This is a genomic window from Flavonifractor sp. An92 (assembly GCF_002159175.1).
Lineage (GTDB): Bacteria > Bacillota > Clostridia > Oscillospirales > Oscillospiraceae > Pseudoflavonifractor_A.
The window spans coordinates 1-51,123 of the sequence record NZ_NFGZ01000021.1 but is presented as its reverse complement, the minus strand read 5'-3'; the positions used below and the strand labels follow the sequence as shown (position 1 = coordinate 51,123).

Here is a 51,123-nt window from a genome sequence, read left to right as displayed (position 1 = left end):
AGCTGAACACGGTGATCTTGATGATGGAAGGGGCCAGAGAGGCCCGAAAGCGTCTGGCGGACGCCGACTGTGAGGGCCTGCTGGCCGGGATCGCCCAGGGTGATCCGGAGGTGTTCGCCCAGTTTTATCAGGCCACCGACCGGGCTATCTACGCCTATGCCCTGTCGCTGACCCGCAGCCATCACGACGCCCAGGACGTGATGATGGATACCTATTTGAAAATCCGTTCCGCCGCCCACCTCTACCGGCCCGGCGGCAAGCCCATGGCCTGGGTGTTCACCATTGTGAAGAACCTGGTCCGGGACCGCTGGCGGCAGGGGGAGCGGGAGGAGCTGATGGGGGACGTGCCGGAGGGCGAGCTGGCCATTCCCGACACCGACCGCAGCGACGCGGCCATGGTGCTGCGCCAGGCCATGCGGGTGCTCAGCCGGGAGGAGCGTGAGATCGTGCTCCTCCACGCGGTGTCCGGCCTCAAGCACCGGGAGATCGCCGCCATGCTGGAGCGGCCCTTGTCCACCGTGCTCTCCCGTTACCACCGGGCGCTGGGGAAGCTGCGGAACGCCCTGGCGGAAGAGGAGGTGTGACCATGGCGAGAAATTGGACTGAGCGGGACGTGGAGGACCTGCTGCGCAAGGCAGTGGGCGTGAGCGTACCCGACGTATATCAGCAGGTGTCCGGCGCACAGGTGGACCCGCTGCTCAACCCCGATCACATCGTCCCCAACCGGAGGCCCCCGCGCAGGCGCTGGGGCAGGGCCGTGGGCGCACTGTGCGCGATGCTCCTGCTGGTACTGGGACTGGGCCTGTACCTCCAGTTCCACACCGCCGCCATCGTCTCCATCGGCGAGGAGCCCGATGTGGAGCTGTCGGTGAACCGCTTCGGCCGGGTGCTGGACGCCCGGGGACGCAGCGAGGCGGGGGAGGCCATTCTGGCCGGACTCTCCCTGAAGGGAGAGGGACTGGACGACGCGGTGGAGCAGGTCGCCTGGTCCATGGCCGACCGGGGCTATCTGGACGGCTCCGATGTGCCGGTCTCGGTGGACGGCGGAGACTGGAAGTACAACCGTGAGCTGGAGGAGGAGGCCCAGGAGGCGCTGGAGGACGTCCTGGAGGACTGGGGCGGCGGCGGCCACGCGGTGATCGCCCCGGTGGACCCGGAGGATGACGGGACCGGCGCGGTCAGCAGCTCGGCCCCCTCCGCGGTCCCAACACCCGCGCCCGTTGCGACGGCCACACCTCAGCCCCAGCCCTCCGCCCCGGCGGCCACCACCGGCGGGAGCGCTCTGCTGAGCAGTGAGGAGGCCATGGCAGCTGCCCTGGCCCATGCCGGGGTCAGCGCCTCCAACGCCACCTTTGACAAGGTGGAGCTGGAGGAAGAAGACGGGACCATGGTGTATAAGCTGGAGTTCTACGGCAGCGGCACGGAGTATGAGTACAAGGTGGACGCCTATACCGGAGCGGTCCGCAAGGCCGAGCAGAAGGGCACTTGCGGCGGAAACAGCAGCGCCTCCATTTCCGCCGCCGAGGCCGAAAACATCGCCTTCCAGCACGCCGGCGTCACGGCCGAACAGGTCAGCGACCGGGAGGTGGAGTTGGAGGAGGACGACGGCCAGCTCTACTACCAGGTGGAGTTCAAGCGCGGCGACATCGACTATGAGTATGAGATCGATGCGGCCACCGGCGCCATCCGAAAAGCAGAACATGATTAAAAAAAGCCCCGGAGGAAGCAATCCTCCGGGACTTTTTTCGGTTACAGGGAAAAATCCTCGTCGTCCAGACGGCTCAAATCCAGCACCGCCGGACGGGGCGGCACCCGCAGCAGCGGGTCGTACCGGAAGGAGCGGCAGTGGCTCCCAGCCTGGACCACGCCCTTTTTCCGGCAGAGGATGGAATCGCCCTCCAGCCGGGTGCCGTGTGCGCAGTAGGCGCAGCGGGGCTCGATCTCTTTTTTGAACAGCACGGTTGTCAGCACCTGCCTTCCGGGGCGATGAGCCCAACATAGTACCTTTTATTATAGCATACGCCGGCAGGTGTGACCAGACTTTTTTCCCAGCGCGGCGGCGGAGAGCAGCAGAAAGGCCAGAAAGGTCACCCAGGCCGCCACCGTGGACAGGGACAGCGCGGTGGAGAAATCCAGGGCGGCCAGATCGTCCACCTGCTGGGCCAGCAGGGCGGACACCGGCGCGCCCAGAGGGAACACCCGGGCCAACGCGGCGGTGAAGAGGGCGGAGAGCACGCCGTGGAGGAACTTCCCCATAAGGTAAGTGCGGGGGGACAGGTCGCTCTCCCCCAGGAAGGAGAGCACCTGGCAGTGGACCGAGAGACCCGCCCACCCCAGCAGGAAGGCCGCCATGGACAGCCGCCCGGTGAGGCTCCCGCCGCTCATCAGGGTGGAGACGCCGGAGGTGAGCTCCAGCGCGCCGGTGAGGAGGCGGCGGCTCCACAGCGCGTCCAGCCCCAGCGGGGCCAGCAGAGCGCCCAGAACGTCGGCCAGCCCGGTGAGCACCCCCGAGAGGGTCAGGAGCCGGATGACCACGGTAAAAAACACCACAAAGGCACAGATGTTCAGTGTAGAGAGAAAGGAGTCCCGCACCGCGGTGGTGAAGGCGGCGGGGAAGGAGGTGGTGCAGATGCAGGGGGGCGCGTGGCCCTCCTTTCCGCCCTTCTCCCGGCCGTAGAAGCGAAAGAGCAGCCCCACGCACACCGACGCGGCGGCGTGGGCCAGATAGATGAGCACCCCCGCCCGGCTGCTGGCGAACACCCCGGCCCCCACCACCCCCAGGATGAAGGCGGGGCCGGAGTTGTTGCAGAAGGCCAGCAGGCGCTGGGCCTCGGTGCGGGTACACAGGCCCTTCTGATAGAGGCTCAGGGCGGTGCGGGCCCCCACCGGGTAGCCGCCGATAAACCCCAGGGCCACCGCCGACGCACAGGGCCCGCCCACCCGGAACAGGGGGCGCATGACCCCCTCCAGAAGTTTTCCCAGATACCCCGCCAGTCCCAGCTCCACCACCAGGGAGGAGAGGACGAAGAAGGGGAAGAGGGAGGGGACGATCACATTGGCACACAGGGTGAGCCCGTCCCGGGCAGCCTCCATGGCCTCCTTGGGCCAGAGCATGAGGGCAGCGGCAGCGCACAGGAGCGCCGCGCCCAGGATGGCGTCACGGACACGGGGCAGGGCCAGCAGGCGGGACATGGGCATTCACCTCCGGCCAAAGCCTATGCGGAGGGGGATTGTCCCTATGCCCGGCGGAATACGTGGATGCGGAAGGAGGCGGTGACGGTGAGAGAGGGGAGGGCCTCCAGCCGCTCCACGCCCTCCCTGGGGGTGTTCCAGGTGTAGGGGGTCATGTGGAAGAGGGCCATCAGGTCCTCATGGTCGGCGATCTCCACCGTTTTTTCCACCGGTACCACTTCCACGGGGGAGAATCCCTCGTAGGGGATGGCCTCGTCGGGGTTTTCGTAGGGGGTGCGATAGAGCACCTCCTTGAGTTCCCACAGGTGCCGGGGGGCGGGGACCACATAGAAGAGGACGCCGCCCGGCCGGAGGACCCGGTGAAACTCACTGGGGGCCATGGGGGAGAAGCAGTTGAGGAGCAGATGGGCACAGTCGGACGCCACCGGCAGGCGGTAGGCCGAGCCCACGGCGAACTCCAGGGACTTGTCCCGCTTGGCGGCGTGGCGCAGGGCAAATTTGGAGATGTCCACCCCCGCGCCCCGGACGGTGCGGCCGCTCTCCCGCAGGGCGGCGGCCACGCCGGCGGTGTAGTAGCCCTCGCCGCAGCCCGAGTCCACCAGCACCGCCTCCCCCTCGGGGGCGTACCGGCAGGCGAGCTCCTGCAGGGCGGCGCACAGGTGCCCATAGTACCCCGCCGACAGGAAGCGGCTGCGGGCGGCCACCATGGCCTTGTCGTCGCCGGGGGCCTTGGAGCGCTTCTGGTTGGCGGGGAGCAGGTGGACATACCCCTCTTTGGCCAGATCGAAGCTGTGGCCATTGGGGCAGGCGTAGGTGCGCTCCTCCCGGGTCAGGGGGGAGGCACAAATGGGACAGAGAAACAGACTCATGGACAGAGCCTCCTTTGGATCGGAGCATTGGGACCCGAGGTCCCGGATTCGATGATACCAGAATCGGCGTCGTTTTGTCGAGAGGACAGGAGCAAAAACCGGAAAACAGAAGCAGAAGGGGGGAAAAGGAAAACTGTAAAGTGATTGTAAAAAGTGATATCCTTTAATTAAATTTTAAAATGTAACCGTTCCTGTTACCGAACGGGTGTATAGTGTATTCCGCTATGGCAATGACGTCCAAATGGACGGAACGCTCAGGATTGAGCATATGGAATCAAAAGGAGTAACCAACGATGAAAAAGCAGATCATCAAGCAGGCCGCGGCCCTCTCTCTGGCCGTGGCGGTCATGGCCCCCGCCGCCTCCGCTCTGAGCTGGAAGGACGGCGCCCCCGCCAACTATCACTTCACCTATGCCGGTGACAACGGCGGCATCGCCAGCGTGACGGCCAGCGATAAGAACGGGACCTATCAGGGCGGCATGGAGGTCGGACAGACCATCACCACCAAGACCGGCACCATCGTCTGGCGGGACAGCTACACCAATGTCACCACCTTCACGGTGGATGTGAAGCCCGGCTATGTGCTCTCCGAGCTGGCCGGCCAGGTGGGCGACGCCCAGTTTACGGCGGTGGACGAGGATACCTACACCTTCCAGTTCACCGACAAGGGCGCCGAGGCCTGGTGCTACGGCGACGATGTGGAGTTCACCCTGCTGACCGAGAAGATCCCCTACACCGTGAACTTCTACGCCGACGGTGAGCTGATCAACCACACCAAGACCACCGTCAACGATCCCCTGGACCTGTCCGTGGTGCCCGAGAAGGAGGGCTACACCTTTACCGGCTGGTATGTGAACGGTGAGAAGCTGACCGCTGACACCCTGACCGAAGACCTGATCAAGCTGGCCGGAGAGGACAAGACCCTCGACCTCACTGCCGGCTTTACCATCAACAACTATGCTGTGCGCGTGGAGTATTATGAGGACAACACCCAGGGCCAGCCCACCAGCGTTTTGGATACCCGCTGCGACTACGGTGATATTCCCACTGTGAGCAAGGACTACAAGCTGGTCGGCGGCGGCGAGGTGGGCCCCATCACCGGCGATACCACCCTCAAGCTGGTGAAGTACAGCCCCGTCGTGGAGGACGATTGGTCCTATGAGTACGGCTTCCTGTACAACAGCAAGGACGCGGGTGTGCAGTCTGTGGAGTACTCCATTGACGACTCCAAGTACATTGCCATCGACGTGAACGAGGGCGTGAAGTTTGAGACCAGCTTGGTCGGCGATAACCACACCCGCACCATTACCTTCCGCGTACAGGTGGCCGACGGCATGAAGCTGGTTCTGGACTCCAACGGCGGCAAGGAAGTCACCGAGGTGGATGGCTGGTATACCTTCACCTTCACCCGCTCCGGCGCCCAGGGCTCCTGGATCGGAAAGAACGTTCCCAACGTGACCTTTGATCTGACCACTGTCGAAAAGTAAAAACTTCCAGTTCCGGCCCGGAGGTTCTTCCTCCGGGCCCTTTTCCTGCCCGGACATGGAAAAAAGGGGCAAAAGAAGGGGCGCTTTCGTGTATTTTTCTCTACCATTCCCAGCGGCGGTATGGTATGATAAATAAGATTGATTTTAGAACGATAAAGGAGCAAGTGCATGATCACCGTTACTGATTTGACGCTGCAATACAGCGGCCAGGCCCTGTTCAGCCATGTGGACCTCCAGTTCACCAAGGGCAACTGCTACGGCATCATCGGCGCCAACGGCGCCGGCAAGTCCACCTTCCTGAAAATCCTGTCCGGCGACCTGGAGCCCACCAAGGGCGAGGTCTCCATTCTGCCCAAGACGCGCATGTCGGTGCTGAAGCAGAACCAGAACGCCTACGACGCCTACAACGTGATGGACACCGTCATCATGGGCAACCAGCGCCTCTACGACATCGGCAAGGAGAAGGAGGCCCTCTACGCCAAGGAGGAGATGACCGAGGAGGACGGCATCCGGGCCTGCGAGCTGGAGGAGGAGTACAGCGAGCTGGGCGGCTGGGAGGCCGAGAGCGACGCCTCCCGCATCCTCCAGGGTTTGGGACTGGGCACCGAGCTGCACTACAACGACATGGCCACCCTGGACGCCCGCCTGAAGGTGAAGGTCCTGCTGGCCCAGGCGCTGTTCGGAAACCCCGACATCCTGCTGCTGGACGAGCCCACCAACAACCTGGACATCAACGCCGTGAACTGGCTGGAGGACTTTTTGCTGGACTTCCCCGGCACCGTCATCGTGGTGTCCCACGACCGCCACTTCCTCAACACCATCTGCACCCACATCGTGGACATCGACTACAACAAGATCAAGATGTACGTGGGCAACTACGACTTCTGGTATGAGTCCTCCCAACTGGTGCAGTCCCTCATCAAGAACCAGAACAAGCGCAACGAGGAGAAGATCAAGGAACTGCAGGAGTTCATCTCCCGCTTCTCCGCCAACAAGTCCAAGAGCAAGCAGGCCACGGCCCGGCGGAAGCTGCTGGACAAGCTCACCGTGGAGGAGATGCCCGCCTCTTCCCGCCGCTACCCCTGGGTGGCCTTTTCCCCCGAGCGGGAGGTGGGTAAGGACATCCTCTTCGTCACCGATGTGTCCAAGACCATCGACGGCGTGAAGGTGCTGGACAAGGTGTCCTTCATCGTGGGCCACGGCGACAAGATCGCCTTCGTGGGCGACAATGAGAACGCCCACACCGCCCTGTTCAAAATCCTCACCGGCGAGATGGAGCCCGACGAGGGCACCGTGAAGTGGGGCCAGACCGCCACCTTCTCCTACTTCCCCAAGGACAACAACGCCTACTTCGAGGGCCACGACGAGAACCTGGTGGAGTGGCTGCGGGAGTTCTCCCCCGACCCCCACGAGAGCTACCTGCGCGGCTTCCTGGGCCGGATGCTCTTCTCCGGCGACGACGTGTACAAGAGCGTCAAGGTCCTCTCCGGCGGCGAGAAGGTCCGGTGCATGCTCTCCCGGATGATGCTCTCCGGCGCCAACGTGCTGCTGCTGGACCAGCCCACCAACCACTTGGACCTGGAGTCCATCACCGCCGTTAACAACGGCCTGGAGGCGGTGAAGTGCAACGTGCTCTTCTCCTCCCATGACCACCAGATGGTCCAGACCGTGGCCAACCGCATCTTCGATTTCACCGCCGACGGCAAGCTCATCGACCGCAAGATGACTTATGACGAGTACCTGGAGAGCCAGGCGGCCAACTGAGCGGAAATTTCCTGACATCTGGCGGAAACTGTGTTATAATGTATCCTTGTACAAGTTCCATCCGGAAAGGATGCTGATCATGCGAAAAGAGATCTTGCTGCCCGTGTCCGCTGTGGTGCTGGGCGCGGGGGGACTGGCCCTGCGCCGGTGGGAGCTGGCCACCGCCTTTGAGGAGACCGGTCTGGTCACCCCGGGCATGCCCTCCACCCTGGCGCTGGGCGCGCTGTCCATCGTGGCCGCGGTGCTGTTTCTGGCGCTGGCGCTGCTCCTCCGCCCCGTGGAGGGAAAGCGGACGGAAGAGGCGACCCTGAAGGGGGATACCCTGGCCCTCTCCTCCACCGTGCTGGGGGCGTTCCTGCTGCTGGGCTCGGCGGCGCTGGGGTGCCTGGAGCTGGGCGCTCAGTTCCGCCAGGCCGCCGCTCTGGCCGCCCAGGGCAAGGGGGGCAACCCCGTGCTGGCAGTGCTGCTGCCCTTTGCGCTGACCCTGCTGTGCCTGGGCAGCGGCGTGAGCCTGCTGTCGGTGGGCAAGGACGCCTACCGGGGCGGCGGAGTGCGCCGCTTCAGCGGCACCGTGCTCCTGCCCGCCTACACCTGCTGCATCTGGCTCATCTCGGCCTACCAGGGCCGGGCCTCCGACCCGGTGGTGCAGGACTACCTCTATGAGCTCCTGGCCATCATCTGCGCGCTGCTGGCCTTCTACTATGTGGCCGGTTCCGCCTTTGAGCATCCCCGCCCGGGCAAGACCATGTTCTTCAGCCTGTGCGCGGTGTATTTCTGCCTGGTCACGCTGGCCGACGAGCACAGCGCGGCCGAGCTGCTGCGGTACGGCGGGTGTGTGTTCGCCCTGATGCCCGCCGCTCTGGGCCGTCCTCTGGGCCCGCGAATGCCCGGGGAAGAGCAGACCATCGAAGAAAGAATGGAGGAACCGCCCCATGAATGAGAAATATTATATCACCACACCCATCTACTACCCCAGCGACAAGCTCCACATCGGCCACACCTACTGCACCGTGGCCACCGACGCCCTGGCCCGCTATAAGCGCCTGCAGGGCTACGACGTCATGTTCCTCACCGGCACCGACGAGCACGGCCAGAAGATCGAGGACAAGGCCAAGGAGGCCGGCGTCACTCCCCAGGAGTTCGTGGACAGGATCGTCACCGGAGAGCGGGGCGTGCTGGACCTGTGGAAGCTGATGAACATCTCCAATGACCGCTTCATCCGCACCACCGACGACTACCACGTGGCCGCCATCCAGAAGATTTTCAAGAAGATGTACGACAACGGCGACATCTACAAGGGTACCTACAAGGGCAAGTACTGCAAGCCCTGTGAGTCCTTCTGGACCGAGAGCCAGCTGGTGGACGGCAAGTGCCCCGACTGCGGCCGGGAAGTGCAGGACGCCGAGGAGGAGGCCTACTTCTTCCGCCTGTCCAAGTACGCCGACAAGGTGCAGGACCTGCTGGAGAACACCGACTTCCTGGAGCCCCGCAGCCGCGTCAATGAAATGGTCAATAACTTCATCAAGCCCGGCCTGGAGGACCTGTGCGTCTCCCGCACCTCCTTCACCTGGGGCGTGCCGGTGGACTTCGACCCCGGCCACGTGGTCTACGTGTGGGTGGACGCCCTGTCCAACTACATCACCGCCCTGGGCTTTATGAACGACCGTTACAACGACTATGAGAAGTACTGGCCCTGCGACGTCCACATCGTGGGCAAGGAGATCGTCCGCTTCCACTCCATCATCTGGCCCGCCATGCTCATGAGCCTGGGTGAGCCCCTGCCCAAGAAGGTGTTCGGCCACGGCTGGCTGCTGCTGGACGGCGGCAAGATGTCCAAGTCCAAGGGCAACGTGGTGGACCCCTATATCCTGGCCGAGAAGTTCGGCGTGGACGCCCTGCGCTTCTTCCTGATGCGCACCTTCCCCTTCGGCAGCGACGGCAACTTCTCCAACGAGCTGCTGATCCAGACCATCAACACCGACCTGGCCAACGACCTGGGCAACCTCCTCTCCCGCACCACCGCCATGGTGCAGAAGTACTTCGGCGGCGCGCTGCCCGAGGGCTGCAAGACCTGGGCCACCCCCGAGAGCTTTGACACCGAGCTCATCGGCATGGCCTCCGGCCTCCGGGAGAAGTATCAGGCCGCCATGGATACCTTCGCTCCCCACAAGGCTCTGGAGGAGATCTTCAAGGTCATCCAGCGGGCCAACAAGTATATCGACGAGAACGCCCCCTGGGCCCTCGCCAAGGACATGGACCAGAACGGCGCCCGCCTGGCCCACGTCCTCTACAACCTCCTGGAGACCACCTGCATCTGCGGCATCCTGCTGACCCCCTTCATGCCCGGCAGCATGGACAAGCTCTTCGCTCAGATCGGCGCCGCCCCCGAGGCCCGGACCTGGGAGAGCGCCGCCGTGTGGGGCTCCCTCAGCGACACCGCCGCCGTCACCAAGGGTGAGAACCTCTTCCCCCGCGTGGACGTGGAGAAGGCCCTCCAGGAGCTGGAGGAGGCCGCCGAGGCCGCCAAGAAGGCCGCTCTGCCTCCCCTGGAGTTTGAGCCCCTGCTGGAGGAGAAGGTGGACTTCGACACCTTCTGCAAGAACGACCTGCGGGTGGTGAAGGTGAAGGACTGCCAGGCCGTGAAGAAGAGCAACAAGCTTCTGAAGTTCACTCTGGACGACGGCACCGGCACCGACCGCCAGATCCTCTCCGGCATCGCCCAGTGGTACAAGCCCGAGGAGCTCATCGGCAAGACCCTGGCCGCCATCGTGAACCTGCCCCCCCGCAAGATGATGGGCCAGGAGAGCCAGGGCATGCTGCTCTCCGCCGTCCACACCGAGCACGGCGAGGAGCGCCTGAACCTCATCATGCTCAATGACGCCATTCCCGCCGGCGCCAAGCTGTGCTGATTGCCTGAATGCAAAACCGCCCGCCCCGAACATATCGGGGCGGGCGGTTCTTTGTTTACTTGCGTAGGGCGAGGATCTCGTCCAGCAGGGCGTGGGCCGTCTGGTCCTTGGAGAGGAGGGGCAGCGCCTTCTCGCCGGTGGGGGAGATGAGGGTCACCCGGTTGGTGGTGCCGCCGAAGCCGGCGCCCTCCTCCTTCACGTTGTTGGCGGCGATGAGGTCCAGGTGTTTTTTCTCCAGCTTCTTGCGGGAGTTTTCCACCATGTCCTTGGTCTCCATGGAGAAGCCGCACAGGAACTGGCCCGGGGCCTTGTGCTCCCCCAGCCAGCCCAGGATGTCCCGGGTGCGCTCCAGCGCCAGGGAGAGGTCGCTGCCGTCGTCCTTCTTCTTGATCTTGTCTCCGGCCACGGTGGCGGGGCGGTAGTCGGCCACGGCGGCGGCTTTGATGATGATATCCTGGGCCCCGGCGCGGACGGTGACGGCCTCGAACATGTCCTGGGCGGAGAGGATGTCCACCGTGTCCACATAGGCGGGGGGCTTCAGATTGGTGGGGCCGGACACCAGGGTGACCTGAGCCCCCCGGGCGGCGGCGGCCCGGGCGATGGCGTAGCCCATGGTGCCGGTGGAGTGGTTGGTGAGGTAGCGCACCGGGTCCAGGCTCTCCCGGGTGGGGCCGGCGGTGACCAGCACCCGGAGGCCCTCCATGTCCTTCTCATGGCTCAGGGCGTGGAGCACGCTCTCCAGCAGGTCCTCGGGCTCGGGCATCTTGCCAAGCCCCACCGCGCCGCAGGCCAGACGCCCGGCGGCGGGGGTGAGCACCTCCCAGCCGTAGTGCCGCAGAGTGGCCAGATTATCCTGAGTCACCGGATTTTCATACATTTTGGTATTCATGGCCGGGGCTGCGATCTTTGGGCAGTTGCAGGCCAGAACGGTGGTGGTGAGCATGTCGTCGGCGATGCCGTGGGCCAGCTTGGCCAGCACGTTGGCGGTGGCCGGGGCGATGAGCACCAGGTCGGCCTGGTCGGCCAGGGCGATGTGCTCCACCTGGTAGGTGTGGTTGCGGTCAAAGGTGTCGGTTACCGTCCGGTTGCCCGTCAGGTTCTCAAAGGTGAGCGGGGCGATGAATTCCGTGGCGTTTTTGGTCATGACCACCTGTACGTTGCAGTGCTGCTTGACCAGCGCGGAGGCCAGCGCCGCGGCCTTATAACAGGCGATGCCGCCGGTGACGCCCAGCAGCACGGTTTTCCCTTTCAGCATGGAAGGTCCCTCGATTCTGCCCCGGGGGGCATTTTTCTCCAGTATAACAAATTCCGCCTCCGGTGTAAACGGCATGGTATAAATTTACTTTTTTCTTGCAATTTGCTGCCGGACTGTCTATAATGGGGTACGGCCAGGACGCGGAAGGTCCCCGCTGTACCCGGATGGGACGGCAGGGGGCCGGACGAAGCGCCACGGGCCGTATTTTATTTTGCGCTGTATCTCCCGGAAGAAAGGGGAGAACGGCAGCAGGAGGTTTTTCAATTGAATACGACAGCAAACGCCACTACCGTCACGCGGAGGACAAACACCAAAGACATGGTACTCTTGTCCATGTTCACGGCCATCATTCTGCTCATGGCCGCCACGCCCATCGGACTCATCGACCTGCCCCTCATCAAGGCCACCATCCTCCATGTCCCCGTCATCATCGGGGCCATCCTGATGGGACCCAAGAAGGGCGCGTTCCTGGGCGCGGTGTTCGGCCTGACCAGCATCGTGAAGAACACCATGGTGCCGGGAGTGCTTTCTTTTGCCTTTTCGCCCCTCATCGCCGCGCCGGGCACCCAGCACGGCAGCCCCTGGGCCCTCTTCATCTCCCTGGTGCCCCGGATGCTCATCGGCCCGGCGGCCTGGGCGGTGTACAAACTGCTCAACCGCTTCCTGGGCCGTAAGCTGGGCCGTCGGGCCCTGTGGCTGGCCATCGCCGCCGTGGTGGGCGCGCTGGTGAACACCGGTCTTGTGATGAGCACCATCGGCATTGTGTTCCGCCAGGCCTACGCCGCCGCCAACGGCATCCCGGTGGAGGCCGTGGTGGCTACCATCCTGGGCGTGGTGGGCACCAACGGCGTCCCGGAGGCCATCTGCGCCGCGGTCATCGTGCCGCTGGTGACCCTGCCGCTTCAGAAGGCTCTGAAGCTGGAGAACGCCTGAGCATAAGTAAGGAGACTGAACCATGATTTTAGCACTGGACGTGGGGAATACCAATACCGTGGTGGGCGGCTTTGAGGGAGATGAGCTCCGCTTCAGCTTCCGGATGCAGAGCGACCGGAACAAGACGGTGGACGAGTTCGTGCTCCTCCTGCGGGGCCTGCTGGCCGAGCAGGGGGTGGACCTGGCCGCCGTGGAGGGCGGCATCCTCTCCAGCGTGGTGCCCGAGCTGCGGTATGTGCTGGGCAAGGCCATGGAGCGCCTGACCGGCAAGACCTTTCTGGTGGTGACCAACCAGATGGATCTGGGCGGCATGCAGATCAAGATGGACATTCCCGGCCAGGTGGGCGCCGACCTGCTGGTGGACGCCGCGGCGGCTCTGTCCCTCTACAAGCCTCCTATGGTCATCTTTGACATGGGCACCGCCACCACCATGTCGGTGCTGGATCGGGAGGGCAGCTACATCGGCGGCGTCATCGTGCCGGGGCTGCGCCTGTCCATGGACGCGCTGTCCAGCCGGGCGGCTCAGCTCCCCTTCATCAATCTGGAGGAGCCCCCCGCCCACCTCATCGGCAAGAACACCGTGGACTGCATGAAGGCGGGCGCCATTTACAGCAACGCCGCCATGCTGGACGGCCTGGTGGACCGGGTGGAGGAAGAGCTGGGCGAGCCGGTGACGGTGGTCGCCACCGGCGGCCTCATGGGCGTGGTCCTGCCGTTCTGCAAACACGAGATCCACTATGACGAGAATCTCCTGCTGGTTGGACTGCGGGAGCTGTACCGGCGCAACCGCCGGTGAGAAAACAAAACCGCCGGGCGGTCCGATTCGGACCGCCCGGCGGTTTTCATGTTGTTTACTGGGCCCGGGCCAGGAGGACGCGGATGCATCCGCCCTGGTTCTGGGCCTTGTCGTAGTAGCCGGTGAGGGTGTAATCCCCGCCGGTCACCCGATCCAGGCTGGAGAGGTAATAGGAGCCGTTGCGCACCTCATAGACCGCCGCGTGCTCCCAGATAGGGAACTTCTGGCTGCTGGAGGTGAGGGCGGTGGTGCCGCTGACCCCGTCCAGCTTCACCTCGGTCAGATTGGAGATGCGGTCGGGGGCCTGGAGGGAGCCCTTGACCACGCAGGGGCCCATCTTCACGCCGTAGACCGTGTTGTTGACCACGATGGGGGTCTCGGTGCCGTTGACGTCCACCGTATAGGAGCCCATGGTGGTCATGCCCACATTCACCTCGTTCACATCGGTGAGCACGCCGTAGGTGTGCATATCGCCGGTGACCTCTTTCAGGATGAGCTGGTCGATCTCACCCTGCTCGTTGGTGGAGTAGTAGCGGACCATGCTGCCGCTGAGCTTCACGCCGGCCAGGCGGCTGGGGTAAATTCGGATGGCGGCGGAGTCGTCATAGGTGTCCAGGATAGCCACGTTGTCGGCCAGGGTATGGCTGCCCAGCCGCTTGCCGTCGGCGGAGACGGTCCCCTCCAGGGAGGTGTTGCTCAGGCGCTTGACCTGGACGCTGCCGCCCTCGGTGGTCACCCGCACCAGATCGCCCTCCTGGAAGCTGCTGTTGGACTGGACGGGATAGGTGGCGGTGGCGCCGGTGGTGGTGATGAGGGTGACGGCCTTCTCGGTGTAGGAGTTGCCCTTCTCATCGGTGTAGGTGTGGTTGCCCACCTGGGTGACCATGCCGTAGACCAGATTGCTGTCGGCGGTGCTGGTGTCCGAACCCAGCACGGCCGCTGCGCCGCCGCTGCGGCCCAGCAGCACCGTCACCAGATCGCCGGTGCGGCAGGTGCCCAGATCGGAGCAGGCGTAGATGGCGTCCTGGGTCTCCAGGGCGTAGGTCTGGCCGGCCACGGTGATGGAGGTGGGGGCGCTGACGTTGGGGCTCACGCTCTCCAGCGTGCCGGTGACCTTCTTGGAGTAGGCCCACAGGGTGCGCATGGGCTCCGACCAGTAGACGACGTCCTGGAGCTGCACGGCGCTAAGGGTGGAGGCCCGGCCGTCCCGGTAGACGGTGGCGGTGTTCACGTCAAAGGGCAGACGGCTCTGCCAGCCGCTCTCAGCCACCATGGGGCCGTCCATGGCGGAATTCACCAGGGCCACCCGGTCCAGGGTGCCGCTGGCATCCACCAGGTTCAGGGTGGGCTCCAGGGTGTTGAGGTAGAAGCTCCCCGTCTTGGTGCGGGCGGTGAGGAGGTTATAGAAGAGGTACAGGGCGTCCTGCCGGGTCATGGCGGAATCCTGCCCGGTGGTGATGCCCTCGTCCAGACCCAGGCTGTGGTAGGCGGCCATCTGCCCGGCGGGCCAGGCGCCGGTGAAGTCGCTCTTCTCGTAGCCCAGGAGGGTCAGGACCATGGTGACGCCCTCGGCCAGGGTGATGGGGTTATCGGGGCGGAAGGTGCCGTCCAGGTAGCCGGAGACATACCCGGCGGACACGGCGGCCTGGACGTAGGCCGCGGCCCAGTGGGTGCGGGGCACATCGGGATAGGGGGCCACGCTGGCGGCAGAGCCGGCGCTGTCCCGGTAGGGGGAGGCGGAGATGACCATGCGGGTGAACTCCGCCCGGGTGATGGTGCGCTCCAGGTGGAGGTCCCCGTTCTCATCCCCTGACATGATGTCCAGCGCGGCGAGGACCTGGGCGGCCTCGTCCTGGACGGGGGCGGCGGCCAGTGCCGAGGTACACAGGCCCGCCGTCAGCACCAGGGCCAGAAACGCGGAGAGGATACGTTTTTTCATATTCGTTGCTCCTTCTGTTCAGGGTTGCCCGGCCTCATTCGTAGCGCAGCGCGTCGATGGGGTTGAGGGCGGCCGCCTTGTTGGCGGGGAGATAGCCGAAGAGAACGCCGATGCCCACCGACACGCCGAAGGCGGTGGCCACCGCCGAGGCGGTGGGGACGGCGGTGAAGGTGACGCCGCTGCCCATGGTGGCGGAGATGAGGCTGCCCGCCACGCTGGCCAGACCCACGCCCAGCAGGATGCCGATGATCCCGCCGATGGCGGAGGTGGTACCGGCCTCGATGATGAACTGGCTGCGGATGGCCCGGCGCTTGGCGCCCAGGGACTTGCGGATGCCGATCTCCCGGGTGCGCTCGGTGACCGAGACCAGCATGATGTTCATGATGCCGATGCCGCCCACCAGCAGGGAGATGGCGGCGATGGCCACCAGCACCACCATCATGGTGTTGGTCATGGTGTTCATGATGTCCATCATCTCCGCGGAGGTCATGACATAGTAGGCCGTGTCCTCCTGATAGGTCTCATAGAGCCGGTTTTCGATGATGCCCTTGGCCACCGAGGCGGTCTCCTTGCTGGTGCTGGTGAACACATAGACGCTGGCGTCGGCGGTGTTGTTCAGCCGCAGGGCGCTGGTGTAGGGGAGATAGATGATGTCGTCGGCGCTGCCCTCCGAGCTGTCGCCGGACTGGGCCAGGACTCCGATGACGGTGTAGGGCACGCCGCCCATGGTGAGGGTCTGCCCCAGCGGATCGCCCTGGAAATCCTGGGCCAGGTAGGAGCCGATGACGCACACATTCTGGTACCGGTCCACATCCACGAACTTGATGAAGCGGCCCTGGCCCAGGGTCTCGCCGTTCATGGTGGTGCCCCGGTCACTGAGGAAGGCCTCGGACACGCCGGTGATGCGGGTGCGCTCAAACTCGTTGGCGTTGTGGTACACCTTGGCCTGGACGCTCACATAGGGGGTCATGCCGGAGATGTACTGGGGGTACTTTTCCACCAGCTCCTCCATGTCGTCGGGCTGAATGGAGCGGGAGCTGCCGTCCACATAGAAGAGCTGGACCTGGACCAGGTTGGCTCCCAGCTTTTCGAACTGCTCGTTCATCATCACCTGCATGCCGTTGCCCAGGCTGGTGATGACGATGACGGCGGCCACGCCGATGATGATGCCCAGCATGGTCAGGATGGCCCGCATCTTGCTGGTGGCCAGGGATTTCAGGGCCAGGCGGAAGGATTGGGAGATGTTCATGCCCGCGCCTCCTCTCCGAAGCCCTCCAGGGGCTCCAGATCGCCGGAGACGGTGGGCTGCACCACCGCCCGGGGATCGCTGGCGTCGCCGTCGTAGATGATCTTGCCGTCCTGGAGGCGGACGATGCGCTTGGCCTGGACGGCGATGGAGTTATCGTGGGTGATGAGCACCACCGTGTCGCCCTCCTGGTTGAGCTTTTTGAGGAAGCCCAGTACCTCTCGCCCGGTGCGGGAGTCCAGGGCGCCGGTGGGCTCGTCGGCCAGGATCACCGAGGGCTTCCCCGCCAGGGCCCGGGCGATGGACACCCGCTGCTGCTGGCCGCCGGAGAGCTGGCTGGGGAGATTTTTGCACTTGTCGCTCAGGCCCACCCGCTCCAGGGCGGCCAGGGCCCGCTGCCGCCGCTCGGAGGAGGAGAGGCCCGCGTAGAGGAGGGGCAGCTCCACGTTCTCCAGCACATTCAGCTTGGGGATCAGATTGTACTGCTGGAAGATGAAGCCCAGCATTTTGTTGCGGATCTCGGCCTGCTGGTCGTCGTCCATGGTGGACACGTCCACGCCCCCCAGGTGGTAGGTGCCGCTGGTGGGCACGTCCAGACAGCCGATGATGTTCATGGCGGTGGATTTGCCCGAGCCGGACTGGCCCACGATGGCCACGAACTCCCCCGGATCGATGGTCAGGCTGATGCCGTCCAGGGCGTGGACGGTCTCCGAGCCCATCTGATAGATCTTATAGAGGTTCTTCAGCTCGATGAGGTGCTTCAAGGTTTAACCCCCCATCACTGCGATCATGCTGCTGCCCACCGGGTTCTGGATGAGGACCTGCTCGCCCTCGCTCAGACCGTCCAGGATCTCGATGTAGCTGTCGTTGTTGCGGCCCAGGGTGACGGTGCGGGACTCGATGGTGCCGGGGCTGACCAGATTGCCCTCCTTATCGTACACCGCGTCGGGGCCGGGGAGGAGGACGGTGCCGCCGTTCGCACGGTCCACCGCCTCGATGGGGACGCACAGGGCCTGGCCCTGCTCCTCCACGATGATGCGGGCCGACACGTTCATGCCGGGGAGCAGCTCGCCGGTCTCATCCAGGCGGATGGTCACCGGGTAGTTGGTGGTGCCGGAGGTGGTGACGCCGTTGATGTTCACCTTGTCCACGTGGCCGGTGAAGGTCTTGCCGTCCACGGCCTGGGAGGTGATCTCCACCTTCTGGCCCACCTGGATCTGGTTGATGTCCAGCTCGTGGATGTTGATGTCGAAGGTGAGGCCGCTCAGGTCATAGATGACGGCGGGATAGGTGGTACCGGTGGTGCCGGTGGACATGGTGGAGGTGCCGTCGATGTTGTCGCCCACGTCCAGGTTCTTCTCAATGACGGTGCCATCGATGGTGGAGGTAATGGTATAGTTCTCCAGGCTGTCCTGGGCGTTTTTCAGGGTGAGCTGGGCGTTCTCCACCGCGTTCTCTGCGTTCTCCACGGCGATGCGGGCGTTTTCGATCTGGGTGGCCAGGTCGGTCTCCTCAAAGGAGCCGATGACCTGATTTTTGGTGACGTGGGAGCCCTCTTTCACGGTGAGGGTCTCCAGTTTGCCGCTGGTCTGGGCCAGGATCTGGGCGCTGGCGGCGTAGGCGAAGGTGCCGCCGGAGGCGCAGTCCTTGCCGCCCACCGAGGCGGTGCCGGTGGAGGTGTCGGAGAGGGCGCCGGGATTGTTCACCATCAGGGTGACCTCCCGCACCAGGGTGCCGCCGGGGCCCACGCTGTCGGTGGCGGCGATGGAGTCGATGGTGCCGGTGAGGCTCTCGCCGGTGCCGTCCACCCGGATGGTGGCGCTCTGGCCCACATAGAAAGTGGCGGCGTCCACGCTGTGGAAGGAGACGGTCAGCTTCATGTGGTCCCGGTCCAGAAGGTCGGCGATGGGCGCGCCGGCGGTGAGGGTGTCACCGGCCTCCACGTGGAGCTTGGTGATGACGCCGCTGTCGGTGGCCTTGACCTGGAGGTTCTCCTTCTGGTCCTTCTGGTTCTTCAGCAGGTCCTGGTAGCTGAGCCGGGCGCTCTCCAGGGAGAGCTGGGCGTTGTCCACGGCGATCTGGGCCTGCTGGATGGAGTTTTCCACGTCCTTGGCGTCGATGCGGAAGAGGACGTCTCCCTTATGTACCGTGTCGCCCTCCTCAAAGGGGGCCTCCAGGATCTCGCCCTTCACCAGGGTGGTCACCTTATAGGAGTGGATGGGCTCGATGGTGCCGGTACCGGTCACCGAGACGGTGAGGTCCTGCATGGAGGCGGGCTCCAGGCGGTAGGTATTGGCGGAGACCATCCCGCCTCCGCCGCCGCAGCTGCGCAGAAGGAAGATCACCAGCGCCGCCACGACCGCCAGGGCGATGAGACGCTTGACCCATTTGAGCCACTTGGGCTTCTTCTTGGGGGGCTGGAAGGCGGGGGCCGCCGTCTCCAGCTCGGTCTGCTCGGTGTCCTGTTTGACTTGCATCGTTTCCATAGAGCTACTCCTTACTGTTACTGTCGATTTCCCGCCGGGCGGGTGAACCAGGGGCTGCCATGCCCCGCTGCAAAAGCTCCAGCCAGCGCCGGTAGCGTCGCCGCACCGCGGCGACATCGCCCTCCCCCGTCGCGGCGCACAGCGCCGGAAGGGTGATGCCCAGGAGCATCTGGAGCATCTCCCCCAGGTCCCCCTCCTCCCGCAGATCCAGGCGGCTGCGGTCCACATGCTCCGCCAGCTGCTCCAGCAGGCGCTGGGGCTCCAGCGCCTGGAGAAGGACGGCCTGGTGCATCCCCGGATTCTGCCGCAGCACGGCGGAGAGCTCGCGCACCTGCGGGCGGCGCTCTCCGTCGGTGAGCACATCCAGAATGGCCGGCAGAGCCGCGAAGAGGTCGCCGTCCAGCCGGTCCAGAAGGTCGGTGAGCAGCTGGATCAGCCCCTCCAGGCGCAGCTCCATCAGATAGCGGAAGAGCTCCTCCTTGTCGCGGAAGTACATGTAGAAGCTGCCCCGGGGGATGCCGGCCTCCCGGATGATGCGGTTGATGGAGGCGTCGGCATAGGGGACGCGGACAAACTCGTGCCAGGCGGCCTGAAGCAGGGTCTCCCGCTTCTCCTCCGGCAGGCGCAGAAAGGTGGGGGTGGGCATGGCCGCTCCTCCTCTCGATATGACAGGTTGTCATATATCTTAGAAGAGCGGGCCGCCGCTGTCAATCGTCCGGACGGAAGGTTTAAAGATTTTTTACAATCACTGCTGGAAGCATACACCTTTCACCGGGCGGAAGGTCAAGGCTTTTTTGGCGAAGAACGGGCCGGAGCGGTTCTGCATGACATGGTAGCAGATGCGGAAAAAAGCACGGCAAAGAAAGGATTAAGATTCCATTAAATTTTTAAAACCTGCAATCAACTCCGCTAGAGATGATTGCAGGTTTTCTTGTTACTAACTTGGTACTTTTATGGCACAAATAGCCTATTATTGTCTATTGTGCTAATCAAGTTTGTCAATTGCAGCGCGGAGGACAGCGAGCGAATCATGGGTGTACCGCATGGTGATATCGCTCCGGGTGGAGTGGCCCATGAGCCACTTGATGGTGATGGGATCGACACCAGCGGCGTGGAGCCGCGTGGCGAAGGTATGGCGGCACCAGTGCGGTGTGGCCTCCGGCGCACCCAGCGCTTGCACAATAGGCTGGAAGGCCATGCTCCGATACCACCCATCGCTCACCGGTTCATCATCTCGGGTTATGATTGTTTCGCTATTCTGCTCCAGCCAGGACATGAGATAGGGCTTGATCTTTGGGTGGACGGGGATGATCCGGTCCCGGCCTGCCTCGGTCTTTTTGCCGCCCTGGAGATAGTCGCCGTCGGCGTGGTAGGACGCCGGCGTCAGCTCCAGGAACTCGCTGATCCGGAAGCCCGTGTAACACAGGATGAGCACCGTGTCAGCCCATGGGATGTTCTGGGCGGCCATCGTGGTGAGCTGCTCCATCTGCGCCTCTGTGAGAGCCCCTTTTTTGCGCTTGGGGTCCATGGATGGGACGTCCAGATACTTGGAATAGTCCTTGCCGATGATATCCCGCATCATGGCATACTTGCACAATGACTTGATGAGCATCGCGTCATTGTTGACCAGAGATTGGGAGCAGCCGCGCGCCTCGTCCTCGTCCAGGATCGCCTGCCACATGTCCAGGGTAACGGACCGCATCTTTTGCTCCGCATAGCGCCCCACACGGCTCCAGGCTGCTCTGTGGCTGGAGACAGAGGCCGGACCCAGGCGCGGGTACTCTCGCCCCGACCAGGCCTCGTAGACCTCGCCTACCGTCATGGCGAGCCGGTCGGGAGCCGGAGCTGCTCCAATGGCGGCATCCCGGTTGTAGGCATCCAGAGCGGCCTGGGCCTCCGCTGCCTTGGCGTGGTAACTGATGGCCTGCTGCTTGAGCGCGCCGTACTTGTCCCGGTAGGAAACGCGGACCACATAGGGCCTCCGCCGGTTTCCTGACAGCTTCACCACGCTGCCGGTACCATTCGCTCTGCGCATGGATACACCTCCGAAACATACATATGTTCTACAATCGGCTGTAAAAGAAACCGGGGCCGGAGCCCCGGGCCTTTTCGTAAAGTACGTTCAGTTTGCGACATCAATTTGTAACAGGTAAGATGAGGGGACATCTGCCCCAGCGGCTAGGGTCCCGGACAAAGTAAACGTAGCATCGCCAATGGTGGTAGATACAGGATCACCACCAGCAACGGTCTCTATCTGATCCGATACCCATTGTTTTGCTTCCTGGGTATTAGAAGTATCATATGGAACGGTTGCAATGAAGCCAAGATAAGTGGATGCGATGGTGTTAAACGTATCACTTTCAGTAACGCCGTCCCAAGTAACACCAAAAGAGCCGCTGATTAACTGAGAATCCTCATCACCGGTAATAGAATAATCTAGCAGAATCGTAGTGTCAGGAAAGTCCCAAGATTTCGATGCAGTCCAACGATATGGAGCTCCATCAGGGGCGCCATCGGCGGAATCATCGTCCATACCAAAATTGGCAACACCGAGTTGGATGTCTTTGATGTGGGAACCAGGGATACCTGTCAGCATAGCAGAATCAGATGGAGAAGGCGATGGCGTCGGAGCTGGGGCTTCGGTTGGCGTGGAGGTAGGCGCAGGAGACTCCGTAGCGGGTGCGGCGGTACAGGCGCTCAGGCCGAGCAGCGAGACCGCCACCAGTAGACAAGCAATGCGTTTCATCATTCATCCTCCATTTGTTTATAACTTCCCCGACAGTTGTCTCTTGACAAGATACGAACACCTGTTCTATTATATCATCAATGGAAACGACTGTCAAAGGGGTTACGCAGACATTGCGGCGGGGCTGCCCCCGCCGATTGGGAGGGGGAGTGCGCCTTGACACCGCAGGAAATGTTTGAACGGCTCACACCGGAGAATAGGGAGAAGATCATTCACCTGATTGAGACTTTAGCAGCTTCTCAATCATCTGATCCACCAGAGCCCGATTCTCCTCGTTGAGCATATGGTACTTCGTGGCATCCAGCCCGCTCTCAGCAATGGGAGCGGGCTTTTCTTCTCCATTGAGAAGGTATTCCACCGAAGTGCCCAAGACTTCGGCAATCTGTGGCAAGCGTTTCATGTAGGATTCAGACTTCTTTGTACGCCATGCACTGACTACGCTGGGAAGCACCCCAAGTGCGGCTGCAAACTCACGCTGCTCTGTAAACTTTTGGTTTACGAGCAAGAAAATGCGTTCACTAGTATCCAAAAAATCACCTCCATTAGGTGAAGTTTACTAAATTCCTTTTATAGAGGAAAGAAGAAGTAAAAACAGAGAAAATCCAATTCGTGAATTGACAATTTGCAAAACACGAATTATGATTAACGTGTGGTAAACGAAAGGGGGGATGAGTGGTATCTATGGGGCTCATCAGCCAGATTGCTTCGCTCTGCCTTAGTGTCGTAATGGTTTGTATGTCAGTCGAACTGTGCCGGTTCATCCAGGCAATCATTGCCGAAATGCTTCGGGACCGCTTCACGGACGACCATACTTCCGAGTCTGCTCCAGATGTTCCCTCATTTTGTATCCTAGATCACTTACTAGAGCATCGACTTCCGGCGCCCTCGTCGGATTCGTTGACGCCCAATCCAATACGAAAATGTAGAGCTTCTGGGCGTCAGCGGAGATTTCAGAGGAGGCAAAGAGTTGGAGCCGGTACAGCGCGGCGGCAAGCGCATCACGCTCGGAAGCGCCACGGCGGAACACAAACTCGGAGATGCAGGATAGATAGTCAGAATAGGCATTTGCCATCTCGGAGAAGTAGGTCCCAGTCAAGGCGGTCCTTCGGCTCTCACGCACCGAGTAAAGGGAGACGCAGACGGCGGAAAGCGAGATTAGGGCTGAGGCGACTGAAAAGAGCGTATCTAACTCCATGCGCATAGCTCGCCCCCCAAAAAATCATTCACCTAGTGTGAATGATACCACAATCGCCCAGAAAGGGCAACCGGGAAGGAGGGAAACAAGTGCGACTCAAAGAACTGCGGGAGATGCGGGGCTTTACGCTTTCGCAGGCTGCCCAGGCGGCCCACGTCACCAAAGCCGCTGTCTGTATGTGGGAAAGCGGGGCCCGGCAGCCCGGGCTTGCTTCCCTGCTGGCCCTGGCCGACCTCTACGACGTCTCCCTGGATGCGCTCTGTGGGCGCAACCAGCCGGGCGAGACCTAATGAGAGGAGGACGCTTATGGAGAAAGCGCTACTTTACGTTGGGATCGGCGTCCTGGAAGTGATTGTGGTCGGCCTGCTCGTACGTTTTTGGCCCGGCCAGGAAGATCCGCAAGGCAATGCCACGATGGCCATGGTAGCCTGTGGCCTGGGTTATACCCTGTGCTTAGTTCTGCTGAATTTGTTGAAAGGCTACCATTGAGTAGCCTGAGACCATGAGGCTCTGATGCGGAAGGAGGGAGAGTGCTTGCGGCTTTATCGCTGGATGGACTGGTTATTCGACCCACCACCCAAGGAACTGCGCAAGCGCCGAGATCCGGCAGGTGTAAAGCTCTATTACCAGGCCCAGGAGGAAGGTTACAAGCGATACAAGCATCTGTGCTATCGTCATCTGATTTTGAAGTCACTGTTGGCGTTTAGCCTGGGCCTCGTTCTCTCGTTCCTGATCCAGAGCTTCTGAACGACCAGACCATGACCCGTCGGGCAGGTCGATGGACCAATGATACACCCAAGAGGAGGTTTTACTATGCCCAAGAGATCTACGGCCCCCAGGCCGACCGATGAGGAGATCCTCCGGTACGACAACGTGCCCCCCACGGTGGCCGGATTGTACCTGGGGAACAGCTCCACCACAATCGTCCGGGCCCTCCAGCAGGGGCGCGTCCCCTTCGGGTGGGCGGCCCTCAATGAGGACACCGGAACGTACACCTACAACATCAGCCCGGGCGGGCTGGTGGAGTACAAACACCACGGGGGCAGTCCCGTGGATCTGAGCCTCATGCAGGCTCTCATGCGGGAGGCGGTGGACCGCATCCTGGCCGAGCGTCTGAGCGGTGTCCGCGCCGCCATGACCGCCCTGGAGCGGGTCGTCTAGGCCCCCTGTCTGCCCCTATCATACACCCGAGGAGGAGGTTTTACCATGCCGGAGGAGTACCGGAATATCTATAAAATCTGTCGGAAATCGGCCGGTTATACCCAGGAAGCGGCAGCCGAGCGACTGGGCGTCAGTGTGGAGTCCCTGCGGGCCTACGAGACCGGCCAGCGCATCCCGTCCAACGAGGTGGTGGAGCTGATGGTCATACTCTACAACGCCCAGCACCTGGCGGTCCATCACCTGCGGGAGACCAACGCCCTTTACGGCCGCATCGTCCCTCAGGTGGACGAGCGCAGCCTCATGGAGGCCGCGCTGCGCATCCACAACCGGCTCGGCCAGATCGAGAAGCGCGGCTCTCTGGACCGGCTGCTGGAGATCGCCGAGGACAACATCATCGACGACGCCGAGCGCCCCGAGTTCATGGCTATCGTGACGGAGTTGCGGGAGATTGTCCGGGTAGCACTGGAGCTCCAGCTTCACTGTCCGGATGGGGAGGTGGGACCATGCGCCTGGCACTGAGCAAAGAGGCTGTTGCGGCCATCGTCACGGCGCTGCACGCCGCCGTCTGTGACGCGGAGAGCAACGTGGAGGTGTGGGCCCGGGAGGACCTGAAGCTGGACCCGGAGGTCCAGCGGACCTGCCTGGCCTATGCCGAGGAGCGGCTGCGGGAGCGGATGGGCGCCCTGAATGCCTTCCGCGAGGCCGTTTCCAACGGGAGGGGGTGATCCCCGTGATGGAGTTCCACTTCAACGCCGAGCTGGCCACGGCCTACGGTGTGGACGGGGCCATCTTCCTCCACGCCATGGCCTTCTGGGTGGCCAAGAACCAGGCCAACGGCCGCCACTTCCATGAGGGGCGCACCTGGACCTACAACACCCTGGAGGCCCTGACGAAGCTTTTCCCGTTCTGGAGCAAGCGGCAGATCGAGCGCATCACCGGGCGGCTGCGGGAGCAGGGGGCCCTCCTCTCGGGCAATTTCAGTGAGGACAAGACCGACCGCACCCTCTGGTACGCCCTCTCCGACGCCGTCCTGGAGACCTATGGGCTCCGTGCGCCCCCCATTTCACCAAACGGGGAAATGCATTTCACCGAACCGGGACAGCCATTTCCCCATTCGGTGAAATGTAATAAGGAAACAGTTACTGACCAGTTATATTCCCCCCTACCCCCCAAGGGGGAACGGCGGGACAAGCATGACCTGCCTCCGGCGGTTCGTGAGCTGCTGACCGGCTACGCCGGGGAGGACCGGGAGCTGGCCGGGGCCCTGGAGGACCTGATGGAGGTACGCACGGCCAAAAAGGCCGTCAACTCCCCCCGGGCGGTGCGCACCCTGCTGGGCGAGCTGGACCGGCTGTCCGGCCGGCGGCGGGAGGACAAGCTGCTCCTCCTCCGCCAGAGCGTCACCAACAGCTGGAAATCGGTCTTTCCCCTGAAGGGACAGCCACCCCCACCGCGAAAGGAGACGACCTTCGATGTCGAATGAACTGCCGGACGTGAGCCGGTATCTGACCTACGAGCCCCGCTTTCTGGACCCGGCGCTGCCCACCGGCTTCTGGCTGTGCGCCGACGCCGCCGACGTGCTGACCATCCAGATCAACGCCGGTTGCATGGCCGCCGGGGCCTCCTGGGATGACCTGGGCCGGTGCGAGAGCTTCTTCGCCCGGTTCCCCTACGTCCTCCTGGTCTGCCCCGACCCCCAGCGCCGGGAGGCCATGGTGGCCGAGGTCCGGCGGCGGCTCCCCGAGACGGTGCTCCTGGTGGCCAACGACCCGGCCTTCCGGGGCTGCGCCACCGTGCAGCAGCTGCGGGATACCTACGGCCTGGCCGCCGTGGACCACATCCTCCTGGACACCACGGAGCTGCCCGTCTACGGCCTGCTGGACCTGGCCGACGTGAAGCCCCCCGACATGACCGGCATGAAGCGCTGCCTCTCCGGCATCCCCAACCTGGACCGCCGCATCGGCGGCTTCTACGAGGGGGAGCTCTCGGTCTGGACCGGCAAGCGGGGCGAGGGCAAGAGCACCCTACTGGGCCAGCTGCTGCTGGAGGCCGTGGACCAGGGCTTCCCGGTGTGCGCCTACTCCGGCGAGCTGCCCGCCTGGAAGTTCAAATACTGGATCGCCCTCCAGGCGGCGGGCCCGAACTACATCCAGGACCGGAAGGACCCGGTCACCGGCCGGAGCCTCCCGGCGGCCACCCCCTTCGCCCAGCGGGCTATCGACGAGTGGTGGCGGGGCCGCTTTCACATCTACGACATCGGCAACCGCAACACCCACGACGCCGCCGACATCCTGCGCCTGTTCCGCTACGCCAGCCGGAGGTACGGCGCGAAGATCTTCCTGGTGGACAACCTGATGTCCGCCCGGCTCCAGGCCGGCCGGGACCGGGATTTTTACCGGGCCCAGTCCGAGTTCGTCTCCGAGCTGACCGCCTTCGCCAAGAGCGCCGGAGCCCACGTCCACCTGGTGGCCCACCCCCGCAAGACCGAGCGCATCGACGACTCCGACGCGGTGGCGGGCATCGCCGACGTGACCAACCTGGCCGACAACGTCTTTTCCGTGTCCCGGGCCCAGGACCAGGGGGACAAGTATGACACCATGCTGTCCATCCTGAAAAACCGCTTCTTCGGTGAGCGCAGCCGGGCCATCACCCTCAGCTTTGAGCCGCTGAGCAAACGGTTTTACAAGACCGGGACCGGCGACCCCAAAAAGCGCTACGGCTGGGAGCATGTCTACACCCAGATCAAGCTCCCGGACGAGGACGTGTCCCCGGAGGAGGACCCGTTCCCGGACAAATAACACACCCAAACACCACAAAGGAGGTTACATAACCATGAAAACCCTCGCCATCGTGAACCGCAAGGGCGGGGTGGGCAAGACCACCACCGCCGTCAATCTCGCCTACGTCCTGGCCACCGGCTGCCGCCTGCGGGTGCTGCTGGTGGACGCCGACGGCCAGGCCAACGCCACCCAGATCCTGCTCCCTAAGTGTGAATATGCCGGGCTGGGCGCCCTGCTGCGGGGCTACGCCTGCTGCTGGGAGGACCTGGTGGTCCCCACTGACGTGGAGGGCCTGGACGTGTTGCCCGCCTCGGAGGACCTGTGGGCCCTGGACCTGGAGGCCGCCGGCGGGGACCGGGGCCGCTGCTACCGGGCCATCCGGGACATGCGGGAGGCCCTGGAGGAGGACGACGCCTACGACGTGATGGTGCTGGACTGCCCTCCCAACCTGGGCGCCTCCTGCGTGTCCGCCATCCTGGCCAGCGACGGCATCATTATCCCGGTGCTGAGTGACGCCTGCTCCGCCACCGGCGTGGGGGACCTGGTGGACCAGATCGCCAGCCTCCGCTCCCTCCGGCCCGACCTGCGGATCTCCGGCGTGCTGGTCAACCAGTGGCACAGGAGCCCCGTGGTGGAGGACTCGGTGGGCTACCTCCGGGAGGAGGGCCGCGTCCCCGTCTACGACACCGTCATCCGCCGCACCGACAAGGTGCCGGAGAGCTCCTGGGCCCGGATGGCCGTCCAGGCCTGGAGCCCCTTCTGCTCGGCGGCTCGGGATTACCGGGCCTGGGTGGCGGAGCTCACCGCAAAGGAGGGCATCCGGCATGGGAAAGCCTGACCTGGGGCGGCTGATCGCCCAGACCATGGCCCAGCCCGCCGAGGGCAGGACCATCGAGGCCATCACCGGGGACATCCTGGAGGCCAAGCGCACCGGCGGGGAGGCGATTTTGACCATCGGGCGGTGCCTCATCGAGGCCAAGGACCTGCTGCCCCATGGGGAGTGGCTGCCGTGGCTCACTGAACGGGTGGAGTTCTCCCCGCGCACGGCGCAGAACTTTATGCGTCTCGCCAGAGAATGGACAAATACGCAGACGCTTGCGGATTTGGGGGCGTCCAAGGCCCTGTCCCTTCTGGCCCTCCCGCCGGAGGAGCGGGAGCAGTTCATGGAGGAGAACAACGTCATCGACATGTCCGCCCGCCAGCTGGAGGCGGCCATCAAGGAGCGGGACGAGGCGAAACAATCGGCCCAAAAACTCCAGGAGACGCTGCACGACGTACTGGAGGACCGGTCGGACGCCTATCAGCGCCTGGAGCAGCTCACCGAAGAGCTGGACGAGCTGAAAGCCCGGCCGGTGGAGGTGGCCGTGGAGACGGTGGTGGACCAGGAGGCCATCGACAAGGCCAAAGAAGAGACCCGGGCCGAGATGCAGGCCAAACTGGACAAGGCCAGGGAGGCCGCCGCCAAGGCCAGAGACAGACAGAAACAGGCCGAGGCCTCGGTGGAGATCCTGAAACGGTCTCTGGAGGAACGGGAGAAGGCGGAGAAGAAAGCCGAGCTGAGCGCGGACAAGGATCTGGCTCAGTTTGAGGTCCTCTTCCAGCAGGCCCAGGAGAACGCCAACAAAATGCGGGGGATTTTGCTCAAATTCCGCGCCCGGGAGGACCCCGCCGCCGCCCAGGGCGCGGAGAAGGCCCTGAAAGCCCTGGCGGAGGCCATCGGGAGGTGCGTGGAATGACCTGGTACGAGCAGGCCGAGGCCCGTCTGAAAGACGAGTACGGCAAGGTGAAGGGCCAGAAGGAGGGGGTCATGAAGTCCGCCGTCCGGGACGCCCTGCTGGAGTTCTGCCGCCAGAACGAGGAGTTCGCCCAGGCGGTGGCCCAGGGCGGCTCCTTCCCGGACTGCATGACCGCCGTGGCCAAGGGGGTGGGCAGCTCCCTCTCCGATCTTGAGGCCTACCGCCAGGCGGCCGCCTTCTACTTCGACGGGGCCAAGGTCCACTTCACCATGACCATCCAGCTGGAGCCGGCGGAGCCCGAGCCGGAGCGGACCGGCATCCTGCTGGATCTGTCCGACTTCTTCTGAGGGGGGGATCGGCATGAAGTACACGGAGCGGGAGCGGGAGCTCCTGAACGGCTGGCCCACCGTCACCGAGGAAGATTTGACCCGGATGAACGACCTGTTCCCGCACTATCTGTTTTTCCGCAAGGAGGGGGACCTGATGGGCCTGGGCGGGGTGAGGCTGTACGCCTCCTGCTGCGGCCACAAGGAGTACCGGCCCTGTCTGCCCCGGACGGAGACCCCTGAGCACCGGGCACTGCTGGGCCACCTCCGGCACAAGGAGCCGTGGACCTGCCCCTGGTGCGGCCGCGTGGTGACGGTCATCGACCTGGCCAGGGCCCGGGGGCGGAAGTCCCTCCGCTGGACGGAGCTCACCGTGCTGCTCCACGCCCGGGGAGACGCCCTCTATGCCGACGCTCTGGTGCTCCACAAGGACTATGGGGACGAGCAGGCCCTCACCGCCCGGCCCACCGCCTGGTGCTCCAGCGGCTACCGCTTCGCCCCGGGAGAGGTGATGCAGGCCGACTACCAGGTCACCTACCGGGAGCACGAGCCGGTCCTCACTTATGAGCGGGAGCGGCTGGGCCGGCCCAAGCGGGTGACCGAGCCCTTCAAGGACGGCTCCATCTGCTGGTACCACTACGAGCCCTATTCCATCCTCAACCGGGAGGTGCTGGAGGAACACCCCTTCTTTCGCTGGTGCGGCTTCTTCGACCACTGGCAGTACCGCCCCGGCGGGGCCCGGGGCTACGCCGCCCGGTTCGACGACTTCATCTCCTACCTGACCGCCTACGCCATCTACCCCCGGCAGGTGGAGATGCTGGTGAAGTCCGGCCCCTGGGAGCCTCTGAGCGACCTCATCTACGCCCGTAAGCGCAACGCGGCGGCCATGTGCTGGGAGGAGCCGGACCCGCGCAAGTCTTTCGGGCTGAACAAGAGGGAGCTGAGCTGGTTCCTGGCCGTACAGCCGCCCATGGAGGTGCTGGCCCTGCGGAACTATGTACAAAAACACTGGGGCAAGCGCTGGGACCTGCCCTTCTGCGTGTATTTCCGGAACCTGTGGGGCTGCCAGCTGAGCGCCATGGAAGTGCTGCGGTTTTTGAAGCGGTTCCGCCTGGACCCGGAGCGCTTCCTGCGGTATCTGGGCGGGGTGTCCGAGGAGACAGAGGACCACTACGCCACCCTCTTCGAGCTCTACCGGGACTACCTGGAGGCGGCCTGGGCCCTGGGGTACTGCATGGAGCACGGTAAGGTGCTCTGGCCGGAGGACCTCACCGCCGCCCACGACGCCGCCACAGCGGAGCTGGCCCAGAAGCAGGCCGCCGCGCTGCGCCGGGGGGTGGCCGCCGACGCCAGGACCCGGAAGGCCAAGTATGAGTTTGAGCTGGACGGGCTGCGCATCGTCTTTCCCATGACCGCCGCCGCCATCAAGCGGGAGGGCAAGGCCCTGGACCACTGCGTGGGGGGCTATGCGGAGCGGCACATGAAGGGGGTCACCACCATCCTGTTCCTCCGCCGGGTGGAGGCCCCGGCCACGCCGTACATCACCCTGGAGATGAACGGGAACGCCATCCGGCAGATCCACGGCTACCATAACGACACCCTGCCCGGAAGCAAGGACCCCCGGGCGGTACACGGGGCGTTTCTGGATGTCTGGCTCCGCTGGCTGCGGGACGGGAGCAAGCGGGATGAGAGCGGCGCGCCCATTTTGCCCAGGCGCCGGGAGCGCGCCCGGAGCGCGTAAGAGAGGGAGGTTTTCATGAATGTACAGACCTTGTGCTGGAGCTGCGCCAACGCGGTGCCCAGCGCAGACGGGGAGCGGGGCTGCCCCTGGTCCCTGGAAGGGAAGCCCGTGGAGGGCTGGAGCGCCATCCGCCGGGACATCCGGCTCCAGTCCCCGAAGAAGAAGGACAAGGCCCGCAGCGTGGAGAGCTACCTGGTGGTGGCCTGCCCGCTGTACCGGCCGGGATAGGAGGGAAGTACCATGCGCGATGTGCTGATCGTCCGCGCTCCGCAGCTGAAGCGGGAGGGCCTGGAGGAGCTGCGGGACTATGTGGTGGAGAGCCTGCACCAGGGTGTGCTGGTGGTGCCGGAGGGAATGGAGCTGGAGGTGCTCGCCCTTCCCGAGCCGGGAGAGGAGAACGCCGGGCCGGACGCCCCGGAGGAGCCCTCCGCCGTCCCTACCGGCCGGGGCGCCGAGGAGAAGCGGGCTATTCAGGAAAAGCTGAAGGCCTACCGCAGCGCCCATGGGCTGGGGTGCTTCCGCTCGGTGGCCCAGGCGGGGGAGCCGGAGGTCACCGAAACCATGCTCCGCAACATGGCCGCCGGGACGGTGGCCTATCCCCTCAGCGACTGGCGCGCCGCCGGGCGGGCCCTGGATCGGGTGTCCAAGTTGGACACCGGGGAGGTGATGCGGAATGAGCCGTAGGACCAACCAGCGCCGCATCCGCATCCTGGTGACGGCGCAGACCCTGTGGCACCTGGAGGACCTGGCTAAAATCTGCGGCTACCAGGAACTGGGGCGCGTCGTGGATAAGCTGACCCGGGAGAAGATGCTCTCCCTGCGTACCGGGGAGGGGAGACGGGCATGACGGTGGATGTGTATACCATCCTCCGGGTGCTGGCGGAGGGGGGCCACCTTGCGGTGACCTACCCGCCCACCCGGGCGGCCAAGTGTAAGCTGGTCGGCCCCTGGAAGGACCACATTCCTGGGCCATCCTGGACGGCGTCCAAGGCTATGGTGGACAAGCTGGATGCCACCGGCATCCTGGATGAGCCGACCATGAGGATCTTTGAGGACGGCACCAGGATCTATTATTTCCGATTGAGGGGTGGGAGACGATGAAAAACGCCTATGCAAAGAAGCTCCAGGCCGTCATGGACACCAGGCTGGCCCGTCAGCAGATGATTGACATGCAAATGGCCAAGGACGCCGCCCTCATTGCGGCTGCTGAGGTGTTCCATATGGGCCCTGGCCGTACCCCTGCCTATTCGGCGGCCTTCGACCAGGCCATCCACGACATCGCCGCCATGACCGTGGAGGACACCAAAGACATGGAGTACACCAAGACCAAGCTGGACCAGAGGCTCCGGCAGATCTGCGGGGAGCATTTCGTACCCTGGGAGGAGCGGTATGGATAAGAACAAGGCGATTGCCTATTTTGAGAAGGTGATCCGGGACACGGATCAGGTGCTGCCCCACTGCTCAGAGGCCCTGCGGGCCGAGCTCTTGGAGCAGCGGGGGCATTACGAGCTGGCCCTGGAGGCGTTGCGGAAGCCGGAGCTGACCGGGACCCAGGAGGCCCTGCTCCGCATCGCCCAAAAACCGCGGGGATTTTAGGGAGAACAACATGGAACGATTGACTGAAAAACACTATAACGGCGATGGGTACTACATGAAGTGCAGTGAGACCTGTCCCTCCGATTGCAGTGAGATCTGTGATTGCGAGGAGTTGGACAGGATTGTGGACCGCCTGGGTGCCATTGAGGACATCCTGGGCGACGACTACGACCTGGACCGGCTGTCCGTGCTGGTGAACCAGCGCATGACCATGCGGGAGGATGTGGCGGCCAGGATGAAGCTGGTGGGCGGCATCCCTCTGGACCGTCTGCGGGAGCTGGTGGAGGCGTGGAAGGACGGGCCGTGCGCCCTGTGCATGTATCGTCCGCCGTCCAGTACCGACGGAAAGCCCTGTACCATGTGCCCGGCTTCGAGGGGGGAGAACTGACATGGAAGTGAAAGACGCGATCATGGTGCTGGAGCGCCTGAGGCATACGGAGGCAAAGTGGCCCGGCACGGAGGAGACGCTGGAGGCACTGGACATGGCGGTGGTTGCTCTGCGCCTTGCTCCGAGCCCGGAGCAGCTGCGGGGCGTGTGCTGGGTCTGCGGCCACGCCGAGCCTTACGCCAACCGCCCGATGGAGAGTGGGATCGTGACCTGCCCGTATATGCGGGAGCGGGGGATCGCGGCCAGGGGAGGCCGCGGCGGGAAGGACTGTCCGCACTGGACGCTGTGCCAGGAGGAACGCCACGATCCGGGTGACATTACGAAAGGTGGAATGCCCTGCGCGTGGTGCGGTGCTGAGTACACTATCATTGATGATGACTTTGCCCAGCCGGTCCATCCCAATATGGTCAAATTCTGCTGGCACTGCGGCAGGCCTCTGGAAAAGAAAGGGTGAGGTGAGGGGGTGGCCAAGCGACTGAAAACCATCATCGCCGGGCTGCTGGTGGCGGGTGTGTGCTACACCGCGCCCACGGTGCGGGACGGACCGCAGGAGCGGACCTCCAAGGCCCAGATGTCCTCCGCGGCGCAGGAGCGGGTCAACCTGCGCCGCGCCTGGCAGAAGCTGGAGATGATCCTGGCGGCCAACTTCGGCCGCCGGGACCTTCATGTGATCGCCACCTATGACGAGGCCCACCTGCCGCCCAACCGGGCGGAGGCCGTCAAGCGGATGCGGAAATTCATCAAACAGCTCCGGGCCCACCGCCGGGCCCGGGGCCAGCCCACCCGGTATGTCTACGTGACTGAACAGCTCTCCTCGGAGGGCGGGCGGCTCCACCACCACATGGTGCTCAACGGCACCGGCGACGATCTGGAGGTGCTCCGCTCCCTCTGGGTCTGGGGGCAGATCGAGGTGGAGCGCCTGGACCTGTGGCAGGGCTACGAGGCCCTGGCCAAGTACCTCACCAAAGAGCCCAGAGAGGTGGGCCGACCCGAGCCCGGCGCCCGGAGCTGGTCGGCCTCTCTGGGACTCAACAAGCCCAGGACCGAGAGCGAGAGCGTCCCGGACACCGTCACCATCGCCGCGCCGCCCGGGGCCATTATCCTGGACCGGCGGGAAGAGCACAACGAGTGGGGCGACTACCTATATCTAAAGTATCTCATGCCGGATAAAAAGGAGGAGCGAAAAGGAGCGCGACCGCCGCGCAAAAAGCGGACAACCGAACAGCCCTCGCGTCTTGTTCGGACTTGAAACACTCTGTATCATCTGGAAAGCCCCGGAGAAAAGGAGAACAAATGTTGCAACATACCTCAAACTGTGGTAAACTAATCGTACGGGACGGATGGGTCATCTGCCCGGTGTGCGGAAAGGGAAAGCTGCTGCTGACCCGGCCGGACACTGCCGTCCGAAACCTGCCCCGCAAGTGCAAGCGCTGCGGACAGGAAACACTCGTGAATATCGAAGCGCCTGAGCCCGCGTCCATTGTGACCAGCGCCTGAGCCATGACAAGACCCCGTAAGGGGGTGTCGGTGGCTTGGGCGCTTTTTGTTTTGCCCGGAGGTGATAGCCCGTGGCCTTAAAGCCGCTCCGGCCCTGCCGGCACCCGGGGTGTGCCGCCCTAACTCGGGAGGGGTACTGCCCCAAGCACAAGCCGGTCAAGGCGCCCCGCCGGACCTCGGCGGAGTACCACGGCTGGTACAACCTGCGCGTCTGGACCGACGACCTGCGGCCCGCCCAGCTCCTGCGGGAGCCCTGGTGCCGGGAGTGCGCCCGCACCCGGGCCACCGTGGTGGACCACATCACGCCCCACCGGGGGGACTGGCAGCTCTTCATCGACCCGGCCAACCACCAGAGCCTGTGCAAGCACTGACACGACCAAAAGACCGCCCGGGAACAGGCGGAGGAACGGCGGAAACACGCCCGCTCCTGAGCGGCGGGCCGGAGCAGAAGGGGCGGGACGCTTGGGTGCGCGCCCGCGCTCCCGCTGCGCCCGGGCGGGGGCGCGGCAAGCCTGCGGCTTGCGGGAGACCGCCCCGGGCTGGAAATGTTTGGGGGCGAACCGTCCAAGACCGCGCGGCACCCTCCGTGTGAGCTTTTCTCCCCACGGAAAAACCGCGCCCCACACCGGGAGAGGAGGGATGACCATACCCGGACCGAGACAGAGGCTCAGCGTGCTGGAGGGGAACGGCCGCAAGCACCTGAGCAAGGCCGAAAAGGCCCAGCGGGCCGCCCAGGAGGTGGACCTGCCCAAGCCCAAGACCCTGCGCGTGCCCAAGTGGCTGCCCGAAGGGAACCGGAAGGAGTTCCGGGCCCTGGCCAAGGAGCTGCTGGCCGCGGATCTGGGCGCCGCCCAGCTGGACGCCGATACCCTGGGGCGCTACGTGGTGGCCCAGGCCAACTATACCCAGACCCTGGCCATCGTTCACGCGGCGCTGGCGGACCAGGACGGCGACGCCCTCAAGGAGGCCACCAAAGTCCTGGACACCTACTTCAAGCAGGCCCGGGCCTGTGCCAACGACCTGGGGCTCACCATCACCAGCCGCTGCCGCCTGGTGCTGCCGGAGGGGTCCAAGCCAAAGGAGAAAAACGCCTTTGAGCAGATGATGGAGGAGCGGATGCGCCGTGCCTGAACTGCTTCCACTGGGACCGGTGACAGTGTGCGCGCCGGACGACGGCGCGGAGCTGCGCTACTGCCCGGAGGCCGTCCAGGACGTGCTGGACTTCTTCTCCCTCCTGTGCTTCGGGCAGAACGAGTGGGCGGGAAAGCCCTTTGAACTCCTGCCCTGGGAGGAGGAGGCCATCCGGCTCTTCTACGGCGTCCAGGTCCGGGACGAGGACGGGACCTGGGTGCGGTACCGGCGTTTCCTCTACGACGAGATCCCAAAGAAGAACGGCAAGAGCGAGTTCGCCGCCGCGCTGGGGCTCTACCACCTCCTCTTTGACGGGGAGGCCCGGCCCCAGGTGGGGGTCTTTGCCGCTGACAAGAACAACGCCGACATCATCTACCAGTGCGCCAAGTACATGGTGAAGCACACCTGCCTGGGCCAGCCGGAGCACGACCCCGTGGCCTGGGCCCGGGACAGCCGCCGGGAGATCCATACCAAATACGGCGGCGTGCTGAAGGTCTACTCCGCCGACGCCGAGAGCAAGCACGGCTACTCCTTCTCCGCCATCCTCATCGACGAGCTCCACGCCCAGCCCAACCGGAAGCTGTGGGACGTGCTCACCGCCGGCTCCGACGCCGCCCGGCGCCAGCAGGCGGTCATCGTGCTGACCACCGCCGGAGACGACCCGGACCGGAAGAGCATCGGCTGGGAGGTCCATGAGAAGTGCCGGCGCATCCTGGCCTGGCGGCGGGGGGAGCCCGAGCGGGAGCTGGACACCGATGATCCGGCCTGGTGCCCCATCATGTACGGCGTGTCGGTCCTCACCAGAGACGACCCGGAGCGCATCGCGGAGCTGGACATCTGGGACGAGGCCGTCTGGCGGGCGTGCAATCCGGGCCTGGGCCACAACCTGAGCTTGCGGAAATTCCGGGCGGAGGCCCGGGCGGCCCGACAGAGCGAGGCGGCCGAGCGGCTTTTCCGGTGGCTCCGCCTCAATCAGTGGATCGCCACCCACGCGGTGGGCTGGCTCCCCCTGGGGCTCTACGACAAGACACAGCTCAACCGGGAGGAGTGGAAGGCCCTCAACGCCCCCGCACGGCGGCAGGCGGTGCGGGATTTCCTGGCCGGAAAGAAGTGCTTCGGCGGGCTGGACCTGTCCACCACCACCGACCTCACAGCATTGACCCTGCTGTTCCCGCCCCAGGAGGGGCTGGACACCTGGGTGGCCCTGTTCTGGGCCTGGCGGCCGGAGGAGGGCGTGCTGGAGGCCGAGCAGCGGGACCACGTCCCCTACCGGGACTGGGCCCGGGCAGGTTTTCTGGAGCTGTGCCCGGGGGACATGGTGGACTTCACCCAGGTGGAGGATACGGTGGCCGGGTGCGCCGACGTGTTCGACTTGGACACGCTGGGCGTGGACCCCTACCTCTCCCGCACCCTGACCCCCCGCCTCATGGAGCGGGGGGTGGACGTGGTGGAGATCCCCCAGGACATGAAAAACCTGTCCCCCGCCATGAAGGAGCTGGAGCGGCTCATCCGGCTGCACCAGATGCTCCACGAGCACAACACCACCGCCCGCTGGTGCTTCGGAAACGTACGGTGCTACGTGGACGGCAACGAAAATCTGAAGCCCATGAAGAATAAAAGTACCGGGCGCATCGACATGACCGTGGCCTGGATCATCGCCATGGCCACCGCCATGGTCCGTATGCCGGCCGGGCCGGACATCAACGAGCATGTACTGAACGAGGAATGGGGGATCTGATGTGAGAAATGGACTGCGCCGGGTAGGCAGGGCCCTGGCGCTCTATCTGGACGACCTGCTGCTGCTGGCCGGAGGGGTCTGCTTCGTCCGGGCGGCTCTGGACCTGGGCGGGCGTCCTGCCGCCCTGGCCGTGGCCGGGGTGTGCCTGACGGCCTACGCCGTGCTGGTGGCCCGCTCCCGAGGGGGTGGCGGCCGGTGATCCTGAATCAGGCGGTGCGCCCCAGGGCGTCCGTGGAGGAGACCCCCATCCCCTGGGAGGAGCTGACGGGCTGGCTCCGGCAGGTCTTTTCCGGCGGCGAGGAGCTGATGGCTACCCAGACCAACGCCCAGCGCCTCTCCCCGGTGGCGGCCGCCCACCGCATCCTGACCAATTCCTTCGGTCTCATCCCCTTCGGTCTGTACCGGAAGGAGGGGGAGGCCCGGGTGGCGGTGAGCGACGCTGACCTGGACCGGGTGATGAAGGTGCGCCCCAACGACTACATGTCCCCCTTCCTGCTGCGGAAGGTGGTGCTGTCCAACGCCTTCTGGCACGGCTTCGGGGCGGTGTGGAACCGCCGGGACTCCGGCGGCCGGGTGGTGGAGCGCCTGCCCCTGCCCAGCGAGTGCTGCACCCTCCGCCGGGACCGGGACAGCGGGGCGTACTGGTACGACTACAACGTGGACGGGGTGCAGCGGAGTTTTTCCAACTACGAGCTGTCCATCCTGTACTTTGAGACCTACGACGGGCTCCGGGGACGTGGACTGCTGGAGCTGGCCCGGGAGGCCATCGCGGTGGACGCCATGGCCCAGCGGTACGGCAAGAAATTTTACCAGAACGGGGCGCGGCTGTCCGGCATCGTGGAGGTGGGCACCGACGCCAAGCCCGAGACCCGCCGGCGCATCAAGCAGGAGTTCCGCACCTATGCCGCCGACGACGCCTTCGCCGTGGCGGTGCTGGACCACGACATGAAGTTCACCCCTCTGGGCCTGAGCCAGAGCGACGCCCAGTTCATCGAGAGCCGGGGCTTCACCGTGGAGGAGATCAGCCGCTTTACCGGCGTGCCCAAGCACATGCTCCAGACCGGCAAGGAGAGCTACGACTCCAACGCCCAGCAGCGGCTCAACTACGTCACCGACACCCTGCTGCCCTATGTGGTGCAGTGGGAGAGCGAGGACACCTACAAGCTGCCCGCCCCTGCCCAGCGCCAGAGCGGCGTGTACGTCCACGGCAACGTGGAGGCCCTGCTCCGGGCCGACCCCACCACCCGGGCGGACTTCTATGTGAAACTCATCGAGCACTCCGTCCTGTGCCCCGACGACGCCCGGGCCAAGGAGGAGCTCAACCCCATCCCGGGCGGACTGGGGAAGCAGTTCCTGGTGACCAAGAATCTGGGCTCCCTGGAGTCCGTCCTGAGAGGAGAGGATACGAATGGCTGATATCGCGCTGCGGGGGGAGCTGTGGGACAACGACTCCGCCGACGTGCTGCGCTGGTGGGGGTGGCGGGACATCACCGCCCCCATGGACATCGCCGCCGCCCTGGAGGCGGCGGGCGGGGAGGAAGTTACCCTCCTCATCAACTCCCCCGGCGGGGACATGGCCGTGGGCAATGAGATCCGCTCCATGCTCCGGCGCTACCCCGGCCACACCACCGCCCTCTTCCAGGGCTACGGCGCCAGCGCCGCCACCCTGGCCGCCGCCGGCTGTACCACCATCCGGAGCGAACCGGGGGCGCTGCTCTGCTATCACAACCCCAGCGGGGTGGCGGAGGGGGATTTCCGGGACATGCGCCGCTCCGCCGAGGCCCTGCGCAACGCCCGGGACTGCATCCTGGAGGTCTACACCGCCCGGAGCGGCGCAAAGACCCGGGAGGAGCTCATCACCCTCATGGACAAGGACATCTGGATCACCCCCACCCAGGCCAGGGAGTACGGCCTCATCGACGAGATCGTGGGCCTGCCCGGCGGGGAGGAGGACCCGGCGGCCTTCGTGGCGTCGGCCGGGCGGCGCATCCGCCTGACCGCCGCCATGCGGGAGCGGTATCAGGAACACCTCACAGACCGGCGCTCCGGGGAGGAGCGGAACGAGCAGAGCGCACGCGCCCTGGCCAGACTCCGGGCGCTGGCACGATTTTAACGAGCGAAAGGAGACGCACATGGATTTCATGGAGAAGATCACCGAGTTGCGGGCCGAGAAGAGCCGGCTGCTCACCCAGGCCGAGGGCCTGGTGGCGGAGGACAAGTTCCAGGAGGCCGACCAGATCACCGCGCAGATGGAGACCATCAACCAGCAGATCGCCGGCCTGGAGAAGCTGGCCCAGGCCAGCCGGGAGAGCGCCGGGCCGGTCTACGACGGCGCGCTGCACACCCGCCCCGCCCGGGACGAGGGCGAGGGCGGGGAGCGGCCCTTTGCCACGGTGGGCGAGCAGCTGCGCGCCATCTACAACTTCCGCAAGAACCACGTGGAGGACAAGCGCCTGCACCAGGTGAATAACGCCGTCCTGGGCACCAACGGGGGCAGCGGCGCCGACGGCGGCTTCGCCCTCCAGACCGACTTCGCCGGGGCCATCATGGAGAGCGCCGTGGAGCGCAGCCCGCTGCTCAACCGCCTGGACCGCTACACCTGCTCCGCCTCCGCCAACTCCATGCGCTGGATCGCCGCCGACGAGACCGACGTGTCCAAGGCCGTGTTCGGCGGCGTGCAGATGTACTGGGCCGCCGAGGGCGCTGCGGTGAACGCCAGCAGCCCGAAGTTCCGGGAGATGAAGATGGACCTGGAGAAGATGATGGGCTTCCTCTACTGCACCGATGAGATGCTGGAGGACGCCGCCTTCCTCTCCAGCTTCGCCGCCAACTCCTTCACCCTGGCCGGAGACCGGCTGCTCACCGAGGGGGTCATCTGCGGCGACGGCGTGGGCAAGCCCCTGGGCCTGCTCCACTCCAAGGCCCTGGTCACCGTGGCCAAGGAGGACAGCCAGGCCGCCGGCACCTTCCTGGGCGCCAACGCCATCAAGATGCAGGCCCGCTCCATGCCCCGCAACCGGGAGCGCCTGGTGTGGCTGATGCACCCCGACGTGGAGGAGCAGCTGCCCACCCTGTCCATCCAGAGCGGCGAGGCCGCCAAGTTCCTCTGGAACCCCGAGGGCGGCCTGGGCAACTTCGACACCCAGCGGGTCCTCAACAAGCCCGTCCTCTTTGAGGACAGCTGCTCCGCCTTGGGCAGCGCCGGCGATATCCTGCTGGTGGACCCCTACCAGTACATCCTGCTCACCAAGGGCACCGTCAAGCAGGACTGGTCCATCCATGTGGAGTTCCTCACCGACCAGAACTGCTTCCGGGTGGTGTACCGCTGCAACGGCGGCCCCAAGGTGAGCAAGCCCCTGACCATCAAGAACAGCGACAAGACCCGCAGCCCCTTTGTGGCGCTGGCGGCGCGGAAGTAAGGAGGAGACGGCATGAAAAGGATCTTTGAAGAGCTGGCCTGTGCCAATGTGTTCGCCCCCCAGTCCGTGGATGCGTCCACGGACAAGAGCACCTCCTTTGTGGACGCCTCCGGCGTGGGCGAGATCGCGTTTTTCGTGTCCACCGCCGCCCTGGGCGAGGGTAAGACCCTGACGGTCACCCTGATGGGCTCCGAGGAGGAGGGCGGCGGCAGCGCCAAGGCCATCGGTGACGCCGTGGTGTTTACCGACAGCGTGGGCACCCAGCCCCAGCTGGCGGTGGTGAGCTACCGGGTTGACCCCGCCAATCCCCGCTACATCGGCCTGAAATTCCAGCACAATGGCGACGCGGCGGTGGTTTGCTCCGCCCTGGCCGCGGCCGCAGGGCTCTACCGTCCCGCCGCCAACGGCTGGACCCTGGCGGTCTGATGCTGACCGAGACCGAGCGGGCGGCGCTGCTGGCCTACTGCCGCATGGAGGAGCCCAGCGCCGAGGAACTGCTGGTGCTGGAGGGTTTACACTCCGCCGCTGAGGAGTACATGAGCAACGCCGGAGTGGCGAAGCCTGCCGATGGCACCTCCCGGCGGGCGCTCTATGACCTGTGTATTCACTTCATGGTCCTGCGGGACTTCGATCTGAGAGACGCCACCATCACCGGCACCATCGTCAATGACAATCCGGCCTTCCGGCGGATGCTGACCCAATTGAAGCTCACCGAGCCGGCCGGGGAGGAGGAATAGCCATGCCGAAACAGATCGGTGCGGGAGATCTGCGCACCCGCATCACTGTGTTCGACCTGCCCCGGGACGAGACGGGGGAGGTGCTGCGGGACACCGACGGCTACCGGCTCCAGGAGCCGGTGAACGTGTTCGGCCCCGGCGGCGGCCGCTCCTGCAAGTGGGAGGACGCCTGGGGCAGCGAGGTCTACGCCGCCCGCCAGGCCGGCGTCACCGACCCGGCCACCCTCACCCTGCGGTATACCCCGAAAATCACCACCACCTGCACCGTGTTCCGGGGGAGCGATCCCCGGCCCTACGAGGTGATCTCCGTCCGGGACATCGGGGACCGGCACGCCTGGATGGAGGTCAAGGTGCAGCGGAAGGAGGCGGCGAAATGACCCTCAACCAGCGCATCATCGACGCCCTCAGCCCCCTGGGCCTCCCCGTGGTGCCCGACACCGACACGGGGAGCCGGGAGCGGTGCCTGGTGTTCCACTACGACCTGCTGCCCCACCAGTTCGCCGACAACGCCCCGGTGTGGTACCGGGCCCTGGTGCAGGTCCACCTCTTTCTCCCTCTGGGGGAGAACGGCATGCAGCTGTGCCGCCGGGTGGGGGAGGCCCTGGTCCGGGCGGGCTTCACCTGGCCCGAGGTCCTGGACGGGGCCGACGATCAGACCCAACACAAGATTTTTGAGTGCAAAGCGCTCATCGGAAAGGAATGAGGAATATGGCAGGAAAGACCCGTACCAAGGCCGCCGGTTACCACGGCGTCCAGAACATGAAATTCGCCCCCCGGGAGGCCGAGGGGTACGCCACCACCCCTCTGGAGATGAAGTACGCCCAGAGCATCAACCCCTCCGCCCTGCTGGAGGCGGCGGAGCAGTACGCCGACGACCGCCTGGTCTGCCGCATCCCCAACGACACCGGCTACGAGGGCGAGATCGGCACCACCGCCGCCGACCCCGAGATCGAGAAGGCCGCCGGCTTCGCCCTGGAGGGGGCCAACGGCCTCATCACCACCGACATCGTCAGCTATCTGCGGGGCGCGCTGTACTACGAGTACCTGGAGACCGACGAGGACGGCAAGCAGAGCGTGGTGAAGGTCTGGATGTTCAATGTGGAGCTGGGCAAGGGGGCGGCTACCCACACCACCGACAAGAACAGCCTGGAGTTCGGCTCCTACACCTACCCCTTCCGGGCCTACGGCGACCCCCTGAAGGACGCCGAGGGCACCGGCGACTACCTGGACGAGCGGGGTGTGGGCCGCAAGGCCTTCCTCTACACCTGCCGCTACGACGACGTGGGGTATGCCAACTTCGACAAGACCGTCCCCGTGCCCAAGGTGGCGGCGGAGAGCCCCTAAATGGAGCTGGAGCTGAACGGCAGGCGGTATCCGCTGGACACCGCCGCCGTCTCCGCCCTGCGCTACCGCGCCGCCTACGGGGAGAGCGTGGTGGAGGCCCTCCGGCGGCCCATGCCGCCCAGGAAGCGGGAGGGCGTGCTGCTGCGGATGTGCCACCTGATGATCCCCGCGGCTCGCCGCCCGCCCCTTCTGGAGCTGGCGGAGCAGGCCCGGCGGGACGGAGATTTCCCTGCCAAGGGACGGGCGGCCCGGGACGCCCTGCTGGCCGGGGACCGGGCTCTGGAGGGATGGGAGGACGGAGAGCCGGGAGACGGCGCACCCTTCGACGAGTACCGGCTGCTGGCCGCCCTGGTGCTGGCCGGGGTGGACCCGGCCCTCCTGTACGAGCTGCCGCTGCTGCACCTGCTGGGCCTCCTGAAGCGCCTGGCCGCCCTCCGGGACCCGGAGCGCAAGACCTACCGCAGGCTCACCGGCGCGGAAATGGCCCAGCTCTATCCCCGCAGAAGAAAGAAGGAGCGCCATGGCTGACACCATTTCCATGGAGGACTTCGGCCTCTATCTCACCGACCTGTGTGAGAAGGAGGTAATGAACGCGGAGCTGACGCTGGACGAGGTCATCGGAAAGCGGGCTCTGGAGCTGAAGGAGCGCCTGACCAATGTGAAGCTGGAAAAGACCGGCGCGTACCGGAAAGGCTGGCGCATCCGCACCGAGAGGCGCGGCGGCGAGCGGGTCAAGGTGCTCTACAACGCCAACCGGCCGGACCTGACGTACCTTCTGGAGTACGGTACCCACAACCGGGACGGCTCGGTGCGCATGGCGGCCCGGCCCCACATCCGCCCGGCTCTGGAGGCGGAGATCGATCAGATCATGGACGAGCTGCTGGCGCGGCTGTGAGGAGAGGAGCGGACCTATGGCAGTAAGCGCCCGGTATACCAAGGGCATCACCATCGAGATCGGCGGCAACGCCACCAAGCTGAAAACGGCGCTGGATGGGGCCAACCGCTCCATCCGCACCACCCAGTCGGAGCTGGACACCCTGCGCAACAGCCTGAAGCTGGAGTGGGACCCCAGTCAGTTCCAGCGGGCCCAGGAGCTGGCCCGCCGGGCGGTGGAGGAGACCGAGCAAAAGGCCCAGCTGCTGCGCAAGGCCCTGGAGACCCTGGGGGACCCGTCTGGCTTCAGCCAGACCCAGCGGGAGCAGTACGAGGCCCTCCGCCGGGAGCTGAGCTACGCGGAGGTGGCCGCCCGGGGCGCCCGGGAGGAACTGACCAAGGTAAACCGCCTGCAATTCACCCAGCTGGAGGAGCAGGCCAGAGCGGCGACCCAGGCCCTGGAGGATGGGTTGGAGGACGCCGATGCCGCGCTGGACAACACCCGGACCCGCCTGGAGCTGGTGCGGAAGAAGCTGGAGCAGGGCTGGGACACGGAGGACTTTCGCCAAGCCCAGGCACTGGCTGCCCAGGCGGTGGAGGAGACCGAGCGCAAAGCGGAGCTGCTGCGGCAGAAGCTGGCGGCCCTGGAGGAGACAGGAACTGAGCGGACCTGTGCGGCTTACCAGCGCCTGGACCGAGAGCTGGCCGAGACCGAGTCCGCCGCCCGGGACGCGCAGGAGGAACTGACCAAGATAAACCGCCTGCAATTCACCCAGCTGGAGGAGCAGGCCAGAGCGGCGGCCCAGGCCCTGGAGGATGGGTTGGAGGACGCCGACGCCGCGCTGGACAATACGAATACCCGCCTGGAGCTGGTGCAGAAGAAGCTGGAGCAGGGCTGGGACGCCAAGCGGTTCGACCAGGCGCAGGAGCTGGCCCAAAGGGCCATCAGCCAGACGGAGGCCAAGGCGGAGCTGCTGCGGCAGAAGCTGGCGGCTCTGGAGGAGGCGGGGACGGAACAGACCTCCGCCGAGTACCAGCGCCTGGAGAAGCAGCTGCTGGAGACGGAGCAGGCCGCCGAACAGGCCCGTGAGAGGCTCCAGAGCATCAACCAGCTCCAGCTGGACCATCTGAACCAGGGACTTGCGGAGGCGGCCCGGCGCCTGACCGGCGCGGGGACCGCTCTCACCGCCGGCGTGACCGCCCCCCTGACCGCCGCCGGCGTGGCAGCGGTCCGGTTCTCCAGCGACACCCAGGAGGCTATCAACAAGGTGGAGGTGGCCTTCGGCAGCGCGGCCGACCGGGTGAAGGACTGGTCGGACACCACCCTCACCTCCTACGGCCTGGCCCGGGGCACCGCTCTGGACCTGGCCGCCCTGTTCGGAGACCTGGCTACCAGCATGGGCTTTTCCCAGGACGCCGCCGCTGACATGGCCATGCAGCTGGTGGCCCTGGCCGGAGACCTGGCGTCCTTCAAGAACGTGGGCGTGGACCAGGCCATGAACGCCCTCAAGGGCATCTTCACCGGCGAGACGGAATCCCTCAAGGAGCTGGGCGTGGTGATGACCCAGGCCAACGTGGAGGCCTGGGCCCTGGAGCAGGGCATCGAGGCCAGCTACGACGCCATGACCCAGGCCGAAAAGGTGGCCCTCCAGTACCAGTACGTCCTGGCCATGACGGCCAACGCCCAGGGCGACTTCGCACGTACCGGCGACAGCACCGCCAACCAGCTGCGCATCCTCCAGGAGTCGGCCAAGGAGCTGGCCGCCTCCTTCGGCGGGGAGCTGCTGGAGGTGGTCACGCCGGTGGTGGAGGGGCTCAACGGCCTGGTGCAGAGCTTCGCCGACCTGGACGAGGGCAGTAAGCGCACGGCGGTGCAGGTGGCCCTCTTCGCCGCGGCGCTGGGGCCCGCCCTCACCCTTACCGGAGGGCTCAACCAGGCGGTGTCCGCCGGCGTGGGGGTCTATCAGACCCTCCGCACCTCCCTCACCGCCGCCACCGCCGCCCAGGCGGGGCTGAACGCCGCCATGAGCGCCAACCCGGTGGGCGCGGTGGTCACTGCGGTGAGCACCCTGGCGGCGGTGCTGGGGGCCGCGGCCGTCTCCGCCGCCCTCACCAGATCGGCCTGGCAGGACACGGTGGAGCAGCTCCGCCAGGCCGAACAGGCCGCCCTGGACGACGCGGCGGCCAAGAAGGCCCAGCTGGACGCCCTGCGGGAGCTGCTGCCCGAGCTGGAGGCCCTCAACAGCCAGTCCGCCCGCACCGGCGAGGAGCAGAGCCGCCTCAACGGCCTGGTGGCGGTGGCCAACGAGCTCTACCCCGGCCTCATCGGCCAGGTGGACGCCCTCACCGGGGCATATGACATCAACACCCAGGCCATCGAGCGCACCATCGACGCCATGGAGCGGCAGTATGAGCTGGAGGCCTACCAGGACATCCTGGCGGAAAAATATCAGGCTATCGCCCAGCTCAAGGTGGAACTCGCCCAGGCAGAGCAGGACCTGGCCGAGGCGGTGCGGGAGTCCGAGGCGGCCCAGCAGGCCATGAACGACACCACCGACGACGGCTCCTTCGAGGCCCTGACCCAGAACTACCTCAACGCCCGCTCCGCCGCCCAGGCCCAGGCCGACACCGTGGAGGCCCTGAAGGGGCGCATCACCGGCCTGGAGGGGGAGGCCCGGGAGCTTCTCTCCACCACCGCCGGGCTCACCGGGACCCTGGAGGAACAGACCGGGGCCCTGACGGCGAGCGGCGCCGCCGCCGGGGAGGCCTCCGCCAGGCTGGCCGAACTGAATGGGGTGCTGGAGCGCACCCAGGGGGCCTGTGAGCTGCTGGCCCAGGCCCAGCGGGAGCAGAGCGAGGCGGGCTACCTGGAGCTGGACACCGTCGCCAAGCTCCTGGCGGAGTACCCGCAGCTGGCCCCCTACCTGGTGGAGGCGGCGGACGGCTACCAGCTGGCCGACGGGGCGTTGCAGGACTACATCGCCACCCAGCGCGCCGCCTACGAGGTGGCCCTCAACGACGCCCAGCGGGCCGCCGACGCCATCGTCTCCGCCGAGGCCGACAAGATCAACGCCCTCAACCAGACCACCGCCTCGGCCCAGGCCCAGCTCACGGCCCTGGCCAACCTCTACCAGAGCATGGGCGCCAACGCCGAGAACGCCGCCGAAGGGGCGAGCTATTACACCAAGGCCAACGAGTACCGCGCCGCTGCCCAGGAGCTGGAGGAAGCAGCCAAGTCCCTGGCCACCTTCGACCGGGTGAGCGCCAGTTACTTCCGCTCCGCCTCCACGTCCTCCGGGAAGAAGAGCACCACCACCTCCTCCCGGGGCGGCTCCTCGTCCTCCACCGCCGCCAAGGAAAAGACCCCGGCGGAGTTGGAGCTGGAGGCCTACCGGGCGGCGGTGGAGGAGCTGGACCACCAGCGGGCCATGGACCTCATCCGCGAGGAGACCTATTACCAGCGCAAGGCCGCCCTGGGAGAGCAGTACCTGAAGAACAACCGGGACGAGCGCTGGAAGCTGGACGAGGAGCTCTACACCTGGCAGTCGGGGGCCTACGAGCGGGACCTCCAGGCCCTCCGGGAGGCCCTGGACGCCGAGGAGATCACCTGGGAGGAGTACCTGAAGGGGCTCGCCCAGGCCCGGACGGATCACCTGACCGAGGGGGGAGAGGCCTGGCAGGACGCCCTGCGCACCGAGGCGGAGGAGGAGCAGGCCCTCCGGGAGGAGGCCTATCAGGAGCAGCTGGAGGATCTTCAGTATTTCCTGGACCTGGACCTCATCAGCGAGGCCGAGTTCCACACCCGCAAGGCCGCCCTCCGGGACCAGTACCTGGCCGAAAACTCCAAGGCCTGGAAGGACGCCACGGTGGAGCTCTACCAGTGGCAGAAGGAGCAGCGGGAGCAGCAGCTCAAGGAGCTGGAGGAACAGCTCCAGGAGCGCCTGGATGCCGCCAAGGAGGCCTACGAGGCCCAGACCCAGGCCCTGGAGGACCAGCTCAAGGAAGAGAAAGAGCTCCTGAAAGAGCACTACGACGACGCCAAGGCCCAGGCCAAGGAGGCCTACGAGGCGGAGAAGCAGGCGGCCAAGGAGGCCTATGACGCCCGCGTGGCCCAGATCCAGGCCCAGCTGGAGGCGGAGGAGGAGCGGCTCAATGCCGTGCTGGAGGGCATCGACGCCGAGATCCAGGCCCGCCGGGAGCTGCGGGAGGATGAGGAGCAGGACGACGCCATCGCCGCCGCCCGCAAGCGCCTGGAGGCCGCTCAGGCCCAGCTGGCCTACGCCCGGGACGAGGAGCAGCGCCTGGAGTGGGAGAAGGAGGTGCAGCGCCTCCAGGAGGCCCTGGACCAGGCCATCCAGGACAAGGAGGACACCGCCTTTTACCGGGAGAAGGAGGAGGAAAAGGAGGCCGTCCAGGACCAGCTGGAGGAGGTACGGGAGGAGGCCAGCGCTGCCAAGGACGCCGCCAAAGCCGAGTATGACGCCGCCCTGGAGCGCCTGGAGAGCGCCTACGACGCCCGGTTGGAGGGGCTGGAGGAGGAGTACCAGTCCGCCCTTGCCCAGCTGGAGGAGGACTACCAACGCCGCCTGGCCGAGGCCGAGGAGGACTACGACCGCCGGGTGGAGGCCCTCCGGGACCGCTATGAGAACGGCGGAACCGCCCAGAGCGGCGGAGGGACCGCCGCCCCCGCCGTGGACCTGGACAAGCTGGGCACGGTGCTGGGGGCGGTGGCCTCGGGCCTGGCCGCCGTGGGAAACACCATCACCCAGACCATCACCAACCACCGCAGCGCCAATCTGACGTACCAGGTCACCGGCGGCATGACCGAGGGCCAGGTGGCGCGCACGGTCCGCAAGACGTTGGAGGAGCTGGACCGATGAAGGAGGAGATCAGTCATGCGCTCGGTATCCTGGCGCTCGGACAGCGGGCGGATCTGTACCTTTGAGGGGGGCGGGCCCTTTGAGCGGCCCGGCCCCTGGTACTTCCGCAGCCTGACCAGCGACCTCTCGGCCACGGCGGAGACCGCCAAGGCCCCCCGGCAGGACGGCGTGACCACCTTTCACACCGCCCTGGACGCCCCTACCCTCAACCTGACCGGCTCCATGCTGGTCTACGGCAGCCGCCGGGAGAGCGCCCGGGCCGCCTATGATCGGCAGCGAACCTGGCTGGCCCAGACCTTCGCCCCCAACCGCTGGGGCACCCTCACCTACTACCGGGAGGACGGCGCGGTGCAGATCCGCTGCCGCCCTCTGGCCACCCCCACCATCAGCGCCCCGGTGGGCACCTTCTCCACCATCGATCTTTCCTTCACCGCCGACTCCCCCTACTGGGAGAGCGCGGAGGAGTCCGTGGCCGCCGTGGGCGTCATCGGCAAGGTCTGGCGCTTCCCGTGGGCCCCCGTTTCCGCCCCCATGGGTACCTTCAGCCCCTACGCCGCCATCGAAAACCCCACCGACGTGGACATCTATCCCACGGTGGAGGTGTTCACCACCGGGCAGTATGTGACGGTGTCCAAGTTGGACACCGGAGAGCAGGTGACCATCCAGCACCCCATCGCCCCGGGCCAGAAGCTCACCATCGACATGGCCGACGTGACCGCCTGGCTCTGGGAGCAGGACGAGGCGGGGGATTACCAGCGGGGGGAGGACGTGTCCCACTGGATGAGCCTGGACTCCACCCCCTGGGCCCTGACCCCGGGGGAAAACCGCCTGGCGGTGAAGAATGAGGTCCCCGAGGACACCCCCGTGGCGTACATCCGCTGGCGGGTGCCGAGCTTGGGGATTTAAGAATAAGAAGCGCGGAGGCGAGCGGAGCCGCGCGGATGGACCGGAGCGAGGGCGAGGGGAGGGCCGCAAGGCCCGGACGCCAGCCCGAGACGGAGGGAAGCCGCGGGCCGCGCAGCCGCCGGAGCGTGACAAGAAAGGAGAGAGCGAAATGCCGGTGGAGATCCGCATCTTTGATCCCCCCGAGGAGCAGGCCCCCACCTTCCGCTCTGTGGGGCGCTGCACCGCCGCCACCGAGCTCACCCTGGTGGAGCGGCACTGGACGCCGGGGTACTTCACCCTGACTGTACCGGACCAGGCCCGCCACGCCCCCGAACTGGTCCCCGGGCGTCTGGTGCTGGTGGACGGGGCCTTCTGGGGGATCATCGACGACCTCACCCTGGCCCACGACTCCGGCGGCGAGATGCGCACCCTCCGGGGACGCCAGCTCAAGGGCCTCACCCAGGACCGCATCACCATCCCGCCCGGCGCCACGGCGGTGACCGGTGCCCAGGGCTACGACCCGGTGAACGGCTCCACCGAGACCTGCATGAAGCACTATGTCTCGGCCAATCTGGCGTCCCCAACCTTACCGGCCCGGCGGCTGTGGGGGCTGGAGGTGGCGGAGGACCTGGGCCGGGGCGTGGCGGAGGACAAGTACATGAGCCGCCACGAGATCCTCTCCGATGTGCTGGCCGCGCTGGGGGAGGCCTCCGGGCTGGGCTACGACATCACCCCGGACCTCACCCGCCACACCTTCCGGTTTGATGTGGTGGAGGGGGAGGACCACACCGCCCTCCAGAGCGACCGCACCCGGGTCATCTTCGACCTGGACCGCCGCACCGCCCAGGCCCAGACCTATGAGGAGGCCGGCTCCGACGCCCGCAACCTCTTCTACACCACCCTGGCCGGGTCGGAGTTTGCCGATGAGGCCCTCACCGTCTCCTATGTCCGGGACGGGGAGGAGGAGCCGGTGGGCATCCGGCGGCGGGAGACCCACCTGTCCCTCTCGGTGGACGCGCCGGAGCCCGGCAGCGAGTATGACGAGCTGCGCCGTCTGGCCCTCATCCAGGCCGAGCAGTACCGCACCGCCCAGTCCTTCACCTGCGAGATCCTGGACGGGCGGTACGTCTACCGCCGGGACTACCGGGTGGGGGACCTGGTGACCTGCCGGAACCGCGGCTGGGGCGTGGAGACCCACCCCCGCCTGACCGAGATGCAGACCGTCTGGAGCGCCTCCGGCGTGCGGCACACCGCCACCTTCGGCGCCGCGCCCCTGAGCGTGTTCGCCCGGCTGCGCCGGGAGATGAGAGCGAGGTAACCATGAAAAGCTATTTTTTTAACGCTATCCGCACCAGCGACACCACCACCTACCCCAGCGGCTACGACCGGGAGTACGACGCCGACGACCACGCCGCCTTTTTCGCCCCCTTTTTCTCCGAAAAGGGGGTCATGGCAGGGAGCGACGCCGACGCCTGCCGGGTCACCGTCCGGGAGGGAAAGACCCTCCAGTTCCACCCTGGCGCGGTGTATATCCGGGGCCGGGCGGCCATTCTGGACGGCACCGAGACCCTGGAGGTCCAACGGGAGGGCACGGTGGTCTGCCGGATGGACAAGTCCCTGGAGGTGCGCGCCTTCCAGCTGCTGGTGGTGGAGGAGCTCCAGGACACCGAGGACGTGTGCGACCTGGCCCTGGCCGATGTGCGCCTGGAGGCGGTCTCCGGTGGCTATCAGGCGGCGGTCACCGACCGGCGCACCTTCCTGGCCCACATGGGCCAGCCCGCCTATTACCCGCCGGACAGCGAGAGCCTGCCCTATGTGCTCTGGCTCTACACCCTGGGCTTCCCCATGGACGAGGAACAGCGGCGCATGGTGGAGGAGAACCCCAGCCTGATGGCCGTGTTCCACGCCAGCCTGGGCGCGTCCCGGGCCGCCTCGGTGGCCTTCACGGCGTCGGAGTGGCAGGGTGGCAAGCTGACCATCCCCCAGGAGCGGCACGGCCGGCGCTCGGCGGCCTTCGGCTACCAGCTGCGCCACAAGGTGGAGGGGACGCTGGTCACCAACACCTGGGCGGTGC

63 protein-coding genes are annotated in these 51,123 nt (G+C 65.5%); 49 read left to right on the top strand and 14 right to left on the bottom strand.

Features of this window, described 5'->3' with window-relative positions; genetic code table 11:
• Both B5G43_RS12780 and B5G43_RS12775 read left to right on the top strand, forming a co-directional pair.
• Window positions 1-584 (top strand): RNA polymerase sigma factor (locus B5G43_RS12780; protein ID WP_343214422.1); only part of this gene is annotated, 584 nt, incomplete at its 5' end.
• A 2-nt stretch (window positions 585-586) separates the two neighbouring features.
• A complete protein-coding gene (locus B5G43_RS12775) occupies window positions 587-1,708 on the top strand; it encodes a PepSY domain-containing protein (protein WP_087261998.1) in 1,122 nt (373 codons plus the stop codon).
• A gap of 41 nt (window positions 1,709-1,749) precedes the next feature.
• Here B5G43_RS12775 and B5G43_RS12770 read toward each other — a convergent pair whose 3' ends face one another.
• From B5G43_RS12770 to B5G43_RS12760, 3 genes are read right to left on the bottom strand one after another with little or no spacing between them, the layout of a single operon-like run.
• Window positions 1,750-1,959: a hypothetical protein gene (locus tag B5G43_RS12770; RefSeq protein WP_087262004.1), complete on the bottom strand. Its 210-nt coding sequence runs from the start codon at window positions 1,957-1,959 to the stop codon at window positions 1,750-1,752.
• 51 nt (window positions 1,960-2,010) lie between these two features.
• Complete coding sequence (locus B5G43_RS12765) at window positions 2,011-3,192, bottom strand: nucleoside recognition domain-containing protein (protein ID WP_087261996.1); 1,182 nt, start codon at window positions 3,190-3,192, stop codon at window positions 2,011-2,013.
• 44 nt (window positions 3,193-3,236) lie between these two features.
• The gene (locus tag B5G43_RS12760; RefSeq protein WP_087261994.1) at window positions 3,237-4,061 is read right to left on the bottom strand and encodes a putative RNA methyltransferase; all 825 of its coding nucleotides are present in this window, start codon (window positions 4,059-4,061) and stop codon (window positions 3,237-3,239) included.
• Between the two features lie 293 nt (window positions 4,062-4,354).
• Here B5G43_RS12760 and B5G43_RS12755 point away from each other — a divergent pair, with 293 nt between their 5' ends.
• The 4 genes from B5G43_RS12755 to metG all read left to right on the top strand — a co-directional run bounded on the left by B5G43_RS12755 (window position 4,355) and on the right by metG (window position 10,221).
• On the top strand, window positions 4,355-5,548 hold the full coding sequence (locus B5G43_RS12755; protein ID WP_087261992.1) for an InlB B-repeat-containing protein: 1,194 nt from the start codon (window positions 4,355-4,357) through the stop codon (window positions 5,546-5,548).
• Window positions 5,549-5,716: 168 nt separating this feature from the next.
• The gene (locus B5G43_RS12750) at window positions 5,717-7,312 is read left to right on the top strand and encodes an ATP-binding cassette domain-containing protein (protein WP_087261990.1); all 1,596 of its coding nucleotides are present in this window, start codon (window positions 5,717-5,719) and stop codon (window positions 7,310-7,312) included.
• Between the two features lie 79 nt (window positions 7,313-7,391).
• Window positions 7,392-8,252: a hypothetical protein gene (locus B5G43_RS12745; RefSeq protein WP_087261987.1), complete on the top strand. Its 861-nt coding sequence runs from the start codon at window positions 7,392-7,394 to the stop codon at window positions 8,250-8,252.
• The gene (gene metG / locus B5G43_RS12740; protein ID WP_087261985.1) at window positions 8,245-10,221 is read left to right on the top strand and encodes a methionine--tRNA ligase; all 1,977 of its coding nucleotides are present in this window, start codon (window positions 8,245-8,247) and stop codon (window positions 10,219-10,221) included. The genes B5G43_RS12745 and metG overlap by 8 nt, the downstream gene beginning before the upstream one ends.
• Window positions 10,222-10,276: 55 nt before the next feature.
• On the opposite strand, the gene coaBC is transcribed toward metG, so the two are convergent.
• Window positions 10,277-11,476, bottom strand: a complete 1,200-nt coding sequence (coaBC, locus tag B5G43_RS12735; protein ID WP_087261983.1) for a bifunctional phosphopantothenoylcysteine decarboxylase/phosphopantothenate--cysteine ligase CoaBC — start codon at window positions 11,474-11,476, stop codon at window positions 10,277-10,279.
• Between the two features lie 264 nt (window positions 11,477-11,740).
• Between coaBC and B5G43_RS12730 the strand changes: the two genes are divergently transcribed.
• Entirely contained in the window at window positions 11,741-12,409 is a 669-nt protein-coding gene (locus tag B5G43_RS12730) for an ECF transporter S component (RefSeq protein WP_242960571.1), read from the top strand.
• Window positions 12,410-12,431: 22 nt separating this feature from the next.
• A complete protein-coding gene (locus B5G43_RS12725) occupies window positions 12,432-13,205 on the top strand; it encodes a type III pantothenate kinase (RefSeq protein ID WP_087261978.1) in 774 nt (257 codons plus the stop codon).
• 55 nt (window positions 13,206-13,260) lie between these two features.
• Here the strand turns inward: B5G43_RS12725 and B5G43_RS12720 are convergent, their stop codons facing one another.
• The 5 genes from B5G43_RS12720 to B5G43_RS17390 are packed head-to-tail and all read right to left on the bottom strand — an operon-like array spanning window position 13,261 to window position 19,522.
• Window positions 13,261-15,144, bottom strand: a complete 1,884-nt coding sequence (locus B5G43_RS12720; protein ID WP_087261976.1) for an S-layer homology domain-containing protein — start codon at window positions 15,142-15,144, stop codon at window positions 13,261-13,263.
• Window positions 15,145-15,178: 34 nt separating this feature from the next.
• On the bottom strand, window positions 15,179-16,393 hold the full coding sequence (locus tag B5G43_RS12715) for an ABC transporter permease (protein ID WP_087261973.1): 1,215 nt from the start codon (window positions 16,391-16,393) through the stop codon (window positions 15,179-15,181).
• The gene (locus B5G43_RS12710) at window positions 16,390-17,154 is read right to left on the bottom strand and encodes an ABC transporter ATP-binding protein (protein ID WP_087261972.1); all 765 of its coding nucleotides are present in this window, start codon (window positions 17,152-17,154) and stop codon (window positions 16,390-16,392) included. Before B5G43_RS12710 ends, B5G43_RS12715 begins: the two co-directional genes overlap by 4 nt.
• A 3-nt stretch (window positions 17,155-17,157) precedes the next feature.
• Window positions 17,158-18,876 (bottom strand): efflux RND transporter periplasmic adaptor subunit, encoded by a 1,719-nt coding sequence (locus tag B5G43_RS18040; RefSeq protein ID WP_087261970.1) that lies wholly within the window; start codon window positions 18,874-18,876, stop codon window positions 17,158-17,160.
• A gap of 4 nt (window positions 18,877-18,880) precedes the next feature.
• On the bottom strand, window positions 18,881-19,522 hold the full coding sequence (locus B5G43_RS17390) for a TetR/AcrR family transcriptional regulator (protein WP_158097431.1): 642 nt from the start codon (window positions 19,520-19,522) through the stop codon (window positions 18,881-18,883).
• 27 nt (window positions 19,523-19,549) lie between these two features.
• Between B5G43_RS17390 and B5G43_RS17140 the strand changes: the two genes are divergently transcribed.
• The gene (locus B5G43_RS17140) at window positions 19,550-19,759 is read left to right on the top strand and encodes a hypothetical protein (RefSeq protein ID WP_143382874.1); all 210 of its coding nucleotides are present in this window, start codon (window positions 19,550-19,552) and stop codon (window positions 19,757-19,759) included.
• Between the two features lie 102 nt (window positions 19,760-19,861).
• On the opposite strand, the gene B5G43_RS12695 is transcribed toward B5G43_RS17140, so the two are convergent.
• The 5 genes from B5G43_RS12695 to B5G43_RS12685 form a co-directional block, all read right to left on the bottom strand.
• Entirely contained in the window at window positions 19,862-20,911 is a 1,050-nt protein-coding gene (locus B5G43_RS12695; protein WP_087261968.1) for a site-specific integrase, read from the bottom strand.
• Window positions 20,912-20,998: 87 nt separating this feature from the next.
• Entirely contained in the window at window positions 20,999-21,472 is a 474-nt protein-coding gene (locus B5G43_RS17135; protein WP_143382873.1) for a hypothetical protein, read from the bottom strand.
• 7 nt (window positions 21,473-21,479) lie between these two features.
• A complete protein-coding gene (locus B5G43_RS18035; RefSeq protein ID WP_275532320.1) occupies window positions 21,480-21,608 on the bottom strand; it encodes a hypothetical protein in 129 nt (42 codons plus the stop codon).
• Between the two features lie 222 nt (window positions 21,609-21,830).
• On the bottom strand, window positions 21,831-22,151 hold the full coding sequence (locus B5G43_RS12690) for a helix-turn-helix domain-containing protein (protein WP_087261966.1): 321 nt from the start codon (window positions 22,149-22,151) through the stop codon (window positions 21,831-21,833).
• A gap of 267 nt (window positions 22,152-22,418) precedes the next feature.
• Complete coding sequence (locus tag B5G43_RS12685; RefSeq protein WP_087261964.1) at window positions 22,419-22,823, bottom strand: hypothetical protein; 405 nt, start codon at window positions 22,821-22,823, stop codon at window positions 22,419-22,421.
• Window positions 22,824-22,906: 83 nt separating this feature from the next.
• Here B5G43_RS12685 and B5G43_RS12680 point away from each other — a divergent pair, with 83 nt between their 5' ends.
• The 40 genes from B5G43_RS12680 to B5G43_RS12490 form a co-directional block, all read left to right on the top strand.
• Window positions 22,907-23,107: a helix-turn-helix transcriptional regulator gene (locus B5G43_RS12680; RefSeq protein ID WP_158097430.1), complete on the top strand. Its 201-nt coding sequence runs from the start codon at window positions 22,907-22,909 to the stop codon at window positions 23,105-23,107.
• Window positions 23,108-23,123: 16 nt separating this feature from the next.
• Window positions 23,124-23,306 (top strand): hypothetical protein, encoded by a 183-nt coding sequence (locus B5G43_RS12675; RefSeq protein ID WP_087261959.1) that lies wholly within the window; start codon window positions 23,124-23,126, stop codon window positions 23,304-23,306.
• Between the two features lie 45 nt (window positions 23,307-23,351).
• Window positions 23,352-23,564: a hypothetical protein gene (locus B5G43_RS12670; RefSeq protein ID WP_087261957.1), complete on the top strand. Its 213-nt coding sequence runs from the start codon at window positions 23,352-23,354 to the stop codon at window positions 23,562-23,564.
• 66 nt (window positions 23,565-23,630) lie between these two features.
• Window positions 23,631-23,978, top strand: a complete 348-nt coding sequence (locus B5G43_RS12665; protein WP_087261955.1) for a hypothetical protein — start codon at window positions 23,631-23,633, stop codon at window positions 23,976-23,978.
• A gap of 45 nt (window positions 23,979-24,023) precedes the next feature.
• Window positions 24,024-24,497, top strand: coding sequence for a helix-turn-helix transcriptional regulator (locus B5G43_RS12660; RefSeq protein ID WP_087261953.1), 474 nt, complete (start codon window positions 24,024-24,026; stop codon window positions 24,495-24,497).
• Entirely contained in the window at window positions 24,482-24,703 is a 222-nt protein-coding gene (locus tag B5G43_RS17385; protein ID WP_087261952.1) for a hypothetical protein, read from the top strand. Before B5G43_RS12660 ends, B5G43_RS17385 begins: the two co-directional genes overlap by 16 nt.
• 5 nt (window positions 24,704-24,708) lie before the next feature.
• Window positions 24,709-25,461 carry a hypothetical protein gene (locus tag B5G43_RS12650; RefSeq protein ID WP_143382871.1) on the top strand — a complete coding sequence of 251 codons (753 nt, stop codon included), beginning with the start codon at window positions 24,709-24,711 and terminating at the stop codon, window positions 25,459-25,461.
• On the top strand, window positions 25,451-26,776 hold the full coding sequence (locus B5G43_RS12645) for an AAA family ATPase (RefSeq protein ID WP_087261948.1): 1,326 nt from the start codon (window positions 25,451-25,453) through the stop codon (window positions 26,774-26,776). The genes B5G43_RS12650 and B5G43_RS12645 overlap by 11 nt, the downstream gene beginning before the upstream one ends.
• A gap of 34 nt (window positions 26,777-26,810) precedes the next feature.
• Entirely contained in the window at window positions 26,811-27,596 is a 786-nt protein-coding gene (locus tag B5G43_RS12640; RefSeq protein ID WP_087261946.1) for a ParA family protein, read from the top strand.
• Complete coding sequence (locus B5G43_RS12635) at window positions 27,583-28,494, top strand: DUF3102 domain-containing protein (protein WP_087261945.1); 912 nt, start codon at window positions 27,583-27,585, stop codon at window positions 28,492-28,494. The genes B5G43_RS12640 and B5G43_RS12635 overlap by 14 nt, the downstream gene beginning before the upstream one ends.
• Window positions 28,491-28,841 carry a hypothetical protein gene (locus B5G43_RS12630; protein ID WP_087261943.1) on the top strand — a complete coding sequence of 117 codons (351 nt, stop codon included), beginning with the start codon at window positions 28,491-28,493 and terminating at the stop codon, window positions 28,839-28,841. The genes B5G43_RS12635 and B5G43_RS12630 overlap by 4 nt, the downstream gene beginning before the upstream one ends.
• Before the next feature lie 13 nt (window positions 28,842-28,854).
• A complete protein-coding gene (locus tag B5G43_RS12625; protein ID WP_087261941.1) occupies window positions 28,855-30,561 on the top strand; it encodes a PcfJ domain-containing protein in 1,707 nt (568 codons plus the stop codon).
• A gap of 15 nt (window positions 30,562-30,576) precedes the next feature.
• The gene (locus B5G43_RS12620; RefSeq protein WP_087261939.1) at window positions 30,577-30,789 is read left to right on the top strand and encodes a hypothetical protein; all 213 of its coding nucleotides are present in this window, start codon (window positions 30,577-30,579) and stop codon (window positions 30,787-30,789) included.
• A gap of 12 nt (window positions 30,790-30,801) precedes the next feature.
• Window positions 30,802-31,245: a hypothetical protein gene (locus B5G43_RS12615; RefSeq protein ID WP_087261937.1), complete on the top strand. Its 444-nt coding sequence runs from the start codon at window positions 30,802-30,804 to the stop codon at window positions 31,243-31,245.
• Window positions 31,235-31,408, top strand: a complete 174-nt coding sequence (locus B5G43_RS17515) for a hypothetical protein (protein ID WP_164488741.1) — start codon at window positions 31,235-31,237, stop codon at window positions 31,406-31,408. Before B5G43_RS12615 ends, B5G43_RS17515 begins: the two co-directional genes overlap by 11 nt.
• Window positions 31,405-31,662 carry a hypothetical protein gene (locus B5G43_RS12610; RefSeq protein WP_087261935.1) on the top strand — a complete coding sequence of 86 codons (258 nt, stop codon included), beginning with the start codon at window positions 31,405-31,407 and terminating at the stop codon, window positions 31,660-31,662. Before B5G43_RS17515 ends, B5G43_RS12610 begins: the two co-directional genes overlap by 4 nt.
• On the top strand, window positions 31,659-31,958 hold the full coding sequence (locus B5G43_RS12605) for a hypothetical protein (RefSeq protein ID WP_087261933.1): 300 nt from the start codon (window positions 31,659-31,661) through the stop codon (window positions 31,956-31,958). The genes B5G43_RS12610 and B5G43_RS12605 overlap by 4 nt, the downstream gene beginning before the upstream one ends.
• Window positions 31,951-32,157 carry a hypothetical protein gene (locus B5G43_RS12600; protein WP_087261931.1) on the top strand — a complete coding sequence of 69 codons (207 nt, stop codon included), beginning with the start codon at window positions 31,951-31,953 and terminating at the stop codon, window positions 32,155-32,157. The genes B5G43_RS12605 and B5G43_RS12600 overlap by 8 nt, the downstream gene beginning before the upstream one ends.
• A gap of 10 nt (window positions 32,158-32,167) precedes the next feature.
• Window positions 32,168-32,545 (top strand): hypothetical protein, encoded by a 378-nt coding sequence (locus B5G43_RS12595; RefSeq protein ID WP_143382870.1) that lies wholly within the window; start codon window positions 32,168-32,170, stop codon window positions 32,543-32,545.
• A gap of 1 nt (window position 32,546) precedes the next feature.
• Window positions 32,547-32,999, top strand: a complete 453-nt coding sequence (locus B5G43_RS12590; RefSeq protein ID WP_087261927.1) for a hypothetical protein — start codon at window positions 32,547-32,549, stop codon at window positions 32,997-32,999.
• Window positions 33,000-33,008: 9 nt separating this feature from the next.
• Window positions 33,009-33,794, top strand: a complete 786-nt coding sequence (locus B5G43_RS12585) for a hypothetical protein (RefSeq protein WP_087261925.1) — start codon at window positions 33,009-33,011, stop codon at window positions 33,792-33,794.
• A 47-nt stretch (window positions 33,795-33,841) separates the two neighbouring features.
• Window positions 33,842-34,042 (top strand): cysteine-rich KTR domain-containing protein, encoded by a 201-nt coding sequence (locus tag B5G43_RS12580; protein WP_242960569.1) that lies wholly within the window; start codon window positions 33,842-33,844, stop codon window positions 34,040-34,042.
• Between the two features lie 71 nt (window positions 34,043-34,113).
• Complete coding sequence (locus B5G43_RS12575) at window positions 34,114-34,413, top strand: HNH endonuclease (protein ID WP_087261921.1); 300 nt, start codon at window positions 34,114-34,116, stop codon at window positions 34,411-34,413.
• Between the two features lie 268 nt (window positions 34,414-34,681).
• The gene (locus tag B5G43_RS12570; RefSeq protein WP_087261919.1) at window positions 34,682-35,173 is read left to right on the top strand and encodes a phage terminase small subunit P27 family; all 492 of its coding nucleotides are present in this window, start codon (window positions 34,682-34,684) and stop codon (window positions 35,171-35,173) included.
• Window positions 35,166-36,911, top strand: coding sequence for a terminase TerL endonuclease subunit (locus tag B5G43_RS12565; protein WP_087261917.1), 1,746 nt, complete (start codon window positions 35,166-35,168; stop codon window positions 36,909-36,911). Before B5G43_RS12570 ends, B5G43_RS12565 begins: the two co-directional genes overlap by 8 nt.
• A 1-nt stretch (window position 36,912) precedes the next feature.
• On the top strand, window positions 36,913-37,110 hold the full coding sequence (locus B5G43_RS12560; RefSeq protein ID WP_087261915.1) for a hypothetical protein: 198 nt from the start codon (window positions 36,913-36,915) through the stop codon (window positions 37,108-37,110).
• The gene (locus B5G43_RS12555) at window positions 37,107-38,327 is read left to right on the top strand and encodes a phage portal protein (RefSeq protein WP_087261913.1); all 1,221 of its coding nucleotides are present in this window, start codon (window positions 37,107-37,109) and stop codon (window positions 38,325-38,327) included. The genes B5G43_RS12560 and B5G43_RS12555 overlap by 4 nt, the downstream gene beginning before the upstream one ends.
• Entirely contained in the window at window positions 38,320-39,024 is a 705-nt protein-coding gene (locus B5G43_RS12550) for a Clp protease ClpP (RefSeq protein WP_087261910.1), read from the top strand. The genes B5G43_RS12555 and B5G43_RS12550 overlap by 8 nt, the downstream gene beginning before the upstream one ends.
• A gap of 19 nt (window positions 39,025-39,043) precedes the next feature.
• A complete protein-coding gene (locus tag B5G43_RS12545; RefSeq protein WP_087261908.1) occupies window positions 39,044-40,330 on the top strand; it encodes a phage major capsid protein in 1,287 nt (428 codons plus the stop codon).
• 12 nt (window positions 40,331-40,342) lie between these two features.
• The gene (locus B5G43_RS12540; protein ID WP_087261906.1) at window positions 40,343-40,756 is read left to right on the top strand and encodes a hypothetical protein; all 414 of its coding nucleotides are present in this window, start codon (window positions 40,343-40,345) and stop codon (window positions 40,754-40,756) included.
• The gene (locus B5G43_RS12535; RefSeq protein WP_242960566.1) at window positions 40,756-41,067 is read left to right on the top strand and encodes a head-tail connector protein; all 312 of its coding nucleotides are present in this window, start codon (window positions 40,756-40,758) and stop codon (window positions 41,065-41,067) included. Before B5G43_RS12540 ends, B5G43_RS12535 begins: the two co-directional genes overlap by 1 nt.
• Before the next feature lie 2 nt (window positions 41,068-41,069).
• Window positions 41,070-41,444, top strand: coding sequence for a head-tail adaptor protein (locus B5G43_RS12530; RefSeq protein ID WP_087261905.1), 375 nt, complete (start codon window positions 41,070-41,072; stop codon window positions 41,442-41,444).
• Window positions 41,441-41,770 (top strand): hypothetical protein, encoded by a 330-nt coding sequence (locus B5G43_RS12525; RefSeq protein WP_087261903.1) that lies wholly within the window; start codon window positions 41,441-41,443, stop codon window positions 41,768-41,770. Before B5G43_RS12530 ends, B5G43_RS12525 begins: the two co-directional genes overlap by 4 nt.
• 5 nt (window positions 41,771-41,775) lie before the next feature.
• Window positions 41,776-42,411, top strand: coding sequence for a hypothetical protein (locus B5G43_RS12520; RefSeq protein ID WP_087261901.1), 636 nt, complete (start codon window positions 41,776-41,778; stop codon window positions 42,409-42,411).
• On the top strand, window positions 42,412-42,939 hold the full coding sequence (locus tag B5G43_RS12515) for a hypothetical protein (RefSeq protein WP_087261899.1): 528 nt from the start codon (window positions 42,412-42,414) through the stop codon (window positions 42,937-42,939). It abuts the gene before it with no gap.
• Window positions 42,932-43,306, top strand: coding sequence for a hypothetical protein (locus B5G43_RS12510; protein WP_087261897.1), 375 nt, complete (start codon window positions 42,932-42,934; stop codon window positions 43,304-43,306). The genes B5G43_RS12515 and B5G43_RS12510 overlap by 8 nt, the downstream gene beginning before the upstream one ends.
• 16 nt (window positions 43,307-43,322) lie before the next feature.
• Complete coding sequence (locus B5G43_RS17380; RefSeq protein WP_158097429.1) at window positions 43,323-48,164, top strand: hypothetical protein; 4,842 nt, start codon at window positions 43,323-43,325, stop codon at window positions 48,162-48,164.
• A 15-nt stretch (window positions 48,165-48,179) separates the two neighbouring features.
• Window positions 48,180-49,070, top strand: coding sequence for a phage tail domain-containing protein (locus B5G43_RS12500; RefSeq protein ID WP_087261895.1), 891 nt, complete (start codon window positions 48,180-48,182; stop codon window positions 49,068-49,070).
• Window positions 49,071-49,218: 148 nt separating this feature from the next.
• Window positions 49,219-50,367, top strand: a complete 1,149-nt coding sequence (locus B5G43_RS12495; RefSeq protein ID WP_158097428.1) for a siphovirus ReqiPepy6 Gp37-like family protein — start codon at window positions 49,219-49,221, stop codon at window positions 50,365-50,367.
• 2 nt (window positions 50,368-50,369) lie between these two features.
• A partial coding sequence (locus tag B5G43_RS12490; RefSeq protein ID WP_143382869.1) for a hypothetical protein occupies window positions 50,370-51,123 on the top strand: 754 nt, incomplete at its 3' end.

Bases quoted from the DNA above. Each gene is read 5' to 3' on its own strand.
- B5G43_RS12775 (WP_087261998.1), top strand. From the start codon at position 587: ATGGCGAGAAATTGGACTGAGCGGGACGTGGAGGACCTGCTGCGCAAG.
- B5G43_RS12765 (WP_087261996.1), bottom strand. From the start codon at position 3,192: ATGTCCCGCCTGCTGGCCCTGCCCCGTGTCCGTGACGCCATCCTGGGC.
- B5G43_RS12760 (WP_087261994.1), bottom strand. From the start codon at position 4,061: ATGAGTCTGTTTCTCTGTCCCATTTGTGCCTCCCCCCTGACCCGGGAG.
- B5G43_RS12755 (WP_087261992.1), top strand. From the start codon at position 4,355: ATGAAAAAGCAGATCATCAAGCAGGCCGCGGCCCTCTCTCTGGCCGTG.
- B5G43_RS12750 (WP_087261990.1), top strand. From the start codon at position 5,717: ATGATCACCGTTACTGATTTGACGCTGCAATACAGCGGCCAGGCCCTG.
- B5G43_RS12745 (WP_087261987.1), top strand. From the start codon at position 7,392: ATGCGAAAAGAGATCTTGCTGCCCGTGTCCGCTGTGGTGCTGGGCGCG.
- metG (WP_087261985.1), top strand. From the start codon at position 8,245: ATGAATGAGAAATATTATATCACCACACCCATCTACTACCCCAGCGAC.
- coaBC (WP_087261983.1), bottom strand. From the start codon at position 11,476: ATGCTGAAAGGGAAAACCGTGCTGCTGGGCGTCACCGGCGGCATCGCC.
- B5G43_RS12725 (WP_087261978.1), top strand. From the start codon at position 12,432: ATGATTTTAGCACTGGACGTGGGGAATACCAATACCGTGGTGGGCGGC.
- B5G43_RS12720 (WP_087261976.1), bottom strand. From the start codon at position 15,144: ATGAAAAAACGTATCCTCTCCGCGTTTCTGGCCCTGGTGCTGACGGCG.
- B5G43_RS12715 (WP_087261973.1), bottom strand. From the start codon at position 16,393: ATGAACATCTCCCAATCCTTCCGCCTGGCCCTGAAATCCCTGGCCACC.
- B5G43_RS18040 (WP_087261970.1), bottom strand. From the start codon at position 18,876: ATGGAAACGATGCAAGTCAAACAGGACACCGAGCAGACCGAGCTGGAG.
- B5G43_RS17390 (WP_158097431.1), bottom strand. From the start codon at position 19,522: ATGCCCACCCCCACCTTTCTGCGCCTGCCGGAGGAGAAGCGGGAGACC.
- B5G43_RS12695 (WP_087261968.1), bottom strand. From the start codon at position 20,911: ATGCGCAGAGCGAATGGTACCGGCAGCGTGGTGAAGCTGTCAGGAAAC.
- B5G43_RS17135 (WP_143382873.1), bottom strand. From the start codon at position 21,472: ATGCTGACAGGTATCCCTGGTTCCCACATCAAAGACATCCAACTCGGT.
- B5G43_RS12685 (WP_087261964.1), bottom strand. From the start codon at position 22,823: ATGCGCATGGAGTTAGATACGCTCTTTTCAGTCGCCTCAGCCCTAATC.
- B5G43_RS12675 (WP_087261959.1), top strand. From the start codon at position 23,124: ATGGAGAAAGCGCTACTTTACGTTGGGATCGGCGTCCTGGAAGTGATT.
- B5G43_RS12665 (WP_087261955.1), top strand. From the start codon at position 23,631: ATGCCCAAGAGATCTACGGCCCCCAGGCCGACCGATGAGGAGATCCTC.
- B5G43_RS12660 (WP_087261953.1), top strand. From the start codon at position 24,024: ATGCCGGAGGAGTACCGGAATATCTATAAAATCTGTCGGAAATCGGCC.
- B5G43_RS17385 (WP_087261952.1), top strand. From the start codon at position 24,482: ATGCGCCTGGCACTGAGCAAAGAGGCTGTTGCGGCCATCGTCACGGCG.
- B5G43_RS12645 (WP_087261948.1), top strand. From the start codon at position 25,451: ATGTCGAATGAACTGCCGGACGTGAGCCGGTATCTGACCTACGAGCCC.
- B5G43_RS12640 (WP_087261946.1), top strand. From the start codon at position 26,811: ATGAAAACCCTCGCCATCGTGAACCGCAAGGGCGGGGTGGGCAAGACC.
- B5G43_RS12635 (WP_087261945.1), top strand. From the start codon at position 27,583: ATGGGAAAGCCTGACCTGGGGCGGCTGATCGCCCAGACCATGGCCCAG.
- B5G43_RS12630 (WP_087261943.1), top strand. From the start codon at position 28,491: ATGACCTGGTACGAGCAGGCCGAGGCCCGTCTGAAAGACGAGTACGGC.
- B5G43_RS12625 (WP_087261941.1), top strand. From the start codon at position 28,855: ATGAAGTACACGGAGCGGGAGCGGGAGCTCCTGAACGGCTGGCCCACC.
- B5G43_RS12620 (WP_087261939.1), top strand. From the start codon at position 30,577: ATGAATGTACAGACCTTGTGCTGGAGCTGCGCCAACGCGGTGCCCAGC.
- B5G43_RS12615 (WP_087261937.1), top strand. From the start codon at position 30,802: ATGCGCGATGTGCTGATCGTCCGCGCTCCGCAGCTGAAGCGGGAGGGC.
- B5G43_RS17515 (WP_164488741.1), top strand. From the start codon at position 31,235: ATGAGCCGTAGGACCAACCAGCGCCGCATCCGCATCCTGGTGACGGCG.
- B5G43_RS12610 (WP_087261935.1), top strand. From the start codon at position 31,405: ATGACGGTGGATGTGTATACCATCCTCCGGGTGCTGGCGGAGGGGGGC.
- B5G43_RS12605 (WP_087261933.1), top strand. From the start codon at position 31,659: ATGAAAAACGCCTATGCAAAGAAGCTCCAGGCCGTCATGGACACCAGG.
- B5G43_RS12600 (WP_087261931.1), top strand. From the start codon at position 31,951: ATGGATAAGAACAAGGCGATTGCCTATTTTGAGAAGGTGATCCGGGAC.
- B5G43_RS12595 (WP_143382870.1), top strand. From the start codon at position 32,168: ATGGAACGATTGACTGAAAAACACTATAACGGCGATGGGTACTACATG.
- B5G43_RS12590 (WP_087261927.1), top strand. From the start codon at position 32,547: ATGGAAGTGAAAGACGCGATCATGGTGCTGGAGCGCCTGAGGCATACG.
- B5G43_RS12570 (WP_087261919.1), top strand. From the start codon at position 34,682: ATGACCATACCCGGACCGAGACAGAGGCTCAGCGTGCTGGAGGGGAAC.
- B5G43_RS12550 (WP_087261910.1), top strand. From the start codon at position 38,320: ATGGCTGATATCGCGCTGCGGGGGGAGCTGTGGGACAACGACTCCGCC.
- B5G43_RS12545 (WP_087261908.1), top strand. From the start codon at position 39,044: ATGGATTTCATGGAGAAGATCACCGAGTTGCGGGCCGAGAAGAGCCGG.
- B5G43_RS12540 (WP_087261906.1), top strand. From the start codon at position 40,343: ATGAAAAGGATCTTTGAAGAGCTGGCCTGTGCCAATGTGTTCGCCCCC.
- B5G43_RS12535 (WP_242960566.1), top strand. From the start codon at position 40,756: ATGCTGACCGAGACCGAGCGGGCGGCGCTGCTGGCCTACTGCCGCATG.
- B5G43_RS12530 (WP_087261905.1), top strand. From the start codon at position 41,070: ATGCCGAAACAGATCGGTGCGGGAGATCTGCGCACCCGCATCACTGTG.
- B5G43_RS12525 (WP_087261903.1), top strand. From the start codon at position 41,441: ATGACCCTCAACCAGCGCATCATCGACGCCCTCAGCCCCCTGGGCCTC.
- B5G43_RS12520 (WP_087261901.1), top strand. From the start codon at position 41,776: ATGGCAGGAAAGACCCGTACCAAGGCCGCCGGTTACCACGGCGTCCAG.
- B5G43_RS12515 (WP_087261899.1), top strand. From the start codon at position 42,412: ATGGAGCTGGAGCTGAACGGCAGGCGGTATCCGCTGGACACCGCCGCC.
- B5G43_RS12510 (WP_087261897.1), top strand. From the start codon at position 42,932: ATGGCTGACACCATTTCCATGGAGGACTTCGGCCTCTATCTCACCGAC.
- B5G43_RS17380 (WP_158097429.1), top strand. From the start codon at position 43,323: ATGGCAGTAAGCGCCCGGTATACCAAGGGCATCACCATCGAGATCGGC.
- B5G43_RS12500 (WP_087261895.1), top strand. From the start codon at position 48,180: ATGCGCTCGGTATCCTGGCGCTCGGACAGCGGGCGGATCTGTACCTTT.
- B5G43_RS12495 (WP_158097428.1), top strand. From the start codon at position 49,219: ATGCCGGTGGAGATCCGCATCTTTGATCCCCCCGAGGAGCAGGCCCCC.